This is a genomic window from Stenotrophomonas sp. YJH_SMC_10 (genome assembly GCF_059371555.1).
Map to the genome: position 1 here is coordinate 336,283 of NZ_JCAFUS010000002.1, position 57,134 is coordinate 393,416.

The 57,134-nt window shown below is 67.9% G+C and carries 47 protein-coding genes and 3 tRNA genes (2 of these 50 only partly in view); 21 read left to right on the top strand and 29 right to left on the bottom strand.

The genetic code is table 11. The annotated features are described in order from the left end of the window. The 4 genes in view from AC5P9C_RS04875 to AC5P9C_RS04890 are tightly spaced (at most 7 nt apart) and all read right to left on the bottom strand, a layout consistent with a single transcriptional unit that may run on beyond the window. Positions 1–974: the 5' portion of a Csu type fimbrial protein gene (locus AC5P9C_RS04875; protein WP_103282644.1), read on the bottom strand. 76 nt of this gene lie to the left of the window's left edge; the window shows 974 of its 1,050 coding nt (coding positions 1–974); the start codon lies at positions 972–974; the stop codon falls past the left edge of the window. Continuing rightward, positions 971–3,337, bottom strand: a complete 2,367-nt coding sequence (locus tag AC5P9C_RS04880) for a fimbria/pilus outer membrane usher protein (RefSeq protein ID WP_154330330.1) — start codon at positions 3,335–3,337, stop codon at positions 971–973. Before AC5P9C_RS04880 ends, AC5P9C_RS04875 begins: the two co-directional genes overlap by 4 nt. A 7-nt stretch (positions 3,338–3,344) precedes the next feature. Then, complete coding sequence (locus AC5P9C_RS04885) at positions 3,345–4,094, bottom strand: fimbrial biogenesis chaperone (protein WP_049464974.1); 750 nt, start codon at positions 4,092–4,094, stop codon at positions 3,345–3,347. Next, the gene (locus AC5P9C_RS04890; protein WP_495205098.1) at positions 4,094–4,624 is read right to left on the bottom strand and encodes a Csu type fimbrial protein; all 531 of its coding nucleotides are present in this window, start codon (positions 4,622–4,624) and stop codon (positions 4,094–4,096) included. The genes AC5P9C_RS04885 and AC5P9C_RS04890 overlap by 1 nt, the downstream gene beginning before the upstream one ends. A gap of 230 nt (positions 4,625–4,854) precedes the next feature. Here AC5P9C_RS04890 and map point away from each other — a divergent pair, with 230 nt between their 5' ends. The 8 genes from map to AC5P9C_RS04930 all read left to right on the top strand — a co-directional run bounded on the left by map (position 4,855) and on the right by AC5P9C_RS04930 (position 15,286). Next, positions 4,855–5,640, top strand: coding sequence for a type I methionyl aminopeptidase (map, locus tag AC5P9C_RS04895; RefSeq protein WP_049464969.1), 786 nt, complete (start codon positions 4,855–4,857; stop codon positions 5,638–5,640). Between the two features lie 20 nt (positions 5,641–5,660). Next, complete coding sequence (locus AC5P9C_RS04900; RefSeq protein WP_456316511.1) at positions 5,661–8,270, top strand: [protein-PII] uridylyltransferase; 2,610 nt, start codon at positions 5,661–5,663, stop codon at positions 8,268–8,270. Continuing rightward, the gene (gene dapD, locus AC5P9C_RS04905) at positions 8,270–9,349 is read left to right on the top strand and encodes a 2,3,4,5-tetrahydropyridine-2,6-dicarboxylate N-succinyltransferase (RefSeq protein WP_049464966.1); all 1,080 of its coding nucleotides are present in this window, start codon (positions 8,270–8,272) and stop codon (positions 9,347–9,349) included. Before AC5P9C_RS04900 ends, dapD begins: the two co-directional genes overlap by 1 nt. A 2-nt stretch (positions 9,350–9,351) precedes the next feature. After that, complete coding sequence (locus tag AC5P9C_RS04910) at positions 9,352–10,218, top strand: hypothetical protein (RefSeq protein WP_343542833.1); 867 nt, start codon at positions 9,352–9,354, stop codon at positions 10,216–10,218. A gap of 31 nt (positions 10,219–10,249) precedes the next feature. Beyond that, positions 10,250–10,621 (top strand): Spx/MgsR family RNA polymerase-binding regulatory protein, encoded by a 372-nt coding sequence (locus AC5P9C_RS04915; RefSeq protein ID WP_186815429.1) that lies wholly within the window; start codon positions 10,250–10,252, stop codon positions 10,619–10,621. After that, positions 10,618–11,745: a succinyl-diaminopimelate desuccinylase gene (gene dapE / locus AC5P9C_RS04920; RefSeq protein WP_312558637.1), complete on the top strand. Its 1,128-nt coding sequence runs from the start codon at positions 10,618–10,620 to the stop codon at positions 11,743–11,745. The genes AC5P9C_RS04915 and dapE overlap by 4 nt, the downstream gene beginning before the upstream one ends. A gap of 360 nt (positions 11,746–12,105) precedes the next feature. Next, positions 12,106–13,797: an asparagine synthase B gene (gene asnB / locus AC5P9C_RS04925; protein ID WP_343542827.1), complete on the top strand. Its 1,692-nt coding sequence runs from the start codon at positions 12,106–12,108 to the stop codon at positions 13,795–13,797. 100 nt (positions 13,798–13,897) lie between these two features. Further along, a complete protein-coding gene (locus AC5P9C_RS04930; protein WP_057493522.1) occupies positions 13,898–15,286 on the top strand; it encodes a cation:proton antiporter domain-containing protein in 1,389 nt (462 codons plus the stop codon). 82 nt (positions 15,287–15,368) lie between these two features. On the opposite strand, the gene AC5P9C_RS04935 is transcribed toward AC5P9C_RS04930, so the two are convergent. After that, the gene (locus AC5P9C_RS04935; protein ID WP_414615135.1) at positions 15,369–17,696 is read right to left on the bottom strand and encodes a penicillin acylase family protein; all 2,328 of its coding nucleotides are present in this window, start codon (positions 17,694–17,696) and stop codon (positions 15,369–15,371) included. Positions 17,697–17,819: 123 nt separating this feature from the next. On the opposite strand from AC5P9C_RS04935, the gene bfr reads away from it, so the two are divergent. Then, positions 17,820–18,308, top strand: a complete 489-nt coding sequence (gene bfr / locus AC5P9C_RS04940; protein WP_343542723.1) for a bacterioferritin — start codon at positions 17,820–17,822, stop codon at positions 18,306–18,308. Between the two features lie 449 nt (positions 18,309–18,757). Here bfr and parC read toward each other — a convergent pair whose 3' ends face one another. Together parC and AC5P9C_RS04950 are read right to left on the bottom strand one after the other, a co-directional pair. Then, positions 18,758–21,001 (bottom strand): DNA topoisomerase IV subunit A, encoded by a 2,244-nt coding sequence (gene parC, locus AC5P9C_RS04945; protein ID WP_074725969.1) that lies wholly within the window; start codon positions 20,999–21,001, stop codon positions 18,758–18,760. A 60-nt stretch (positions 21,002–21,061) separates the two neighbouring features. Continuing rightward, on the bottom strand, positions 21,062–21,943 hold the full coding sequence (locus AC5P9C_RS04950) for a helix-turn-helix domain-containing protein (RefSeq protein ID WP_189638126.1): 882 nt from the start codon (positions 21,941–21,943) through the stop codon (positions 21,062–21,064). A gap of 172 nt (positions 21,944–22,115) precedes the next feature. On the opposite strand from AC5P9C_RS04950, the gene emrR reads away from it, so the two are divergent. Genes emrR through emrB form a run of 4 tightly spaced genes read left to right on the top strand, consistent with a single transcriptional unit; the run spans position 22,116 to position 26,836 of the window. Then, positions 22,116–22,559, top strand: coding sequence for a multidrug efflux system transcriptional regulator EmrR (gene emrR, locus AC5P9C_RS04955; RefSeq protein ID WP_014646521.1), 444 nt, complete (start codon positions 22,116–22,118; stop codon positions 22,557–22,559). Then, entirely contained in the window at positions 22,556–24,049 is a 1,494-nt protein-coding gene (emrC, locus tag AC5P9C_RS04960) for a multidrug efflux transporter outer membrane subunit EmrC (protein ID WP_343542719.1), read from the top strand. The genes emrR and emrC overlap by 4 nt, the downstream gene beginning before the upstream one ends. A gap of 11 nt (positions 24,050–24,060) precedes the next feature. Beyond that, positions 24,061–25,242, top strand: coding sequence for a multidrug efflux MFS transporter periplasmic adaptor subunit EmrA (emrA, locus tag AC5P9C_RS04965; protein ID WP_495205099.1), 1,182 nt, complete (start codon positions 24,061–24,063; stop codon positions 25,240–25,242). 7 nt (positions 25,243–25,249) lie between these two features. Beyond that, on the top strand, positions 25,250–26,836 hold the full coding sequence (gene emrB, locus AC5P9C_RS04970; RefSeq protein WP_495205100.1) for a multidrug efflux MFS transporter permease subunit EmrB: 1,587 nt from the start codon (positions 25,250–25,252) through the stop codon (positions 26,834–26,836). 77 nt (positions 26,837–26,913) lie between these two features. Here emrB and AC5P9C_RS04975 read toward each other — a convergent pair whose 3' ends face one another. The 3 genes from AC5P9C_RS04975 to AC5P9C_RS04985 form a co-directional block, all read right to left on the bottom strand. After that, positions 26,914–27,675, bottom strand: a complete 762-nt coding sequence (locus tag AC5P9C_RS04975; protein ID WP_326423044.1) for a hypothetical protein — start codon at positions 27,673–27,675, stop codon at positions 26,914–26,916. 121 nt (positions 27,676–27,796) lie between these two features. Further along, a tRNA-Leu gene (locus AC5P9C_RS04980) sits at positions 27,797–27,881 on the bottom strand. A gap of 50 nt (positions 27,882–27,931) precedes the next feature. Continuing rightward, entirely contained in the window at positions 27,932–28,831 is a 900-nt protein-coding gene (locus AC5P9C_RS04985) for a LysR family transcriptional regulator (RefSeq protein WP_414615043.1), read from the bottom strand. A gap of 100 nt (positions 28,832–28,931) precedes the next feature. On the opposite strand from AC5P9C_RS04985, the gene AC5P9C_RS04990 reads away from it, so the two are divergent. Continuing rightward, positions 28,932–29,678, top strand: a complete 747-nt coding sequence (locus AC5P9C_RS04990) for a sulfite exporter TauE/SafE family protein (RefSeq protein ID WP_049470799.1) — start codon at positions 28,932–28,934, stop codon at positions 29,676–29,678. A 56-nt stretch (positions 29,679–29,734) separates the two neighbouring features. On the opposite strand, the gene AC5P9C_RS04995 is transcribed toward AC5P9C_RS04990, so the two are convergent. Together AC5P9C_RS04995 and AC5P9C_RS05000 are read right to left on the bottom strand one after the other, a co-directional pair. Beyond that, positions 29,735–29,819 (bottom strand) — tRNA-Leu (locus AC5P9C_RS04995). A 205-nt stretch (positions 29,820–30,024) separates the two neighbouring features. Further along, positions 30,025–30,109: transfer RNA gene (locus AC5P9C_RS05000), tRNA-Leu, on the bottom strand. A gap of 128 nt (positions 30,110–30,237) precedes the next feature. Between AC5P9C_RS05000 and rnr the strand changes: the two genes are divergently transcribed. From rnr to rlmB, 3 genes are all read left to right on the top strand, one after another. After that, on the top strand, positions 30,238–32,703 hold the full coding sequence (gene rnr / locus AC5P9C_RS05005) for a ribonuclease R (protein WP_074725965.1): 2,466 nt from the start codon (positions 30,238–30,240) through the stop codon (positions 32,701–32,703). Positions 32,704–32,797: 94 nt separating this feature from the next. Next, on the top strand, positions 32,798–33,280 hold the full coding sequence (locus AC5P9C_RS05010) for a GFA family protein (protein WP_053463544.1): 483 nt from the start codon (positions 32,798–32,800) through the stop codon (positions 33,278–33,280). A 159-nt stretch (positions 33,281–33,439) separates the two neighbouring features. After that, positions 33,440–34,183, top strand: coding sequence for a 23S rRNA (guanosine(2251)-2'-O)-methyltransferase RlmB (gene rlmB / locus AC5P9C_RS05015; RefSeq protein ID WP_049467010.1), 744 nt, complete (start codon positions 33,440–33,442; stop codon positions 34,181–34,183). A gap of 66 nt (positions 34,184–34,249) precedes the next feature. Here rlmB and AC5P9C_RS05020 read toward each other — a convergent pair whose 3' ends face one another. Genes AC5P9C_RS05020 through AC5P9C_RS05030 form a run of 3 tightly spaced genes read right to left on the bottom strand, consistent with a single transcriptional unit; the run spans position 34,250 to position 38,894 of the window. After that, entirely contained in the window at positions 34,250–35,701 is a 1,452-nt protein-coding gene (locus AC5P9C_RS05020) for an efflux transporter outer membrane subunit (RefSeq protein ID WP_343542354.1), read from the bottom strand. Further along, positions 35,698–37,656 carry a MacB family efflux pump subunit gene (locus tag AC5P9C_RS05025; protein WP_414615044.1) on the bottom strand — a complete coding sequence of 653 codons (1,959 nt, stop codon included), beginning with the start codon at positions 37,654–37,656 and terminating at the stop codon, positions 35,698–35,700. Before AC5P9C_RS05025 ends, AC5P9C_RS05020 begins: the two co-directional genes overlap by 4 nt. Then, the gene (locus tag AC5P9C_RS05030) at positions 37,653–38,894 is read right to left on the bottom strand and encodes an efflux RND transporter periplasmic adaptor subunit (protein ID WP_074725962.1); all 1,242 of its coding nucleotides are present in this window, start codon (positions 38,892–38,894) and stop codon (positions 37,653–37,655) included. Before AC5P9C_RS05030 ends, AC5P9C_RS05025 begins: the two co-directional genes overlap by 4 nt. 204 nt (positions 38,895–39,098) lie before the next feature. On the opposite strand from AC5P9C_RS05030, the gene AC5P9C_RS05035 reads away from it, so the two are divergent. From AC5P9C_RS05035 to AC5P9C_RS05045, 3 genes are all read left to right on the top strand, one after another. Beyond that, positions 39,099–39,827 carry a response regulator gene (locus AC5P9C_RS05035; RefSeq protein WP_005408779.1) on the top strand — a complete coding sequence of 243 codons (729 nt, stop codon included), beginning with the start codon at positions 39,099–39,101 and terminating at the stop codon, positions 39,825–39,827. Positions 39,828–39,833: 6 nt separating this feature from the next. Next, complete coding sequence (locus AC5P9C_RS05040) at positions 39,834–41,243, top strand: ATP-binding protein (RefSeq protein ID WP_049467003.1); 1,410 nt, start codon at positions 39,834–39,836, stop codon at positions 41,241–41,243. 176 nt (positions 41,244–41,419) lie between these two features. Next, entirely contained in the window at positions 41,420–44,446 is a 3,027-nt protein-coding gene (locus AC5P9C_RS05045) for a ligand-binding sensor domain-containing diguanylate cyclase (protein ID WP_053505187.1), read from the top strand. Positions 44,447–44,765: 319 nt separating this feature from the next. Here the strand turns inward: AC5P9C_RS05045 and rnt are convergent, their stop codons facing one another. The 11 genes from rnt to pstS (AC5P9C_RS05100) all read right to left on the bottom strand — a co-directional run bounded on the left by rnt (position 44,766) and on the right by pstS (AC5P9C_RS05100) (position 54,289). Further along, positions 44,766–45,416 carry a ribonuclease T gene (rnt, locus tag AC5P9C_RS05050; protein ID WP_014036542.1) on the bottom strand — a complete coding sequence of 217 codons (651 nt, stop codon included), beginning with the start codon at positions 45,414–45,416 and terminating at the stop codon, positions 44,766–44,768. Positions 45,417–45,560: 144 nt separating this feature from the next. Further along, positions 45,561–46,082 (bottom strand): HvfX family Cu-binding RiPP maturation protein, encoded by a 522-nt coding sequence (locus tag AC5P9C_RS05055; RefSeq protein ID WP_064238000.1) that lies wholly within the window; start codon positions 46,080–46,082, stop codon positions 45,561–45,563. Between the two features lie 24 nt (positions 46,083–46,106). After that, positions 46,107–46,862, bottom strand: a complete 756-nt coding sequence (locus AC5P9C_RS05060; protein ID WP_049466999.1) for an HvfC family RiPP maturation protein — start codon at positions 46,860–46,862, stop codon at positions 46,107–46,109. Beyond that, positions 46,855–47,730 (bottom strand): HvfB family MNIO-type RiPP peptide maturase, encoded by an 876-nt coding sequence (locus AC5P9C_RS05065; RefSeq protein ID WP_343541133.1) that lies wholly within the window; start codon positions 47,728–47,730, stop codon positions 46,855–46,857. Before AC5P9C_RS05065 ends, AC5P9C_RS05060 begins: the two co-directional genes overlap by 8 nt. After that, complete coding sequence (locus tag AC5P9C_RS05070) at positions 47,717–48,070, bottom strand: HvfA family oxazolone/thioamide-modified RiPP metallophore (protein WP_049466995.1); 354 nt, start codon at positions 48,068–48,070, stop codon at positions 47,717–47,719. Before AC5P9C_RS05070 ends, AC5P9C_RS05065 begins: the two co-directional genes overlap by 14 nt. Before the next feature lie 236 nt (positions 48,071–48,306). Beyond that, on the bottom strand, positions 48,307–49,014 hold the full coding sequence (phoU, locus tag AC5P9C_RS05075; RefSeq protein ID WP_005408787.1) for a phosphate signaling complex protein PhoU: 708 nt from the start codon (positions 49,012–49,014) through the stop codon (positions 48,307–48,309). Between the two features lie 65 nt (positions 49,015–49,079). Beyond that, on the bottom strand, positions 49,080–49,910 hold the full coding sequence (pstB, locus tag AC5P9C_RS05080; protein ID WP_005408788.1) for a phosphate ABC transporter ATP-binding protein PstB: 831 nt from the start codon (positions 49,908–49,910) through the stop codon (positions 49,080–49,082). A gap of 19 nt (positions 49,911–49,929) precedes the next feature. After that, on the bottom strand, positions 49,930–50,793 hold the full coding sequence (pstA, locus tag AC5P9C_RS05085) for a phosphate ABC transporter permease PstA (RefSeq protein WP_049466993.1): 864 nt from the start codon (positions 50,791–50,793) through the stop codon (positions 49,930–49,932). Continuing rightward, a complete protein-coding gene (gene pstC, locus AC5P9C_RS05090) occupies positions 50,793–51,761 on the bottom strand; it encodes a phosphate ABC transporter permease subunit PstC (protein ID WP_049466991.1) in 969 nt (322 codons plus the stop codon). The genes pstA and pstC overlap by 1 nt, the downstream gene beginning before the upstream one ends. An 82-nt stretch (positions 51,762–51,843) precedes the next feature. Continuing rightward, positions 51,844–52,932 carry a phosphate ABC transporter substrate-binding protein PstS gene (gene pstS / locus AC5P9C_RS05095; protein WP_057493509.1) on the bottom strand — a complete coding sequence of 363 codons (1,089 nt, stop codon included), beginning with the start codon at positions 52,930–52,932 and terminating at the stop codon, positions 51,844–51,846. Between the two features lie 340 nt (positions 52,933–53,272). Beyond that, positions 53,273–54,289 (bottom strand): phosphate ABC transporter substrate-binding protein PstS, encoded by a 1,017-nt coding sequence (gene pstS / locus AC5P9C_RS05100; RefSeq protein WP_057493508.1) that lies wholly within the window; start codon positions 54,287–54,289, stop codon positions 53,273–53,275. Positions 54,290–54,714: 425 nt separating this feature from the next. Here pstS (AC5P9C_RS05100) and AC5P9C_RS05105 point away from each other — a divergent pair, with 425 nt between their 5' ends. Next, positions 54,715–55,947 (top strand): porin, encoded by a 1,233-nt coding sequence (locus AC5P9C_RS05105; RefSeq protein ID WP_053463534.1) that lies wholly within the window; start codon positions 54,715–54,717, stop codon positions 55,945–55,947. An 81-nt stretch (positions 55,948–56,028) separates the two neighbouring features. Here AC5P9C_RS05105 and nth read toward each other — a convergent pair whose 3' ends face one another. The 3 genes in view from nth to AC5P9C_RS05120 are tightly spaced (at most 4 nt apart) and all read right to left on the bottom strand, a layout consistent with a single transcriptional unit that may run on beyond the window. After that, positions 56,029–56,721: an endonuclease III gene (gene nth / locus AC5P9C_RS05110; protein WP_206632579.1), complete on the bottom strand. Its 693-nt coding sequence runs from the start codon at positions 56,719–56,721 to the stop codon at positions 56,029–56,031. Next, entirely contained in the window at positions 56,721–57,074 is a 354-nt protein-coding gene (locus AC5P9C_RS05115) for a hypothetical protein (RefSeq protein WP_064238004.1), read from the bottom strand. Before AC5P9C_RS05115 ends, nth begins: the two co-directional genes overlap by 1 nt. A 4-nt stretch (positions 57,075–57,078) precedes the next feature. Beyond that, on the bottom strand, positions 57,079–57,134 hold the 3' portion of the coding sequence (locus AC5P9C_RS05120) for an enoyl-CoA hydratase/isomerase family protein (protein WP_053463532.1). It continues 727 nt past the right edge of the window; the window shows 56 of its 783 coding nt (coding positions 728–783); its start codon lies off the right edge, out of view — the gene reads right to left on this strand; the stop codon is at positions 57,079–57,081.

A 57,134-nucleotide genomic window follows, 5' to 3' on the forward strand; every position in this document is an offset into this window, starting at 1 on the left:
CCATAAATGGTCAGCTGCTGTGCGCTGCCCGTGCCGGTGCCGCTGGCCGTGTCGACGGTCAAGGTATTGCCCCAGCGCAGGCTCCGCGCCGAGTCCCGGTACAGCTCGTAGGGAAGGTAATAGGTGCTGCCGCCGACGGTGGTGGCCATGCGCCGGATCGGAGTGGCGGCAGGATTGTTCTGGCCGTTGTTGAGGCCGACCTGGAAGGCGGTGTTCTTCAGGCAGGTCAGGGTGAGGGTGGCGGTCCGGTCGATGTTGGCCGGAATGCCGCCGGTGACGTTGCCGAAGTTCATGGTGGTGGTGACGTAGCTGCCACATTGCGGCAGCACGTTGGCGGTGGCGGTGAAGCTGAAGGCTGCACTCGCGCTGTTGGTGCCGGTGGCGCCGCCATTGCAGGTGGCGGGCACGGTAGCGGTACCCAGCAGGACTTCGTTCCACGCCCAGGTCAGGACCACGTTGGCCCCGCTGAAGGTACTGCTGTACGCGCCGGAGGCCAGGATCTGGTTGGCCGGGATCTGCCCGAACAGCTGCACCGACTGCGCACCGCTGCCGCCCGTCACCAGCGGCACGTTGTAGGTCATGGTCAGTTCCTGCGCCGGTGGCGTGCCGCGCGGCACCAGTCCGGTGACCTGGCCGAAGCTGGCGTTGTTGTACAGCTGGAAATTCAGGGTGTCACTGCTGGTGGTGGTCATCGTGCGGAAGGTGGAACTGCTGCCGCCACCACTGCCGGCGCCCACGCCCACGCAGACGCGCACGCCGGTCGTGGCCAGCAGGCTCAGCGCGGCGGTGGTACAGGTCACCGTGATGTTGAGGTTGGCCGTGCTGGGGCCGGGCGCATTGCTGTTGATGTTGCCGAACGGCAGGGTCGGGTCGGCGACTGCCGTGCAGACCGCGGTGGCACGCGCGGGCGCCGGCGCCAGCAGGCTGCCCAGCAGGATGACGGCCAGCAGCACGGCCCACCGGGCGTGCCTCATGGCGCCACCTCCGGGATGCATTGCTGCGGCGCCGGCTTCGGCCGCGCGCCGGACGCCACCACCTTGGGCAGGTCCGGCACTTTCACCCGGCAGGGGCCGCGGCTGGTGGTGACGTACAGCACGCTGCCGGCGGCAACGTCTTCCAGATAGAGCAGGCCGTCGTAGCCGACCGTGGCCTGGCGGCCATCGGGCAACCGCACCTCGCTGCCGACCTCCAGCGGCTGACCGTCCATTGCCAGCAGGGTCAGGCTCAGTGACGGCCGCGAGCGCAGCTGGAAGGTGACGCGGGTGCCGGCGCGCTGGCGCGGGGTCACCCAGTCCTCGATGCGATCGGCGCGCATGTCCTCGGGCAGGTCCAGGGTATCGATCGAGACACGATTACGCTGCCAGGACAGCAACGGGCTGACCAGCAGCAGGCCGCGATCATCGGTGACGCCGATCAGGCGGTTCTCCAACCGCACCGGCACGCCGCCGACGCCATTGGTGCTGATCACCGCGAACGCGTCCGACACCTCGCGCGTGGCGAAGGTGTGGCCGCCCATCCACACCACGCTGCCACTGGCGCTGGCGTAGGCATAGTTCAGCCCGCCCTGGCGCGAGGCGCCGAACGAATAGCGGCCGACATCGTTGAGGATGCCGACCTCGGCCAGGCCGCCGTTGCCGTCCTCGCCGTGGCGCAGCTGCGCGCGCCAGCCGACGCCGCCCGCGCTGCCGTCGCCCGGGACCGGCTGGGTCACGTCCGCCACCCAGCTCTGGCTATCGCCGTTGCGTTGGCTCGAGAGGCTGGCCTGGCGGTTGTTGCCCAGGCTGGCGGTCACCGACAGGTAGATGCTGCGGTCGTCGCTGCGGTCCAGGTTCTGGTTCAGCGACAGGTAGGCCGACCAGCGCTGGCTCCAGCTGCGTGACCAGAACAGGCTGGCGTAGCGGTTGTCGTCGCCGTCGGGGTAGCGCAGGCGCAGGTAGCTTGCGCTGAGCGTGCCCAGCCGCAGCAGGTCCAGGCCGAGCGTGGCCTGTTCACTGATGCTCGGTGGCAGGTTGCCCTGCAGCGCACCCAGGTCGCGGTAGTCGCCGTGGCTGCGCACGCTGCGCAGGTTGACGTTGAAGCGGCGGTTGTTCCAGCTGTAGCCCAGCGCCCATTGCCCGCCCTGCAGGCCGTGGTAATCACTGCGTGCATAGGCCGCATTGAACACGCCGGCCGCGCCGAGCAGCCACCAGCCGCCGACGCCGGCCTGGGCCAGGCCGCCGCCGCCTTCGGCATGCGCCTCGCCAGTGAAGGTATCGCTGATGCCTCCGCGCCAGCTGGCACTGGCCACGGTGCGATCGTCGTAGGCGAAGGAGCGCTGGCCAAAGTCCTCGCGCAGGTGGCCGACGCCGGCCGACCAGTCCGAAAGGCCCTTGGCCAGGAGCTGCTGGGTGCCATAGAAACTGAAATCCAGCGTCTGCATGCGGCCGAAGGCATCGGTCACCACCACCTGCGCATTACCGGTGCCGCTGATCCCGGGCTGTGCCGCCAGCTGGAACGGGCCGACCGGTACCTGCCCGCTGTACTGGCGCAGGCCGTCCACGTACAGCTCGACCGTGGAGGGCACCACGGCCTGGCCGAGGAAGCTCGGCGTGGGCGTCAGTACGCGGTAGGGCTGCAGCCCGTAGTTGCGGCCGATCTGCAGCCCGCCCAGGCGCACCGGGCGGGTCCAGTCGACGAAACCACTGTAGAAGTCACCGACCTCCAGGGTCGTTGCGCTGTCGGGGAAGTCCAGGCTCCAGCGGGTGTCCAGCCGCACGCTTTCGCCGCGCCAATGGCGATCACCGGGTTGCTGGTAGCGACGGCTGATGGCGGTGTTCTCAAAAGTCCCGTTGCCGATGCCGAACACGCGCAACTCCGAGCTCAGGCTGAGATTGCCCAGTGTGTCCACCCGGCTGCCGTAGACGTCGTAGTTGAGCAGCACGCCCGGCGAGGCGGTGCCGGCCGGCGCACGCGCCTGCGGCCGGCTGAGCACCGTGGTCGGCAGGGTCAGCTGGTCCAGTGGTACATCCAGCGCCAGGGTCTGCATGTGCGCGTCGTAGCGCACCACCGCGCCGCTGATCTGATCCAGGTAGACCGGTGCATCGCCGCTGGCATTGAAGCCGAGCTGGCGCAACACCTCGGGGCTGGCCTGCAGGCGGCCGCGGTTCTCGATGAACGGCAGCAGGCCGCGTGGCGTGCTGTTGAGCGACACATCCAGGTACAGCGTCTGGCTGGCGGTCAGCGGGGTCGGGGGCGGCAGCACGGCGTCGGCCGACACGCCGGAGACATCGGCGGCGACGCCGGACACATCGGCGGCTGCGGTCGCCGCGGGAGCCAGGGCCGCCAGCACTGCGCCCATCAACGCCTCAGCGAGCCGGTGGGGGCGACAGTGGCGTCTGTTCCGACTCGCCATTGAGCTTGGCCGTGATCTGGTCGTTGTCGCGGTCGATCGCCGTGCGTTCGATCGGCCAGCGCATCACCTGGCCCGGCAGCACGTAGCCCAGCAGTCCGGGGTGGACAATGCGCGGGCGCGCGGCGCTGCCCAACGCGAGATCGGCGATCTGCGCGTAGCTGTCGCCCGTATTGGCGACCTCCACGCCATTGCGGCCGTCCGCCAGTGTCATCAGGCGGGCCTGCAGCCGTGGGGCCAGGCGGCCGGTGGAAGGCTGCACGAACACCGGGATCGAATAGCGCAGTACGAACTGCATGCCCTCGGCACGGGTGGCCAGGTCGGGTACCTCGTCCACGATCAGCCGGTAGTGGCGCTGTGCAGGCGGGGGCTCGTTGTCCGGACGCATCACCCGCACCAGCTGCTGCTGTCCAGCGGCCAGCTCCTGCATCGGGGGCGTGGCGATCAGCTCGTCGGTCGGCAGCAGCTGTTCCTGGCCGTCCTGTTGCACCCAGCGGAACAGGCGCACCTGCAGCGTCACCGGCGAGGTGCCGCTGTTGGTCAGCCATAGCTCACCGGCACGCTGGCGCGCCTCCAGCTGCAGGCTGGTGGGCGCGACCTGCAGGCTGGTGGCGCCGGCAGGGGCGGCGCCCAGCAGGCACAGGGCGAGCAGCGCCACGCCGGTGGCGCGCCACGGGCGGGGTCCGGCCATGCGGGCGTGCTCCATCAATAGGTGATCGTGGCGGTAACCGTATCCAGGTAGTTACCCGTGGCCGGATTGTTGGTGCTCAGGTTCAGGATCTGGCCGTAGACGATGTACGGCACGGCCAGGCCGGTGCCGATGCCGGCCTGGGTATTGGTGCCGGTTGTGGCGCCCCAGACCAGGGTATGCGCGGCATCCTGATAGAGCTGGTAGCCGACATAGTTGTTGGCGGTCACCGCGGCATTGGTGTTCTTCATGCGCCGGGTGGTGACGTCGTTGGCGGTACCGGCGTTGGCACCCGCATTCAGCGCAATCGTGTAGGGCGTCAGTGCCGAGCACTGCGCGGTCACCGTGCCCTGGCCCAGGGTGGGCGTGGCGGTGGTCGAGGCGGCGGTGCCGAAGTCGACGTTGGTGGCCGCCGCCGCCTTGATGGTGCAGGCCTTGGTGACCACCAGGGTGACATTGAAGGTGGTGGTGTCGGCGGCCAGCGCCTGGCCGGAAAGCAGCAGCCCGGCCAGGGCCCAGCCCAGCGGGGATCGAACTGGGAATCGCATGGACAACCTCCCTGACCCGAAGGTCCGTTGAACAAGGCGAAGACGGCACGTTCGGCGCCGCGGTGACGACTGCGAGGCCAGCTTAGGAAGCGTAAGTGTCTGTAATACGTGATAAATAAGAGAGTGAAAGAGCGGACGCCATCACGCTTTCACTTTCTTTGCCGGAACTGTGCATGGCTTGGAACGCCAGTTGGGTGGCGTTCGTTCAGATTGCGGCCGGATCGGCGATAATGGGTGCCATGAGCGTGAATCTGAAAACCCCGCAGGAAATCGAGATGATGCGCATCGCCGGCCGCCTGGCCAGCGAAGTGCTCGACATCGTCGCCCCCCACGTCAAGCCCGGTGTCACCACCGAGGAACTGGACCGCATCTGCCACGATCACATCGTGAACGTGCAGGGCGCCATTCCGGCCAACGTCGGCTACCGCGGCTTCCCCAAGACCGTGTGCACCTCGGTCAACAACGTCATCTGCCACGGCATCCCCAGCGAAGGGAAGGTGCTCAAGGATGGCGACATCATCAACATCGACGTCACCGTCATCAAGGACGGCTGGCACGGCGACACCAGCCGCATGTATTTCGTCGGCACCCCGTCGGTGATGGCCCGCCGCCTGGTGGAGACCACTTACGAAGCCATGTGGCGCGGCATCCGCGCAGTGCGTCCGGGCGCCACCCTGGGCGACATTGGCCATGCCATCCAGAGCTATGCCGAAGGCGAGCGGTTCAGCGTGGTGCGCGAGTACTGCGGCCACGGCATCGGCAAGGTCTACCACGACGAGCCGCAGGTGGTGCATTACGGCCGTCCGGGCCAGGGCCTGGTGCTGCAGCCGGGCATGACCTTCACCATCGAGCCGATGATCAACGAGGGCACCCGCTACAACAAGGTGCTGCCGGATGGCTGGACCGTGGTGACCAAGGACCGCAAGCTGTCGGCGCAGTGGGAGCACATGGTCGCGGTCACCGAGACCGGCGTCGACGTGCTGACCCTGTCGCCGGGCGAGTCGCAGGTCTCCTGACGATGTTGCCGGCGAGTTCGCTGCTGGACACGCCGGCCGCGTCGCTCAACGACCCGGACTGGGCGGCTGCCGCGCGCCACGCGCTGCAGCAGGCCGACGCGCGCCTGTACCGCCGCTTCGACCAGGGCGACAACATCGAGCGCCTGCTGGCGCTGCGCGCACGTGCCGCCGACCACCTGATCCGCCTGGCCTGGCAGCGTTGCCTGCCGGCCGGCAGCGGCCTGTCGCTGTTCGCGGTGGGCGGTTATGGCCGCGGCGAACTGTTCCCGCGTTCGGACATCGACCTGCTGGTGTTCGGTGATCCGCCGGCGCAACTGGCGCACGAAGCGGCCCTGGCGCGGCTGTTCGCGCTGCTGTGGGACTGCGGGTTGGCGGTCAGCCATGCGGTGCGCTCTGCATTGCAGTGCCGCGAGGCGGCGGCTGACCAGACCGTGTTGACCGCGCTGATCGAGGCGCGTCCGATCCTGGCCGATGACGCCGCCCGCCGCGCGCTGCGCGAGGCCATCGACGACCGCGAGCTGTGGCCGGCGCGTGCCTTCTTCCTGGCCAAGCTGGAAGAGCTGCGCATCCGCCACCAGCGCTTCGGCGATACTGCCGACAACCTGGAGCCGGACCTGAAGGACGGTCCCGGTGGCCTGCGTGATCTCAATACGCTGGGCTGGATGGCGCTGCGCGCCTTCGGCGTGCGCGACCTGGAGGCCTTGGTCGGGCTCGGCCATCTGGGCGCCGACGAAGCTGCGGCGTTGAAGCGCGAGCGTGCAGTGCTGGCGCGGTTGCGCTTCGGCCTGCATCTGGTGGCGCGCCGCCCGGAAGAGCGCCTGCGTTTCGATTACCAGAAGACCCTGGCCGCGCGCCTGGGCTTCGAAGACGATGCCGAGAACCTCGGCGTCGAGAAGATGATGCAGGGCTTCTACCGCGCCGCGCTGGTGGTGCGCCGGATCAGCGACCGCCTGCTGCAGCGCTTCGAGGAACAGTTCGACGGCGAGGCGCAGCCGGAGCCGCTGACCGTGGGCTTTTCCCTGCGTCGTGGCTACCTGGCCGCCAACGAGGCCGACTGGCCGCAGGGCGACATCGGCCAGGTGTTCGCGCTGTTTTCCAGCTGGGCCAACAACCCGCAGGTGCGCGGCCTGCACTCGCTGACCGCGCGTGCGCTGGCCGAGTCGCTGCCGCTGCTGCCGGCCTATGACCAGGCCGACGCCGACGCACGCGAGCACTTCCTTGCCCTGCTGCGTGGCCAGCGCCCGGTCGACACGCTTTCGCGCATGGCGCGGCTGGGCGTGCTTGGCCAGTGGATTCCCGCGTTCGCCCAGGTCAGCGGGCGCATGCAGTTCGACCTGTTCCATGTCTATACGGTCGACCAGCACACGCTGATGGTCCTGCGCAACATCGGCCAGTTCGCCAGCAGCCGTGCCGACGAACGCTTCTCGATCGCGCACGAAGTGTGGCCACGCCTGCGCAAGCCGGAACTGCTGCTGCTGGCCGGCCTGTTCCATGACATCGCCAAGGGCCGCGGCGGCGACCACTCCGAGCTGGGTGCGGTGGACGCGCGTGCGTTCTGCCAGGCACATGCACTGAGTGGCACCGATACCGAGCTGGTCGCCTGGCTGGTCGAACAGCACCTGCGCATGTCGGTGACCGCGCAGAAGCAGGACATCGCCGATCCGGTGGTGATCCATCGCTTCGCCACCCTGGTCGGCAGCCGCGACCGCCTGGACTACCTGTACCTGCTGACCTGTGCCGATATCGCCGGCACCAGCCCCAAACTGTGGAACGCCTGGAAGGATCGCCTGCTGGCCGACCTGTACTTCGCCACCCGGCGCGCGCTGCGCGAAGGACTGGAGCATCCGGTGCCCGCTGCCGAGCGCGTGGCCGAGGCGCGTGACAGCGTGCGCGCACTGGTGCGCGAGCAGGGCTATGACGACGCCACCATCGACCGCCAGTTCGCGGTGATGCCCGATGAGGGCTTCATCCGCCTGCGGCCCGAGCAGCTGGCCTGGCAGGCCGCCGCACTGGTGCCCGTGAAGCAGGGCCAGACCCTGGTCAAGGTGCGCCGGATCAGTGTCGACGACCCCGCGCTGGAAGTGTTCGTGCACTCGCCCGACCGCGATGGCCTGTTCGCCGCGATCGTAATGACCCTGGACCGTAAGGGCTACGGGATCCACCGTGCACGCGTGCTGGACGGCCCGGCCGACACCATCTTCGACACCTTCGAAGTCAACCCGGCCGACACCTTTGCCGATGGCAGCAGTGCCAACCTGGAGGCGGCGCTGCGTGAGGCCCTGAGCGGCGACCTGACGCGGCTGCGGCCGTCACGCCGGGTGGTGCCGCGACAGCTGCGTCATTTCCGTTTTGCGCCGCGCATCGAATTCCGCGATGAACCGGGCGCGACCCGTTTTGCCCTGGTCGCCCCCGACCGTCCCGGCCTGCTGGCCGATGTGGCGTTCGTGCTGCGCAACCAGGGCCTGCGCGTGCATGATGCGCGCATTGCCACGTTCGGCGAACGCGCCGAAGACACCTTCGTGATCAGTGACGAACACGACCTCCCCCTGACTGAACCTGCCCGGCAGCAGCTGCATGACGCGATGCTGGCCTGCCTGGACCCTGATCGAAACGCCGGAGACCCCGCCTGATGGCCACCAAGCCCGCCAAGAAGACCGCCGCGACCCCCAAGAGCGCAGCGGCCCGGAAACCTGCTGCCGCCGCACCGGCCGCGAAGAAGACCCCTGCGCCGAAGAAGGCCGCTGCGGTGAAGGCCCCGGCGAAGAAAACGACGGCGGTGAAGCGTGCTGTGAAGAAGCCGGCGCCGGCCAAGAGCGCCGAAGCCGTCCGCGCCGAAACCATTGCCCGCAAGTCGCTGCGCAAGCCGTCGGCACCGGGCGTTGAAGAGCTGAAGTTCGGCATCGAGAGCGCCTTCGAGCGCCGCGCGACGCTGACCCTGCACGAGCTGGAAGGCTCGACCAGGCCGCTGGTCAACCGCGTGATCGACGGCCTGGAGAGCGGTGAATTCCGCGTCGCCGAGCCGGACGGCCAGGGCGGCTGGAAGGTCAACGAGTGGCTGAAGAAGGCGGTGCTGCTGTATTTCCGCGTCAACGACATGGCGGTGGTCGATGCACGCCCGGCACCGTTCTGGGACAAGGTCGAATCGCGCTTCGCCGGCTATGACGAAGCGAAGTTCCGCCGTGGCGGCGTGCGCGTGGTGCCGGGTGCGATTGCCCGCCGCGGCACGTACTTCGGCAAGGACGTGGTGCTGATGCCGAGCTTCACCAACATCGGTGCCTACGTCGGCGAAGGCACCATGGTCGACACCTGGGCCACCGTCGGTTCCTGCGCGCAGATCGGCCAGCACTGCCACCTGTCCGGCGGCGCCGGCATCGGCGGCGTGCTGGAGCCGCTGCAGGCCAGCCCGACCATCATCGAGGACCACTGCTTCATCGGTGCCCGCTCGGAAGTGGTGGAAGGCGTGGTGGTCGGCCACCACAGCGTGATCGGCATGGGCGTGTTCCTCAGCCAGAGCACCCGCATCTACAACCGCGCCACCGGTGAGATCAGCTACGGCTACATTCCGCCGTACAGCGTGGTGGTGTCCGGCTCGCTGCCAAGCAAGGACGGTACCCATTCGCTGTACTGCGCGGTGATCGTCAAGCAGGTTGATGCCAGGACCCGCAGCAAGACCAGCGTCAACGACCTGCTGCGCGGCCTGGCCGACTGAAGATGACTGCGCCGGAGGATCTGGCGCCGTCCGCGATCTACCGGCATCCGTCCGGCACCCTGTTCGGGCGGATGCTGCCGCGCCTGCTGCACGCCCCGCGCTGGACCCGGCTGCGCCGCGCGCTGTCGCGGCGCTGGCCGATGCCGGCGCTGGCCAGCGATGTGCGCGACGTGGTCTACGTCAGCTGGTGGGTCGACGTGCGCCACGCGCCGATGCCACCACCCGGCCATCACTACGTGGTCCATGCCGGACGCACGCCCTACACCATCCTCAGCTACCGGCACGGCCATTTCGGGCCGGCGCTGGCCGGGCCGCTGCGCTCGCTGGTGCCGTCGCCCAGGCAGAGCAACTGGCGCTGGTACCTGCGCCGTGACGATGATCCGGACGGGACGCCGGTGGTGTTGTTCGATCGCAACGTGATGGACCAGCTGGCCTTCGTCGCCGGCGCGCGCGCCTTCAGCGATGCCATGCAGCCGCATCTGTCCACGCGCTTCGCGCATGTGGTGCGCACCGATGGTGGTGGGCACACCGTGGTCGAAGGCGGGCAGGGCAGCGCGCCAGCGCTGCACCTGCAGTGGCAGGCGACTGCGGGCTGGGACGATGCCGGGTGGGCGGCGGCCTTCGGCGGCCGCCAGGCCCTGCTGCGCTTCCTGACCTGCCAGGACCAGGCCATCGCCCGGACCTGTGATCACCGCTGGGCCAGCACCCGCATCGCGCTGCCGGTGGAAATCGCCCACCTGCAACCGTTGCGGCTGGACGGCGAGCCGCAGTGCCCGCGGCTGCAGGCCATGGGCGTGGCGTTGCAGGAGGGGCTGGCCTTCCGGTTGCCGCAGGTGCCGTTCCGGGTCGTGTCCGAGCGCCTGTTGTGAGATTCTGGCCCTCTGTTTTCCAGCATCACAGATGGCCATGAGTACCACTGTCTACGGTTTGAAGAACTGCGATACCTGCAAGAAGGCGACCAAGTGGCTGGACCGCTTCGGCGTGCCGTACACCTTCATCGACTACCGCGACAACAAGCCCAGCCCGGAAATGCTGCTGGCGTGGGCCGCGCAGCTGGGTGGGCTGGCCGCGATGGTCAACAGGTCCTCCACCACCTGGCGGCAGCTGCCGGACAACCGCAAGGCCGCAGACTCCGAGGCCGAATGGAAGCTGCTGCTGCGCGAGTACCCGCAGCTGATCAAGCGCCCGCTGGTGGTCACCGCCGACGGCACGGTCAGCCAGGGTTTCAGTGACAACGGCTTCAAGGCCCGCTTCGGCGTCGGTGACGCATGAGCGCGGTCCTCGACCTGACCTGCGAGCTGGTCGCACGGCCCTCGGTGACGCCGGACGATGCTGGCTGCCAGGCACTGCTGGCGGCGCGCCTGGAGCAGGCCGGGTTCCAGTGCGATCACCTGCGGCTGGGCGAGGTCGACAACCTGTGGGCGACCCATGGCCAGGGCGCGCCGGTACTGGTGCTGCTGGGCCATACCGACGTGGTGCCGACGGGCCCGCGCGAGGCCTGGACCAGCGACCCGTTCACGCCGCAGGTCCGTGACGGCGTGCTGTATGGCCGTGGTACCGCCGACATGAAGGGCAGCGTGGCGGCATTCGTGGTGGCCGCCGAGCAGTTCGTCGCCGCGCACCCCGATCACCCCGGCACGCTGGCGGTGCTGCTGACCAGTGACGAGGAGGGCGATGCCATTGATGGCGTGCGCCACGTCGCGCGGCTGTTCGCCGAACGCGGCCAACGCATCGACTGGTGCATCACCGGCGAGCCGTCGTCGACCGCGACGCTCGGTGACCTGCTGCGCGTGGGGCGTCGTGGCAGCCTGTCGGCCAAGCTGCGCGTGCAGGGCGTGCAAGGCCATGTGGCGTATCCCGAAAAGGCGCGCAACCCGATTCACCAGGCGGCGCCGGCTCTGGCCGAATTGAGTGCGCGGCGTTGGGATGACGGCTACGAGAGTTTCCCGCCGACCAGCCTGCAGATCTCCAACATCCACGCCGGTACCGGTGCCAACAACGTGATTCCCGGCGAGCTCGAAGTGGATTTCAACATCCGCTACAACCCGCACTGGGATGCGCCGAAGCTGGAAGCGGAGATCACCGCACTGCTGGACCGGCACGGCCTGCAGTACGCGCTGAAGTGGCATCGCAGCGGCGAGCCGTTCTACACCCCGGAGGGCACGCTGCGCGCCACCGCGCGGGCGGTGCTGGCCGAGCACATCGGCCGTGCGCCGGAAGAAAGTACCGGCGGCGGCACGTCCGATGCACGCTTCATAGCGCCGCTGGGTGCGCAGTGCATCGAAGTGGGGCCGGTCAACGCCAGCATCCACCAGGTGGACGAGAACGTGCGCGTGGACGATCTGGAAGCACTGCCGGGGCTGTACCAGCGGCTGCTGGAACGGCTGCTGGCGTGAGGCATGGCGCCGGGCACGGCCCGGCGCTACCCCCTGTGGGCGCCGACCGTTGGTCGGCACACCTTCACCTGGTTGCCAATGCAACGGTTGCGCTGCGCCGGAAAGCGGGGTAGGGTCGATGCCATGTCGATCCGCCTGGCCACCGCCGTCAACAACAACCGCAATAATCTGCGCGCGAATAATCGTGCGCGGCCGATGCGGGACTGCGCCCTGGGTAGATAGACAGCTACACACGCCCGGACACCAGAAAACCCGCATCGGTCGATGCGGGTTTTTTTGTGCCCGGGCGCAGCCTGCCCGGGCCTGGATGGCCGGTCGAACACCTCCCACCCGTGAAATTCCCCCAACAGGAGCTCCCCCATGTGTTCGATCTTCGGAATCTTCGGCCTGCAGGCCGGTGACGATCTTCCGGCCCTGCGCCGCCATGCGCTGGAACTGTCGCAGCGCCAGCGCCACCGTGGCCCGGACTGGAGCGGCGTGTATCTCGACGAAGGCGCGCTGCTGGTCCACGAACGGCTGGCCATTGTCGACCCGGCCGGTGGTTCGCAGCCGCTGCTGTCGGCCGACGGCCAGCTGGCACTGGCGGTGAACGGTGAGATCTACAACCACCAGGCATTGAAGGCGGCGCTGACCGCCGCCTACGACTTCCAGACCGGATCGGACTGCGAGGTGATCAACGCGCTGTACCGCCAGGGCGCTTCGCCGGCGCAGTGGCTGGAACAGCTCAATGGCATCTTCGCGTTCGCGCTGTGGGACCGCGACAGTGGGCGTGTACTGGTGGCGCGCGACCCGGTCGGCGTGGTGCCGTTGTACTGGGGCCATGATGCCCAGGGCCGCCTGCGCGTGGCCTCGGAAATGAAGGCGCTGGTCGATACCTGTGCCGATGTCGCGCAGTTCCCGCCGGGCCACTACTTCGACAGCGCCAGTGGAGAGCTGGTGCGCTACTACCAGCAACCGTGGCGCGACTATGCCGACGTGCAGGGCCGCCAGGCCGACCTGGCCGAACTGCGCCAGGCGTTCGAGCATGCGGTGGAACGCCAGCTGATGAGCGATGTGCCGTACGGCGTGCTGCTGTCCGGTGGCCTGGACTCGTCGCTGGTGGCGGCGGTGGCCGCACGCTATGCGCGTCGCCGCATCGAGGATGGCGGGCAGACCGAAGCCTGGTGGCCGCGGCTGCACTCGTTCGCGATCGGATTGAAGGGCTCGCCCGACCTGGCTGCCGCCGCGATCGCCGCCGAAGCACTGGGCACCGTGCATCACGGCTTCGAGTACACGTTCGAGGAAGGCCTCGATGCGCTGCCGGAAGTGATCCGCCACATCGAAACCTACGACGTCACCACCATCCGTGCGTCGACGCCGATGTTCCTGCTGGCGCGACGGATCAAGGCGATGGGAGTGAAGATGGTGCTGTCCGGCGAGGGCAGCGACGAGATCTTCGGTGGCTACCTGTACTTCCACAAGGCGCCGGACGCGCGTGACTTCCACGATGAGCTGGTACGCAAGCTCGACGCCCTGCACAACTACGATTGCCTGCGTGCCAACAAGTCGATGATGGCCTGGGGCGTGGAACCGCGCGTGCCGTTCCTCGACCGTGAGTTCCTTGACGTGGCGATGCGCTTCGATGCCGCGCACAAGATGGTCGGTGCCGGTTTTGGCGGCCGTCGCATCGAGAAGGCCGTGCTGCGCGAGGCGTTCGATGGCTACCTGCCGGACAGCATCCTGTGGCGGCAGAAGGAACAGTTCAGCGATGGCGTGGGCTATGGCTGGATCGATGGGCTGAAGGCCCATGCCGAGGCGCAGGTGAGCGACCGTGTACTGGCGGCCGCCGACAAGCGCTTCCCGCACAACCCGCCGCAGACCAAGGAGGCGTACTACTACCGCCACCTGTTCGAGCAGTTCTTCCCGAGCCGGGCAGCGGCCGAGACCGTGCCGGGGGGCAAGTCGATCGCCTGTTCGTCGCCCGCGGCCATCGCCTGGGACGCCAGTTTTGCCGCGGCGGCGGATCCGTCGGGCCGGGCGATCGCCGGAGTGCACGAGCAGGCACTGGCCTAGGGGCGAGAAAGGGGAGGGAGGAGGGCACGTTGTATGTGCCACAAACGTCTTAATCCCCTCCGTCCCCTTTTTTGTATGATCGCCCCCCGTACATTGGGGAATGTTCATGGACGTACAGAACGGGGGCCAGGCGCCGCAGATGAAGTGGGGATGTCGCTACCTGGGCTGGGCCGTGGTACCTCTGCTGGCCGGCGTGCTGCTGGCCCGCTATGCCGGGCCGGCTGCGCCCGAAGCGGTTGCGCGTGCCACGGCCGCCACCGAAGGCAGCTGGGCGCAGCACCTGGCGTCACCGCTGGGCCTGTTCCTGCTGCAGCTGCTGGTGCTGCTGCTGGTGGCCAAGGGCGCGGGGGCGCTGCTCAAGCGTCTGGGGCAGCCGGCGGTGATCGGCGAGATGGCGGCCGGCCTGATGATGGGGCCGCTGGTGCTCGGCAGCCTGCTGCCGCAGCTGCAGGGTGCGCTGTTCCCGGCCAGTTCGCTGGGCCCGCTGGGCATGCTCAGCCAGCTGGGCGTGCTGATGTTCCTGCTGGTGGCCGGTGCCGAGCTGGACCTAGCAGCACTGCGTGGACGCCGGCGTTTTGCCTTTACCGTCAGCCATGCCGGCATCGCGGTGCCGTTCGTGCTCGGCGTCGCCCTGGCCATCTGGCTGTATCCGCAGCATGGCCCACAGGGGGTGGGCTTCACGGCATTCGCACTGTTCGTCGGAATTTCGATGAGCATCACCGCCTTCCCCGTGTTGCTCCGCATCCTTGCCGATCGCGGCATCACGCAGACGCCGCTGGGTCAGACCGCCATCGCCTGCGCAGCACTGGGCGATGCCACCGCGTGGTGCCTGCTGGCATTGATCGTGGCCGCTGCCCAGGCCGGCGGCTGGTTGCCGGCCAGCCTCAACCTGCTGTGCGTGGTCGCGTTCGTGGCACTGATGCTGGGGCTGGTGAAGCCGTGGTTCGCCCGCCAGCAGGTCGCGCCGGGGCGTGAGGGACGCTGGCTGCTCGGCATCCTGCTGCTGTCGCTGGGCAGTGCGCTGGTCACCGAGATGCTGGGCATCCACGCGCTGTTCGGTGCGTTTGCCGCAGGCGTGGCGGTGTCGTCCAACGCGCAGCTGCGTGACCTGTTGATGGCCCGCGTCGAACCGTTCGCGGTGACGCTGCTGCTGCCGTTGTTCTTCGCCATGACCGGGCTGCGCATGCGCGCCGATGCGCTGCAGGCCAGCGACATCGTGCTGTGCGTAGTGGTGATCGCCGTGGCCACGACCGGCAAGCTGCTGGGCACCTTCAGTGCCGCGCGCAGTGCCGGCATGCCCACGCGCGAGGCGTGGCGGTTGGGCGCGCTGATGAACACCCGCGGCCTGATGGAGCTGATCGTGCTCAACCTGGGTTACGAACTGGGCCTGCTCGGCGACCGCCTGTTCGCGGTGCTGGTGATCATGGCGCTGGTGACCACGGCGATGACCGGACCACTGCTGAACCTGATCGAGCGGCGCAGGGGCTGACCGTTGAACGGTAGTGCCGGCCGCTGGGCGGCAACCTGATGATGCCGGATACACCTGCATGGATGCCGGCCAGCGGCCGGCACTACCGCGCTGGCACCAGCGTCATGGTGTGCTGCGCCTTGCCGGGCAGGAACGGTGTCGGGCGCCCGTGCACCCAGTCCTCGTGGCCGGCGCCCCAGTACGGTGACAGCGGGTGACCGCTCTGGCCGCCGGGCATGTGCACGATGCCGTCGGCCTCGTGGCCCGGAGAAACCACCATGCGTTCGGAGGCGCCGAAGTTCGGCGTCTGCACGCGCGGCATGTCGCGGTCGCCGGGCAGGCGGTCGGCCGGCATGCACAGCCAGCGCTTGGCGATGTCCGGCAGCGCCCGTGCGATGGGGTGACAGATCGCCGCCGTGTTGCGTTCGCCCCAGCTGCGCTTGGCCAGCGGTCCCTGCTTGGCCAGCTCACTTTCGGTACGGCGTGCCGCGTCGATCAGCAGCGCATCCCAGCTGTCGAAGGCCGGGGGCAGCAGGTTGGCCGGACGCTGTTGCAGCATCGGCCAGGCCACGCCTTCCAGCTGTGCCAGGCGCGGCTCCAGGTAGGCATCGCCCAGTTGCGCGCTGGCGGGTGCCAACAGTGCATCGGACAACGTCTGCATCACCTGCGTGCGGAATTCACGCACCACCCGGTAGCTGACCGAGCTGGCCGAGGCACGGCCACCCCATTGATGGCTGGCCTCCTTCAAACGCTTCAGGGCAGGGTCGTCACTGCGTTCGATGACGTCGTGCAGCAGGGCCCACCAGCGCTGCAGGAACACGGCGCGGTCGTCGAGCTGGATCGCCAGCAGGTCGTGCTCGTCGAAGCGGTCCTGGATGGCGAGCAGATCGCGGATCTGCCGCGCGCGGGCGCCCAGGTCATATCCACCGTTGCCGACATTGGCCAGTGACTCGCCGTCGAGGACGCGGCCGTTGGCGGTCCACAGGCGATGGTTGGGTGGGTCGATCAATGCCGGCGAGGCGTCGCTGCGGATCGGCCAGGGGGCGCAGTCCTGGTTGCTGGCGGCGGTGAAGCCCGCAGGCGCACAGCCGGGACCGCGATCCGGACGGGCGCCGATCAGGCGCCAGGCGATGCGTCCGCTGCGGTCGCCGACCACCAGGTTCTGTGCGGGAATGCCGGCGCGGTCGGCGAAGCGCAGGGCAGCGTCCAGGTCACCGGCACGGGCCAAGTCACCGAAGTCCAGGCGCACCGCACCGGGCAGGTGGGCGACCCAGCGCAGCGCATCGCCACTGCCATCGGCGTGGGTATGCAGGATCGGCCCCCAGGCGGTTTCGCGTACCGGGAACCGCACATCGGCCTGGCCGGCCACGGCGATGCGTTCTTCATGCACGGTCACCGCGGCGTTGGCCGGTTCAGTGCGGTAGTCCGCGGTGTCGATGTAGCTGTTGGTGAAACCCCAGGCGACGTGCCCGTTGCTGCCGACGATCACGGCCGGCAGGCCCGGCAGCGAGAAACCGGTGACGTCGACCTGGCCGCCAGCGGCCTGTGGATCGGGGTAGCGCAGGCGCACGCGGAACCACAGGCCGGGGGCACGCAGGCCCAGGTGCATGTCGTCGGCGACGATCGCGCGACCGTCGGCGGTAAGCGCCCCGGCCACCGCGAAGTTGTTGCTGCCGACGGCGTCCACCTCTTCCTGCGCGGTGCCGGATTTTCCCTTCAATGTGCGCAGGTCGAGCTGGCTGGCATCGGGCAGGGCGGCGTTGCCGGTGGGGTCGCCGAACAGCGGTGCATCCCATTCGGTGCCGTCGTGGGCGATCAGCGCGTACAGCGCTGGCGGCACCACCGCGCGGATGCGGCTCAGTGCAAGCTCGGTCTGGTTGCCGGGGTCCTGCAGGTCGGCGTACATGGCCAGCCCGGTCAACACGCTGTCGCTGGCCTGCCAGGGCTGCGGTGACTGCCGCAGCAGCAGGTAGGCCCACGGGCGCACGGAGAGATCGGCCAGGCCCTCGTTGACGCCATCCACGTAGGCGCGCACGGACGCGCCGTTGTCGCCCAGTGCGGCCTGCAGATTCGCCTCGGTGCGTGCACGCAGCCGGTGCACGCGCATGCGCTTGTCGGCGTCGATGGCCTTCGGCCCGAACAGCGCCGACAGCTCGCCAGCGGCACTGCGGCGCATCAGGTCCATCTCGAAATAGCGCTCCTGCGCATGCACGCGGCCCAGCGCGCGCATCGCATCGGTCTGGCTACCGGCCGTGATGGTGACCACGCCCAGCCCATCGCGCTCGATGGTGACCGGCTTGGCCAGCCCCGGCAGCGCATGCTCGCCGTCCAGGTCGGCCAGGCTGCCGCGCAGCAGCAGCCACAGGACCAGTGCGGTGACCAGCACGATGGCGATCACTACGCCCAGCATCCAACGCCATGTACGTCGCATCGCACGTCCTTTCCGAACTCGTGGGCCGATTGTAGCCGCAGGCGCAACTGCGACTGATTCCGATTAGATCACCGCCGCCGGAAATGCGTCACCCTATGCCGCATCGATTCACAGGAGCCCCCCATGAAAGGCAACCCGGACGTCATCGCCTGCCTGAAGGAACTGCTGCGCGGCGAGCTTGCTGCGCGCGACCAGTACTTCATCCATTCCCGCCGCTATGAGGACCAGGGCCTGTTCGGGCTGTACGAGCGCCTGAACCACGAGATGGAAGAGGAAACCCAGCATGCCGATGCGCTGCTGCGCCGGATCCTGTTCCTGGGCGGCGACCCGGACATGCGCCCGCATGCCACCGAGCCCGGCAAGACCGTGGAGGAGATGCTGCAGAAGGATCTCGATACTGAATACGCCGTTCGGAACAATCTCGCCGCCGGCATGAAGCTGTGCGAGGAGAAGGGTGACTACGTGAGCCGCGACATCCTGCTGGCGCAGCTGAAGGACACCGAAGAAGACCACGCCTGGTGGCTGGAACAGCAGCTGGGCCTGATCAAGCGCATCGGCCTGGAGCTGTACCAGCTGAGCAAGATCGACGGCAGCGGCGCCCCGGCGCACTGAGCCGGCACCGCTCTTTTCGGTAGAGCGGAACCAATGCCGGGCTGCCTTCCGGTAGAGCCGACCGATGGTCGGCTGGTTTTCGCTGGAGCAGCCGACTAACAGTCGGCTCTACCAGAAGCGGGAAACAGCCGACCAGCGGTCGGCTCTACCAGAAGCGGGAAACAGCCGACCAGCGGTCGGCTCTACCAGGAGCCAGAGGCAGGCGACCTGCGGTCGGCTCTACCAGAAGCACAGCATTCTGTCGCCCGCCAGCACCGGAGCACCGCGAGCCCGCCTTCGCCCGCCAGCCGCTCCACCGCCCGCCAGCCGACAACGAAAAAGCCGGGGAATGCCTCGGCTTTTTCGTGCCTGACGTCCGTCACAGCGTGCCAACCAAGGCTGACACCTGCCAGGAGCGATAGTCCGGGGTCAGAGCCCGTTCCGTTGGAACGGGATCCGACCCCAAGCCCTCACTCCACCGACAGCCCTTCCACCTTCTGCCAGCCGCGCGGCAGCAGATGGCCGCGGGTGGCGCGGGCGCCGAGGTAGGCGTCGAGCTCGTTGAACTTCAGGCCCATCGTGCGCTGGCCGCTGCGCACCTGCAGGGTCTGCCCCGGGCTGATCGCCACGATGGCGACCACGCGTTCGGTGGCGAGCTTGGCCTTCGGGATCTCGATGATCTTGTTGCCCTTGCCCTTGTCCAGTTCCGGCAGGTCGTTGGCGGCGATCGCCAGCAGGTTGCCCGAACTGGTCACCGCCACGATGCGGTCGGTGGCGACGTTGGCGACCACCGACGGGGTCAGCACCGACGAGCCCGCCGACAGGTTCAGCATCGCCTTGCCGGCCTTGTTGCGGCCGATCAGGTTCTCGAAGCGGGTGACGAAGCCGTAACCATGGCTGGAGGCCAGCACGAAGCGGGTGTCCGGCTCGGCGCTGGCCAGGGTCACGAAGCTGGTGCCCGGCGCCGGCGAGAAGCGGCCGGTCAGCGGTTCGCCATTGCCTCGTGCGGAGGGCAGGGTGTGTACCGGCGTCGAGTAGGCGCGGCCCTCGCTGTCGAGGAACGCGACCTGCTGGGTGCTGCGCGCGCGCACCGCGCCCTGCAGTCCGTCGCCTTCGCGGTAGGACAGGGCCGATGCATCGACGTCGTGGCCCTTGGCGGCGCGGATCCAGCCCTTCTCCGACAGCACCACGGTCATCGGCTCGCTCGGCACCAGCTCGGTCTCGTCGATCGCCTGCGCGGCCTGGCGCTGCACCAGCGGCGAACGGCGTGCGTCGCCGAACTTCTTGGCGTCGGCGGTCAGTTCGTCGCGGATCAGCTTCTTCAGCTTGGCCTTGCTGTCGAGGATGCCGAGGATCTTCTCGCGCTCCTTGGCCAGTTCGTCCTGCTCGCCGCGGATCTTCATCTCCTCCAGGCGGGCCAGCTGCTTCAGCTTGGTTTCCAGGATGTACTCGGCCTGTTCCTCGGACAGGCCGAAGCGCGCGATCAGTGCGGCCTTCGGTTCGTCCTCGGTACGGATGATGTGGATCACCTCGTCCAGGTTGAGGAAGGCGACCAGCAGGCCTTCCAGCAGGTGGAGGCGGCGCTCGACCTTCTGCAGGCGGTGCTGCAGGCGGCGGGTCACGGTGTTGCTGCGGAAGATCAGCCATTCGCTGAGCAGCATCTTCAGGTTCTTCACCTGCGGACGCCCATCCAGCCCGATCACGTTGAGGTTGACGCGGTAGCTGCGCTCCAGGTCCGTGGTCGCGAACAGGTGGCCCATCAGCTGGTCGGCGTCGACGCGGTTGGAACGCGGCACCAGCACCACGCGCACCGGGTTGGCGTGGTCGGACTCATCGCGGATGTCCTCCAGCCACGGCAGCTTCTTGGCGCGCATCTGTGCGGCGATCTGCTCGATCACCTTCGACGGCGACACCTGGAACGGCAGCGCGGTGACCACGATGTTGCTGGCTTCCTTGGTGAAGGTCGCACGCGCACGCACGCTGCCGTTGCCGGTCTCGTAGATGGTCCGCAGGTCGTTGGCCGAGGTGATGATCTCGGCGCTGGACGGGTAGTCCGGGCCCTGCACGTGCTCGCACAGGTCGCGCACGCTGGCATCGGGGTTGTCCAGCAGGTGCAGCAGTGCGCTGACGATCTCGTTGAGATTGTGCGGCGGCACGTCGGTGGCCATGCCCACGGCGATGCCGGTGGTGCCGTTGAGCAGCAGGTGCGGCAGCCGTGCCGGCATCCAGGTCGGCTCCTGCAGGGTACCGTCGAAATTCGGTGCCCAGTCGGTGGTGCCCTGGCCCAGCTCGCCCAGCAGCACTTCGGCGATCGGGGTCAGCTTGGATTCGGTGTAACGCATCGCTGCGAACGACTTCGGGTCGTCGCTGGAGCCGAAGTTGCCCTGGCCTTCGATCAGCGGGTAGCGGTACGAGAACGGCTGCGCCATCAGCACCAGCGCCTCGTAGCACGCGCTGTCGCCGTGCGGGTGGTATTTACCGATGACGTCACCGACGGTGCGCGCGGACTTCTTCGGCTTGGACGCGGCATTCAGGCCCAGCTCGCTCATCGAATAGATGATGCGGCGCTGCACCGGCTTCAGGCCGTCGCCGATGAACGGCAGGGCGCGGTCCAGGACCACATACATCGAGTAGTCGAGGTAGGCGCGCTCGGCGTACTCGCGCAGCGGCAGTTGTTCGAATCCGTGGAACACGGGGCGGGCAAGTTCGGTCATGCGGCGTTGTTACCTGTTGTCGGGAGGCGGCGACGGCGGTCGCCGCTCGCAATCCTGTGATTATCCGGATGCGGCGGGGGATGCCAAGCCGCGTGCAGGGTCCAGCCCGGTTTCCAGGCCGTGCCCGGCCCGCGCCAGGTAGCGCCCGGGGGGCAGCCCGAAGTGGCGGCGGAACACGGTGACGAAGGCGCTGGCGCTGCTGAAGCCCAGCGCATGGGCGATGTCGGCCACGCTGCGGCCGTCGGTCAGCTGGCGCAGGGCCTCGGCCAGGCGTGCCTGCTGCCGCCACTGGGCGAAGCTGAGCGTGGTCTCATCGCGGAAGTGGCGGGTCAGGCTGCGCGGCGACAGGCCGGCCCAATGCGCCCATTCGGCCAGGCTGCGTTCGTCGGACGGATCGGCCAGCAGCTGCGAGGCGATCTTCAGCAGGCGCCGGTCGTGCGGCATCGGCAGGTGCATGCGCTGGCGCGGCGCGGCACGGATCTCGTCCAGCAGCACGTCGATGATGTGCTGGCGCTCGGGCGTGGTGGGATCGCCCAGCGGCCATTCGCAGATGCGGTCGGCCAGCGCCTGCGCCAGTTTGGACAGTCCCAGCACGCACGGATCGGCAGGCAGGGTGGCGCAGGCGGGCGCGGCCAATGCCATGCCCCAGCCGCGCAGCGGGCCGTCGAGCGTGACCGTATGGGGCTCCAGCGGCGGCATCCAGCCAGCCGAGCCCGGCGCCAGCGACCAGGTGCCATGCGAGGTGCGGGTGGTCAGCAGGCCGCGTTCGACGCAGATCAGCTGGGCGCGCTCGTGGTGGTGCCAGTCGACCTCACGGGCCAGGCCCTGCTGGCTGTCGAAGCGGAAGGCGATGACCGGCGGGCCGTCGTTGCGCTCGAACCAGTCCAGTGCCTCATCCCTGAGCAGGCGTTTGGGAACCTGAATTTCTGCCTTGTTCATCATGTTCGCTGGCTGAAATGTGACATCCATTGGCTGGATTGTACTACCGGGCCACCTGAGCAGATCATTAAGGTAGGCGCCTTCACTGATCGAGCCCGCTGCTGCAACACAGCATTCGATGCCAGATCGAATATTTCCATTGAGAAATATTTTTTTTGGAAGAGAATGCTCCCCCATGATCTGTCCTGCAACCACTCCCCCCAGCTTCGGCCTGCTGCTGCGCCAGGTGCGCGACGGCCTGGTGCGCCAGCTCGACGCGTCCATGGCGGAAGAAGACCTGGGAATCGGCTTCACCCATTACATCGGGTTGAAGGTGCTTTCCCACATGGCGCCCTGCACCGCCAACGAACTGGCCCAGGCCATCGACCAGGTGCCCAGCGCGGTGACCCGCCTGCTGGACAAGCTGGAGGCGCTGGGCTGCGTCCGCCGCGAGGCGCATGCGCAGGACCGGCGGGCGCTGCAGATCGTACTGACCGACGAAGGCCGTGCGTTGTGGGCGCGGCTGAAGCTGCGCGGCGACGCGGTGATGGATTACGCGCTGCGTGATCTTTCCGCCGACGAGCGCACGCTGCTGCTGTCCCTCCTTACCCGAATCCGCGATTCACTGACGACCCCATGAACCCGATCCCGCATTCCACTCTCCGCCGGTCCGGGCGCGCGCTGCTGGTGTCAGCGCTGGCGCTGGCCCTGGCCGCCTGCGCAAGCAGTCGTGGCCTCAACCCGCAGGGCCACGTGCTTGACGTGGACAGCCTGCACAGCGAACGCACCCTGGCCGACACCGACCTGAGCGCCACCGGCTTCCCGGCGCAGGACTGGTGGAAGGCACTGGGCGATGCGCAGCTGGACGCACTGGTCGCCGAAGGCCTGGCCGGTCATCCGAGCCTGGACGCCGCCGACGCGCGCCTGCGCCAGGCCCAGGCCCAGGTCGGTACCGCGCGCGCCGACGAGCTGCCCAGCCTGTCGGTATCCGGCGGCTACACCGGCCTGCGCCTGCCCGAGTCGATGGTCGGCAGCGAGATGGGCGGCCGCTATGGCGGCAGCAGCCAGGTCGCCTTCGACTTCAGCTACGGCGTGGACCTGTGGGGCGGCAAGCGTGCCGCCTGGGAAGCGGCGGTGGACGGCGCGCACGCCGCCACCGTTGAAGCGCAGGCCGCGCGCCTGAACCTGTCCACCGGCATCACCCAGGCCTATGCCGACCTGGCCTACGCGTGGCAGCTCAACGACGTGGCCGAGGAAGAGCTGAGCCGCTCGCAGAAGTCACTGGAACTGACCCGCCAGCGCCGCCGCGCCGGCATCGACAGTGACCTGCAGGTGCGCCAGGCCGAGGCCCGCGTGCCGGCCGCCCAGCAGCAGGTGCAGGCTGCGCAGCAGCGCATCGATGCGGCGCGCACCGCGCTGGCCGCGCTGGTCGGCAAGGGTCCGGACCGCGGCCTGTCGATCCAGCGCCCGCAGCCGCTGAACCCGCTGGCGCTGCAGCTGCCGGGCGTGCTGCCCAGCGAACTGCTGGGCCGTCGGCCCGACATCGTGGCCGCACGCTGGCGTGTTGAAGCGGCCGACAAGCAGATCAAGGTCGCCAAGACCAAGTTCTACCCAAGCTTCAACCTGACCGCGCTGGCTGGCGTGGTCGCCCCGAACGTGGGCGACCTGCTGAAGAGCAGCTCCACCTTCGCCTACATCGGCCCGGCGCTGAGCCTGCCGATCTTCGAAGGCGGCAAGCTGCGCGCCAACCTGGCCAATACCGATGCGCAGTACGACCTGGCGGTGGCCAACTACAACCAGACCGTGCTCGATGCGCTGCGCGATGTGGCCGACCAGGTCAACGCGGTGCGCTCGCTGGCACAGCAGGCGCAGTCGCAGCAACAGGCGGTGGACACCGCACGCGCTGCCTTCAACCTGGCCCAGCAGCGCTACCGTGCCGGCATCGGCAGCTACCTGGACGTTCTGAGCGCGCAGTCCACCCTGCTGCAGTCGCAACAGCAGCTGGCCGGCCTGCAGTCGCAGCAGGTACAGACGTCGGTGCGCCTGAGCAAGGCGCTGGGCGGTGGTTTCGTGCCCACTGACGCCGACCGCGCCCCGATCGCCTCCCGTTCCGAATCCTCGCATTCCTGAAGACTTCCGCCATGAGCCAGACCCAAGACACTGCGGCCCCGGCCGCCCCCAACCGCCGCGGCAACCTGCTGCGCTGCCTGTTCGTGATCGTCGTGCTGCTGCTTGCCGCACTGGCGCTGTGGTACTTCATGTTCGGCCGTTGGTTCGAAGAAACCGACGATGCCTACGTGCAGGGCAACCTGGTGCAGATCACCCCGCTGGTGGCCGGTACCGTGGTCGCCATCAACGCCGATGACGGCATGCGCGTGGAGCGCGGCCAGCTGCTGGTGCAGCTGGACCCGTCCGACACCTCGGTGGCGCTGCAGCAGGCCGAGGCCAACCTGGCCAAGACCGTGCGCCAGACCCGTGGCCTGTACCGCAGCGTGGAAGGCGCGCAGGCGGACTTGAATGCCCGCCAGGTGACCCTGAAGCGCGTGCGCGAAGACTTCGCCCGCCGCAAGGACCTGGCCGCCACCGGCGCCATCTCCAACGAAGAACTGGCCCACGCCCGTGACGAGCTGGCCGCTGCCGAAGCGGCCGTGGCCGGTTCGCGCGAGACCGTCGAGCGCAACCGCGCGCTGGTCGACGACACCGTGATCGCCACCCAGCCGGATGTGCAGGCGGCCGCCGCGCAGCTGCGCCAGGCCTTCCTCAACAACGCCCGCGCCGGCATCGTCGCGCCGGTCACCGGCTACGTTGCCCGTCGTTCGGTGCAGGTCGGCCAGCGCGTGCAGCCGGGCAATGCGCTGATGGCGGTGGTGCCGACCGAGCAGATGTGGGTCGAGGCCAACTTCAAGGAAACCCAGTTGCGCCACATGCGCCTGGGCCAGGAAGTGGAGCTGAAGTCGGACCTGTACGCGGGTGACGTGAAGTACAAGGGCCGCATCCAGAGCCTGGGCCTGGGTACCGGCTCGGCGTTCTCGCTGCTGCCGGCGCAGAACGCCAGCGGCAACTGGATCAAGATCGTGCAACGCGTGCCGGTGCGCATCGCCATCGATGCCAAGCAGCTGGCCGAGCACCCGCTGCGCATCGGCCTGTCGATGAAGGCCGAAGTGAGCCTGCGCGACCAGAAGGGCGAAGTGCTGCCCAGCGCCCCGGCCAAGGGCACCGTGTTCGATACCGACGTGTACGCCAAGCAGCTGCATGATGCCGACGAGGTGATCCACACGATCATCCAGGGCAACCTGCCGCAGCAACAGGCAAAGGTGGGCTGAGGTCGCCATGTCCGCACAAGCTCCAGCCGCACCCGGCGCTCCGGGTGCACCGGCGGCGCCGGGTGCGGCCTCCGGGTTCCTGCCGCCCAGCGAGGCCCTGTGCACCGTGGGCCTGGCGATGGCGTCGTTCATGCAGGTGCTCGACACCACCATCGCCAACGTTTCGCTGCCGACCATCGCCGGCAACCTGGGGGCCAGCTCGCAGCAGGCGACCTGGGTGATCACCTCGTTCGCGGTCAGCACGGCCATCGCGCTGCCGCTGACCGGCTGGCTCAGCCGCCGCTTCGGCGAACGCAAGCTGTTCGTCTGGGCCACGCTGGCCTTCGTCATCACCTCGCTGCTGTGCGGCCTGGCGCAGAGCATGGGCATGCTGGTGCTGTCGCGTGCGCTGCAGGGCTTCGTGGCCGGCCCGATGTACCCGATCACGCAGTCGCTGCTGGTCTCGATCTATCCGCGCGAGAAGCGCGGGCAGGCGCTGGCGCTGCTGGCGATGATCACGGTGGTGGCGCCGATCTGCGGGCCGATCCTCGGTGGCTGGATCACCGACAACTACAGCTGGGAATGGATCTTCCTGATCAACGTGCCGCTGGGCATCTTCGCCGCGCTGGTGGTGGGCAACCAGCTGAAGGGGCGCCCGGAGCAGATCGAGAAGCCGAAGATGGACTACGTCGGCCTGGTCACCCTGGTGATCGGTGTCGGTGCCTTGCAGCTGGTGCTCGACCTGGGCAACGACGAGGACTGGTTCTCGTCGATGAAGATCGTGGTGCTGGCCTGCGTGGCCGTGGTGACGCTGACGGTGTTCCTGATCTGGGAGCTGACCGACAAGGATCCGATTGTCGACCTGAAGCTGTTCCGGCACCGCAACTTCCGCGCCGGCACGCTGGCGATGGTGGTGGCCTACGCGGCGTTCTTCAGCGTGGCGCTGCTGATCCCGCAGTGGCTGCAGCGTGACATGGGCTACACCGCGATCTGGGCGGGCCTGGCAACGGCGCCGATCGGCATCCTGCCGGTGATCATGACCCCGTTCGTGGGCAAGTATGCGTCGCGCTTCGACATGCGCATGCTGGCCACGATCGCCTTCATCGTGCTGTCGATGACCAGTTTCCTGCGCTCGAACTTCAACCTGCAGGTGGACTACATGCACGTGGCCGGCGTGCAGCTGATCATGGGCATCGGCGTGGCACTGTTCTTCATGCCGGTGCTGCAGATCCTGCTGTCGGACCTGGACGGGCGCGAGATCGCCGCGGGCTCGGGCCTGGCCACGTTCCTGCGTACGCTGGGCGGCAGCTTCGCGGCCTCGCTGACGACGTGGCTGTGGGCGCGGCGTACCCAGGTGCACCATGCCGACCTGACCGAACACATCTCGGCCTATCAGCCCGGCATGCAGGACCAGGTCACCGCGATGGGGCAGGGCGACCTGCAGCACGGTGCGGCGGTACTGAACAACATGATCAACCACCAGGCGTCGCAGATGGGCTTCAACGACATCTTCTTCCTGCTCGGCTGGATCTTCCTGGCGATCATCACCTTCCTGTGGCTGGCCAAGCCGCCGTTTGGTGCGGGTGCCGGTGCCGCTTCGGCCGGTGGGCATTGATCGATCCGTGCCGTTGAAACGCAGAAACCCCGCCGCAAGGCGGGGTTTTTATTTGGGCGGCGTAGGGCGATTGTTCTTCAGGCGCTCGGATTGGCGCTGGTTTCCATGTTCGCGACACGCTCAAGCAACTCGGCGAGACGTGAGAGTTTGGCTGCGAAGCGTGTTTGCAGCAGCGCTCCCAACATAACTCCAATAGCAAGTGAAAGTGTATAGCTGGGCACTTCCACGGGGACCTTTACACCCCCGAACTTCTGCAATGTGTCGGATGTAGTGATCGCAAAGCCGGCCAACGCGCCAAGCAGTGCCCCTGTGTTCGCATGGGTGATCCGGATCTTGGCCTCCGAATTCAGATGGAGGACCAGAGTGCGGAGCCGACTCACCGTGCGCGCCGTATAGCCCGCTGACGACCGACCTGATTGTCCGGCTTCACTAGCCACGATTTGCTGGATACCGATTCTCAGCCTGGTGGCGATTTCGTCATCGCGAGCGAGTCCGTTGTCGATATCCCTCAGATAGTTGCGATAGGACCTGAGCGCGGAACTGAAAATGTCGAAAAGAAATCCTGCGGCCAAGCATGTAGCGAGCAAGGACAGAAAGATAAGCAATCCTTGGCCGATGGGGTGCCAGAACGTCGCATCATCTGGTCCGAGCAGTTGCTTGGTGCCTATCGCGGCCACGACCGCTGAGATTAGTACGCCCATGACGAGCGACAGGGCCTTGAAGACGACATCGCTGGCTGGCTCAGGGCGGCGCGATTTGAGTTCCCTCACGTATTCCGCGTCAAGCCTTTTCACGAGGGGGTAGAGCGTAGCTACATCCAGTTTTTGCGATTCTTCCATGAGTGTGATCGCTGCGGCGTTGATCCTGACATCGGCTCACAGGACGCGCTCTTTAGCGCCACACTAATCCAACCCCGGAAACGAAAAAACCCGCTTTCGCGGGTTTGATCATCTTGAGTCGTGGTGCCCAGGAGAGGACTCGAACCTCCACGGTTTTACCCGCTAGTACCTGAAACTAGTGCGTCTACCAATTCCGCCACCTGGGCGACTCAGGAGGTGAATTGTGCGGGACCACAGCAGAGGTGTCAACAACATTTCACGCTTTTTTCTGCGACTGCACGCCCAGGTGCAGCAGCAGGCTGCGCATCGCCGGTGACAGCTGCGCCCACCCGGCAAAACAGGCGCACAGGCGGCGTTGTGCCCATGCATCGGAGAGCGCTACGGCGACGGTGTGCGTGCTGCGCCGATGCTGTCGGGCGATGGTCCGCGGCACGATGCCGACGCCGATGCCGTGGCCGACCATGATGCACACGCCTTCGAAGGTCTTCATGCGGATGCGCACGTCCAGGCGGCGCCCGATGTCGCGCGCCTGGTCTTCGATGTAGGTCTGCAGTGCATTGCCCTCGGCCAGGGCAACGAAGGTCTCGCCGGCAACCTCGGCAAAAGCCAGGCTGCGCCGGGTCGCGAAGCGGTGGTCGGCCGGCAGCAGCATCACCAGGGGATCTTCGGCGACCACGTGTTGCTGCAGGCCGGCAGCGTCGACCGCATCACTGATGATGCCGGCCTCGGCCTGGCCCGCGTTGATCGCACGCACGACCTCGGGGCTGGTGCGCTCCAGCAGTTCCACGTGCAGGCGTGGGCGCTCGGCCAGCCACGGCGCGAGCCGCGAGGGCAGGTAGTTGGTCAGCGCGGCGGTGTTGGCATACAGGTGCAGCGTGCCGCGAGCACCCTGCGCGAACGCCTGCAGTTCACCGCGCAGCTGCGCCTGCTGCTGCAGGATCAGGCGTGAATGGTGGGCGAGGGCGGCACCGGCTTCGGTGAGGCTGACGCCGCGCGGATGCCGGTTCAACAGCGCGGTGCCGGCGTCCGCTTCGATCGTGCGCAGGCGCTCGCTGGCCGAAGCCAGCGCCAGGTTCGCCTGCGCTGCGCCGGCCGTGATGCTGCCGGCCTCGGCGATCGCAAGGAACAGGCGCAGGTCGGCGATATCCATCCGCATGGGGGTGCCCTCATCGCAACGGCTGAGCCTTCGGATCAGCCGAAGGCGAGGCCGGGAAGACCGCATTGTGCGCCTGGCGGCGGCCCGATCCAATGACGGCATGAATGAATCGACGTACTTCTATCTGTTGCTGGTGGTGGTGTTCGTGCTGGCCGGCGTGGTCAAGGGCGTGACAGGGATGGGGTTGCCGACGGTGGCGATGGGCCTGCTGGGCAGCACCCTGTCACCGGTGGCGGCGGCGTCGATGCTGTTCATTCCGACCTTCGTCACCAATGCATGGCAGCTGTTGTCCGGACCGTCGCTGGGTCGCATCGTGCGCCGACTGTGGCCGATGATGCTGGCGGTGGTGGGGGTGACGCTGGGTTCAGCGGCGCTGCTGGTGCGGGTCGATCGCACCGCATCGCGCATTGCACTCGGCGTGGCGCTGGTGGTCTATGCCGCCTATGCGCTGCTTGCGCCGGTGTTCCGCGTGCCGCAGCGTCGCGAGCGCTGGCTGGGGCCGCTGGTGGGGGCACTGTCGGGCGTGGTGACCGGGGCCACCGGCGTGTTCGTGATGCCGGCAGTGCCGTACCTGCAGTCGCTCGGGCTGCAGCGCGACGAACTGGTGCAGGCGCTGGGGCTGGCGTTCACCGTGTCGACGATATCGCTGACCGCCGGGCTGGTGCTGCACGGTGCATTCGGTATCCAGCAACTGGGCCTGAGTGCACTGGCCGTGCTGCCGGCGTTGCTGGGCATGTGGCTGGGGCAACTGATCCGGCAGAGGATCAGCGCACGGGTATTCCGCGCCTGCTTCCTGGGGTTCCTGCTGCTGCTCGGGCTGGAGCTGGTGCTGCGGCCGTTGTTCTGATGCCGGATTCCGGGCATGAAAAAACCCGCTTTCGCGGGTTTTTCTCATTCTCGACGTGGTGCCCAGGAGAGGACTCGAACCTCCACGGTTTTACCCGCTAGTACCTGAAACTAGTGCGTCTACCAATTCCGCCACCTGGGCGTCGAGGAGCGAGATTATGGGGTGCCGTGACGGGGGTGTCAACACTTTTTGTGGGCCTGGGGGTGGACCCCGTTTCGCCTGCGGGATGGGCTATGACCCCATCCCACTCGATTGGGGTCAGAGCCCTTTCCTCTGGAAAGGGAGCCGACCCCGCTGCCGGATCACAGGCAAAAAAAATCCCCGCCGAAGCGAGGAGTTTTTTCGTTGGTGCCCAGGAGAGGACTCGAACCTCCACGGTTTTACCCGCTAGTACCTGAAACTAGTGCGTCTACCAATTCCGCCACCTGGGCGTTCCAGAGGCGCAATTGTGAAGATGAATCCGCAGGAAGTCAACGACTTCCTGAATATTTTTGACACGATCGCCTGAAGGCGACCGCTGACCCGTTCTGCACGCCGCCAGCGGCTACCATGTAGGGCGATGACTACCAAAAAACCAAGCAAGGGCGGGAAGCCATCCCGCGGCCAGGCCCCGAACAAGGGCGCCAAGGCGGGCGCAGCCCGCACCACCAAGCCGGGCAAGCCATTGCCGGGCTGGTTTCCCGAATTGAATGAAGGCAGCGCACCGCCGCGCGGCCGCAAGGCCCGAGGCGCCGACGCCGCGGCCCCCGGCCCGGCCCCGGGCCGCAAGCTGCCGCCGGCCGGCAAGGTGATCGACGATCCCTATGCCGCCCGCGAAGCCGAGAAGTACGAACAGCCCATCGCCAGCCGCGAGGCCATCCTGGCCCTGCTGGAGCGTTGCGAGGGGCCGCAGACGGCAGAGGAACTGGGCGCACGCCTGGGCCTGACCGCCCCGGACCGTGCCGAAGCACTGTCGCGCCGGCTCGGCGCCATGGTCCGCGATGGCCAGCTGGTGCAGAACCGCCGGGGCGGCTTCGCCCCGATCCAGACCCTGAACCTGGTCACCGGCGTGGTGATCGCCAACCCGGAAGGATTCGGTTTCCTGCGTCCGGTCGAGGGCGGCGACGACCTGTTCCTGCCGCCGTATGAAATGCGCAAGGTCATGCACGGTGACAAGGTGCTGGCCCGCGTGACCGGCATCGACCACCGTGGCCGCCGCGAAGGCAGCATCGCCCGCGTGCTGGAGCGCGGCATGACCCGCCTGATCGGCCGTTTCAGTGTCGAGATGGGCATCAATTACGTGGTGCCTGACGACAAGCGCGTGCAGCGCAACGTGCAGGTGCCGCCGGACCAGACCGGCGGTGCGCGCGATGGCCAGCTGGTGGTCTGCGAACTGACCCAGGCACCGGACAGCCGCCGTCCGCCGATCGGCCGCATCATTGCCGTGCTCGGCGACAAGCTGACCGCTTCGCTGGTGGTGGAAACCGCCATCCACGGCCATGAGCTGCCGTTCGAGTTCCCGCAGGAGGTGCTGGACGAAGCCGCCTCGGTGCCGCTGGTGGTCGAGCCGGCGATGATCGGCGACCGCGTCGACCTGCGCAGCACGCCGCTGGTCACCATCGACGGTGAAGATGCCAAGGACTTCGACGACGCGGTGTACTGCGAGCCGAATGCCGATGGCTTCCGCCTGGTGGTGGCGATTGCCGATGTCTCCAATTACGTCCGCCCCGGCACACCGCTGGACGAAGAGGCGCAGAAGCGTGCCACCTCGGTGTACTTCCCGGGCTTCGTGGTGCCGATGCTGCCGGAGACGCTGTCCAACGGCATCTGCTCGCTGATGCCGAAGGTGGACCGCATGTGTTTCGTCTGTGACATGCAGATCGACCGCGATGGCCTGGTCACGCATTCGCGCTTCTACGAAGCCGTGATGAACTCGCACGCGCGCCTGACCTACACCCAGGTGTGGAAGGCGGTGGGCGAGGACGATGCCGAGACCCAGGCCTGGATGGGGGATCTGTTGCCGCACGTGCAGCGCCTGCACCAGCTGTACAAGGTGCTGTCGAAGGCGCGCGCCAAGCGCGGCGCCATCGAGTTCGAAAGCAGCGAAGTGCGCTTCGTGCTGGACAATCGCGGTGAAGTCACCCAGGCCGGCATGCTGGTGCGCAACGACGCGCACAAGCTGATCGAGGAATGCATGATCGCGGCCAACGTCGAGGCGGCGAAGTACCTGCTGTCGCGCCACGTGCCGGCGCCGTACCGCATCCACGAGAAACCACCGGAAACCAAGTACGCCGACCTGCTCGAATTCCTCAAGGAATTCAAGCTGAGCCTGCCGCCGTGGTCGAAGGTGCGCCCGGGCGATTACACCAAGCTGCTGAAGAAGATCCGTGACCGCCCCGATGCCACGCTGCTGGAGTCGGTGCTGCTGCGCAGCCAGAGCCTGGCCATCTACAGCCCGGAGAACCACGGCCACTTCGGCCTGGCGCTGGAGGCGTACGCGCACTTCACTTCGCCGATCCGCCGCTACCCCGACCTGCTGGTGCACCGCGCGATCAAGCATGCGCTGTCCGGCAAGCCACTGGACAAGTTCACCTACAACGCCCGCGAGATGGCCGCGCTGGCGCTGCAGTGCTCCGAGCGCGAGCGCCGTGCCGACGAAGCCGAGCGCGAGGTCGACGAGCGTTACCGCGCGGCGTGGATGGAAAAGCACGTCGGCGGCCAGTTCGACGGCGTGATCAGCGGCGTGACCAGCTTCGGCCTGTTCGTGGAGCTGGACGAGTCGAAGGTGCAGGGCCTGGTGCATGTCACCCAGCTACCGCAGGACTATTACAAGTTCGACGCGACCCGCAAGACGCTGACCGGCGAGCGCCGCGGCAGCAGCTACCGGCTGGGCGACCGCGTACGCATCCTGGTGCTGAAGGCCAGCATGGAAGAGCGCAAGATCGACTTCCGCCTGGTCGAACACAAGGGTGAGGACGAGGGCGAAAGCCTGCCGCCGCTGCCCCAGCGTGGCAAGCCGGCCAAGCGGAAGAAAGAGAAATATTGATGACCGTGGTAGTGCCGGCCGCTGGCCGGCATCCATGGCACCCTCGGCACCGACGGGTTGCCGGCCAGCGGCCGGCACCACCAGGAGACATCGCATGCAGGGCCAACCCGAATACAGCGGTGGCTGCCAGTGCGGCGCGATCCGCTTCCACGTGCGTGGCGCGCTGACCGACAGCTCGATCTGCCACTGCCGCATGTGCCAGAAGGCCTTCGGCGCCTACTACGCGCCGCTGGTGTCGGTGCGCGGCGTGCAGTTCAGCTGGACCCGCGGCCAGCCGCGCCATTTCCAGTCATCCAACGTGGTCCGCCGTGGCTTCTGCGGCGACTGCGGTACGCCGTTGACCTACGAGGCGCCTGATGGCGTGGCCGTGGCTGCCGGCGCATTTGACGAACCCGAGCGCCTGCCGCCGAGGATCCAGTACGGGATCGAGCGCAAGCTGCCGTTCCTCGACAGCCTGGCCAGCCTGCCGGCACGGCGTACCGAGGAGGACCTCGCTGCGCTGGATTTCCTGGCCACCCTCGAGTCCCACCAGCATCCCGACCACGACACCCCGCACTGGCCGCCGCGCAGCCGATGATCCACCTGCAGGCCGAGCCTACGCTCGGCTGCTCTGGGTCCAGGCTTCGTCGGCCCCCGCCAGGCGAGCAGGGGCTCGGCGCTACAGCGGGGCGGCCGGTCGCAGCGCCCGGCCTGCCGATGCTCTACCATAGCCACCCCCTTTCCGGTCCCCGCCCGCATGAGCAAGAACAGCCAGTGGATCGTCGGCGTCAACGCCGTCGCCTCCTCCATCGAGAACGACGCCGAGAACGTCCGCGAAGTGCTGGTCGAGGCCGGTGCGAAGAATCCGCGCCTGACCGAGATCGAGGAGAACGCCCGCCGCAAGGGCATCGACGTGCGCAAGGTGAACGCCCAGGCACTGGACGGTGTCGGCGGTTCGGTGCGGCACCAGGGCGTGGCCGCGCGCTATGCCGCCGCCCGCACCTACAGTGAGAACGAGCTGGAAGGCCTGGTCAGCGCGGCCGAGGGCAAGGCCCTGCTGCTGGTGCTGGACGAGGTGCAGGACCCGCACAACCTCGGCGCCTGCCTGCGCTCGGCCGCGGCCGCCGGTGCCACCGCGGTGATCATCCCGAAGGACAAGTCGGCCACGGTCAATGCCACTGTGCGCAAGACTTCGGCCGGCGCCGCCGACCTCATCCCGGTGGTGGCAGTGACCAACCTGTCGCGCTGCCTGAAGGACCTGCAGAAGCAGGGCGTGTGGATCTACGGCCTGGCCGGTGAGGCCACCGCCTCGCTGTACCAGCTGGACCTGAAGGGCAACATCGCCCTGGTGCTGGGCGGCGAAGCCGACGGCCTGCGCCGGCTGACCCGCGAGAACTGCGATGGCCTGGTCAAGATCCCGATGCCGGGCGAAATCGAGAGCCTGAACGTTTCGGTCGCCGCCGGCGTCAGCCTGTTCGAGGCCGTGCGCCAGCGCGGTTGACCAGCCAGCGCGATGTGATCGGGGTCAGATTGCTTTTCCAATGGGAAAAGGAATCTGACCCCTTTTTCATGTCCTGCGTCGACCCGCGCTGCCGCCCAGTGCCTTGAACAGGGTCACGTCGTTGTTCAGCTGGCCCTGGCGCGCACGCGCCAGCGACAGCTCTGCGTCGCGCCGGGTCTGCTGCGCTTCCAGCCAGGTGCGCAGATCGGTGGCACCCACGCGGTAACGCACTTCCTGCGCGCGCTCCACTTCCACTGCTTCGTCGTACGAAGCCTGCGAGGCCGCCACCTGGCGCGCCAGCTGCTCGCGGGCCGACAGTGCGTTGTCCACTTCCGAGAGCGCGGTGTACAGCGTCTTGCGGAAATTGGTCGCGGCGATCTGGTAGGCGGTGCCGGCGATATCGGTATCCAGCTGCGCACGCTGCAGGTTGAGGAAGGGAAGCGACAGTCCGGCCCCGAGCGTGGCGACCGGGTTGCGCAGCACATCACCCAGCGACGTCGCGCTGGAGCCCAGGCTGCCGGTCAGGCTCAGCGCCGGGTAGTACTGGGTGGCAGTGACCTTGATCGTCTTCAGGCTGTTGCGCAGGCGCAGTTCCGCCGCACGCAGGTCGGGCCGGCGGCCGAGCAGGTCGGTCGGCAGGCCTTCGGCGATGGGCGGGCTACGTGCGCCCAGCAGGTCCTGCGGCTCGTCCTCCTGCGGCCACGGCGTGCCGTCCAGCAGCACGGTCAGCGCGTTGCGTACCTCCACCCGCTGCTGTTCCAGCGCACTCTGCGCCGAGCGCTGCGACTGCAGGTTCTGCAGCGCCTGGCGCACTTCCAGGCGCGATACCGCGCCGGCGTCGAAGCGGGCCTGCACCAGTTCCCGGGTGCGTTCCAGGCGCTCCAGGTTGGCCTGGCCGGTGGCGATCGACTGGTTGAGGTAAGCCAGGTTCCAGTACTGGGTGATGGTGTCGCCGATCACCAGCAGGGCGGTGTTCTGCCGGTCTTCCTCGCTGGCTTCGGCCTCCCAGCGGGCGATGTCGCGCTGGGTCCACAGGCGCCCCCACAGGTCCACTTCCCAGCCCAGCGAGACGCCGGTGGAATAGCTGCGGCGCCAGTCATCGGGCTGGTCGGTGGCGCGGCTGGCGCTGCCGCTCACGCCGGAGGACGAAGGCTGCGGCCACAACGCGTTGCTGGCCAGGCCGGCCTGCAGGCGCGAGCGCTGCACGGCCAGGCCGGCGGCGGCCAGATCGCTGTTGGCGGCCAGCGCCTGCGCCACCAGGCGGTCCAGGCGTTCATCGCCGAAGCCGGTCCACCAGGTGTCCTGGCGGATGTCGCGGCCCGGTGTATCCAGGCTGCTGCGCGGGTCGTCGGCCGGCGCGTTGAGGGTGGCATCGCCACGCCCATACTGCGCCGCCACGGCCGGGTCATGCACCGGGTAGCGGCCGACCGACGCGCAGCCGGACAGGGCAAGTACAACGGCACCGGCCAGCAGCAGGTGCCGGGGAGCGGGGAAGGGCAGTCGGGTCATCTTCTTCATTCGCGGGCCAGGGCCTCCACCGGATCGAGTTGCGCAGCGTTGCGTGCGGGCAGGAAGCCGAACGCCACGCCGATCAGGGTCGAGCAGGCGAACGCCGCAACGATCGAGGCCGTGGAGAACAGCACCTGGAAATCGCTGGCGAAGCGGCCGATCATCGAGCCCAGCAGCAGCGCCAGGCCGATGCCGAGCACGCCGCCGAGCAGGCACACCAGCACCGCCTCGATCAGGAACTGCTGGCGGATATCACTCTGACGCGCACCCACCGCCATGCGCACCCCGATCTCGCGGGTGCGCTCGGTGACTGACACCAGCATGATGTTCATCACGCCGATGCCACCGACCAGCAGTGCGATGGCGGCGATGGCACCGATCAGCAGGGTCATCGTGCGCGTGGTCTGCTCGATGGTTTCGCGGATTTCGGCGCTGTTGCTGAGGAAGAAGTCCTCGGTGCCATGGCGCAGGGTCAGCAGGCGGGTAATTGCCTCCTGCGCCGCATCCATCGGCGTGTCGTCGTCCACGCGCACGGTGATGCTGGACACGTGGCTCTGGCCGAGCATGCGCGACATCACCGTGGTGTACGGCACCCACACACTGAGGCTGGTGCTGCCACCGAAACCGAAGCTCTGCCGCTTGGCCACGCCGACCACGCGCGCCGGCACGTTGCCGAGCAGGATCACCTGGCCGACCGGATCGACTTCCGGGAAGAACTGGGCCTGGGTGTTCTCGTCGATCACCGCCACCTGGCCCAGGCCCTTCACCGCGTCGGCATCGAAGAAGCTGCCGCTGAGTAGGGTCACGCCCTTGACCCGGAAGAACTGCTCGCCAACGCCGCTGACCTGCGCGGTGGACGACTGGTTGCGGTAGCGCGCGGTGACCGAGGTCGACACGCTGGGCGTAGCGCTGTCCACGTAGCTCTGCCTTGCCAGCGCGTCGGCATCGCTGGCCTTCAGTGTCTGCACCCGTGCCGAACGCATGTCGCCGAAACCACGACCGGGGTAGACGTCGATGGTGTTGGTGCCGAGCGCGCTGATGTTCTGCAGGATCTGCTGCTGCGAGCCGTTGCCCAGCGCCACCACCGACACCACCGAGGCGATGCCGATGATGATGCCGAGCATGGTCAGGAAGGTACGCAGCCGATGTGCGTTCATCGCCAGCAGGGCCATGCGGAACGCTTCGGTGAAGCGGTCGCGTGCCGCCCGCCAGCTGTTGCCGTGGGCGACGCCGGTGCTGGCCTCGCGCTGTGCGCGGTAGCTCGGTGCGTTCGGATTGGCGCGGTCGGCGATGATCTCGCCGTCGCGGATCTCGATGATGCGCTGCGCGTGCTCGGCCACGCTCATGTCGTGGGTGACGATGATGATGGTGTGGCCTTCGGCATGCAGCTCGCCGAGGATGGCCATCACTTCCTCGCCGGATTTCGTGTCGAGCGCGCCGGTCGGCTCGTCGGCCAGGATCACCTCGCCACCGTTCATCAGGGCACGCGCGATCGACACGCGCTGCTGCTGGCCACCGGACAGCTGGCCCGGCTTGTGATGCATGCGATCACCCAGGCCCAGGCGCTGCAGCAGTTGCTCGGCACGCGCGTTGCGCACGGCACCGGGGCTGCCGGCATACACCGCCGGCACCTCCACGTTGCCGCGCGCATCCAGGTCGCCGAGCAGGTGGTAGCGCTGGAAGATGAAGCCGAAATGCTCGCGGCGCAGTTCGGCCAGTTCGTCCGGCTGCATCCGTCCGGTTTCGCGGCCGGCCACCTGGTAGCTGCCGCGGGTGGGGCGGTCGAGGCAGCCGAGGATGTTCATCAGCGTCGACTTGCCCGAGCCGGACTGGCCGACGATGGCCACCATCTCACCGGCGTGGATGTCCAGATTGACGTCGCGCAGTACGGCGATCACCTCGTCGCCGGCCGGGAATTCACGTCGCAGGTCGCGCAGGCGCAGCAGCGGCGCCGTCGTGCTCATCGGCGCCCCATGCCCGGGCCGCCGACCCGCATCGGCATGCCGCCGCGGTTGCCGCCGCTGGCACCGGCACCGGCGGCGCTGGCTTCGCCGACCACCACGCGCTCGCCTTCCTTCAATCCGGACAGTATCTCGGCGGAGGCGCCGTTGTTGATGCCCACCGTGACCTTGCGCGGCTGCGGCTGGCCCTTGTCGTCCAGCACCCGCACCATGCGCTCGTTTCCACGGCGCTTCGGTCCCAGCGCCACCGCCGGCACCATCAGCACGCCCTTGGCCTGCTTGAGCAGTACCGAGACCTGCGCGGTCATGTCGATGCGCAGCGTGCCGTCGGGATTCTCCACGTCGAACAGCGCGTTGTAGTAGACCGCGCTGCTGGAACTGGAACTGGACGAACTGCTGGAGCTGGAGGAGCTTTCGTTGGCGATCGAGGCCGGCGCCGGATTGATCTGGCGCAGCGTGGCGTGATACTTGCGGTCCGGATCGCCCAGGGTGGTGAAGTACACCGGCATGCCGGGCTTGATCTTGACCACGTCGGCTTCGGAGATCTCGGCATTGACGGTGACCACGTCCAGCCGCGCCAGCATCACGATGGTCGGTGCGGTCTGGTTGGCGTTCACGGTGCGGCCTTCTTCGGCCACCACCGCCACCACGGTGCCATCCATCGGCGCGGTGATGCGGGTGTAGGCCAGGTTGGCGCGGGCGGTGCCCAGCTCGGTTTCGCGGCCCTTGATCTGTGCCTCATAGGACTGCAGCTGGGCCCGGGCGGTCTTCAGCTGTGCCTCGGCGGCATCGTACTCCTGGCGCGAGGTGGCCTCGGCGGCCAGCATCTGCTGCTGCCGCGCGAATTCCAGTTCGGCCTGGCGCAGGGTGGCCTGCTGCACGGCGCGCTGCGCGGTGACCTGGTCCAGCGAGGCCTGCGCGTTGAGCACCTGGTTCTGCTGGGTGGTGGCGTCGATCTCGGCGATCAGGTCGCCTTCCTTCACCGTATCGCCCAGCTGCACCTTCAGCGACTTGATCTGGCCCGAGGCCTGCGCGCCGACGCTGACCAGCTTGTAGGCATCGATCACGCCGGTCGCGTCCACGGTCTGCTCGATGTCACCGCGGCTGACCGGCGAGGTGGCCACGGCCGGGGCGGCGGGCTTGCGCAGCAGCCACCAGGCGGTGGCGGCGGCGATCAGGGCAAGCAGGGCGATCAGCATCAGGCGACCCCGGCGGGTCGCGGGCAACAGGCGGAACGTCACGTGGTGGCTTCACTCTCTGGACCGCGCGGGCGGCGTTGGCAGGCATTGTGAAGACCGGACGATGGACCGCTCAATCCTCGGGGTATGTCTGTGTGTAACACTGTCGGTGAATACGCGTAACCACAGGTATCCCGTCCCTGGGTGGATACACTGGTACGCATTGCCCCGGATGCGGTTCAGCTGCCGACACGGGATGATCGCGACATGGAGACTGAAAACACGATGCATCGACTGCTGATCGTCGACGACGACAACGACATCCGCACGCTGCTGGCCGAGCAGCTCGGCCGCGCCGGCTACCAGGTGAGCACTGCCGCCGATGGCACCGCCATGCGCCAGCTGCTGGACCGCGAGCACGTGGACCTGATCGTGCTCGACCTCAACCTGCCGCGCGAGGATGGCCTGACCCTGTGCCGCGACCTGCGTGCGCGCTCGAACACGCCGGTGATCATGCTCACCGCCCGCGCCGAGCCGATCGACCGCGTGCTGGGCCTGGAAATGGGCGCCGACGACTACCTGGCCAAGCCGTTCGAGCCGCGTGAACTGCTGGCGCGCATCCGCAACGTGCTGCGCCGGACCGAGGCGCTGCCGGCCAACCTGGAACCGCTGGCGGTGCGCCGCGCGCGTTTCTCGCGCTGGGTGTTCGACCTTGAGCATCGCCACCTGGTCGACCCGGATGACCGCGTGGTGGTGCTGTCCGGTGCCGAGTTCCGCCTGCTGCGGGTGTTCATCGCCCACGCCAACAAGGTGCTGTCGCGCGAGCAGCTGGTCGCGCTCAGCAGTGGCCGCAACTATGAGGCACAGGATCGTGCGATCGACCTGCAGGTCAGCCGCCTGCGCAACAAGCTGGGCGACGACGGCGGCCCGGACGGGCTGATCAAGACCGTACGCAACGAAGGCTACGTGCTGGCCTCGTCGGTCAACCTGGAATAAGCGGCGATGAAACGCCTGCGCCATTTCCTGTCCTCGATGGTCGGGCGGTTGTTCGTGATCCTCCTGCTGGGCATGGCGGTGGCGGCGATCGGCGCGACCATGCTGGCCACGTCAAAGCGCCAGCAGGAATTCGAGCGGCAGAACCTGAACCGGATCGCCGACCGCCTGCAGGGCTACGTCAACCTGCTGGACGGCAATCCGGAGCTGCGTGAGCGCCTGCTGGCGATCGGCGGGCCAAGCGTGCGCGCGCTGCAGCCGGGCGCCCGGCTGGGACGCGCTGACACGGCGCTGATGGAAGTGCTGGAAGACCGGCCGGGGCCGGTGTCGCGCGCACATGTGCACTTCACTTCATTCCGCTCCTGCATTCCCAAGCTGCAGGACCTGCTGCCGCCACCGCCGCCGGGCCATCGGCGGCCGCCGCGCGAACGCGACCCGGCCTTCATCCCGCCCAAGTGCCGCGCGGTGGACGTGACCCTCAACGACGGCACGCTGCTGAAGCTGGCGCTGGACTCGCCGGCGGTGGCGCACAACGGCATCCTGGCCGTGGACCCGTGGTTCCTGACCCTGCTGGTGCTGGCGATCGCGGTGCTGGCCTACATCGTTGCGCGCATGGCCAGCGCGCCACTGCAGGAACTGGCCGCCGCCGCCGAAGACCTCGGCGATGACCTGCAGCGCGACCCGTTGCCCCTGCGCGGGCCGCGCGAAGTGCAGCGCGCCGCCGAAGCCTTCAACGCCATGCAGCACCGCCTGCAGCGGCACCTGGCCGAACGCACGCAGATGCTGGCGGCGATCACCCATGACCTGCAGACGCCGTTGACGCGGCTGCGCCTGCGCCTGGAGAACGTCAGCGACGAGACCCTGCGCGAGCGCCTGATCGGTGACCTGGCCGCGATGCAGGCGCTGGTGCGCGAGGGCCTGGAACTGGCCCGCAGTGCCGAGAGTGCCGAGCAGCGCGCCGCACTGGACCTGGATTCGCTGCTGGAGAGCATTGTCGAGGACACCGCCGAAGGCGGCGCCGATGTGGTCTTCGAAGGCGGCAGCGGTGCGGTGCTGATGCTGCGGCCGCTGGCCATGCATCGCCTGTTCTCCAACCTGGTGGACAACGCGGTGATGTATGCGCAGCGGGCACGGGTGCGGGTCGAGCGCAGCGGCGGTGCGATCACCGTGGTGGTGGCCGACGATGGCCCTGGCCTGGCCGAGGAGCAGCTGGAGGCGGTGTTCGATCCGTTCGTGCGGGTGGAAACCTCGCGTTCGCGCGAGACCGGCGGTGCCGGCCTGGGCCTGACCATTGCCCGCGCCCTGGCCGAAAAGGACGGGGCCCGGCTGTGGCTGCGCAACCGGGCCGAAGGGGGCCTGGAGGCGGTGGTGCAGTGGCCGGCCAGTGCCCAGGTGGTGGCGCCCGGCCGCGCCGGCTGAGCCGGGGCGCCGCACGCGGTGACGCCCGGGCCGGGGTTTGGCCTATCATCTGCGCATCTCCCCAGCCTCTCCCCGATGAGCCAGCCCGTTCCTGCCGGCATGCCAGCGCGCGCTGCCCGGTTGTTCCTGCACGCTGCCGCGTCCTGCAGCCGCACCTGGCCGCCGCCGCCGCGCTGATGGGCGGGCAGGGGGATCAGGGGCGCTGGGTGGAGCGCCGCGCATCAGCCATCCAGCGGGCACTGCGACAGGGCCTGCTATGGCTGCTGCTGGCCCTGGCGCTGCCACTGGCTGCGCAGGAGGGCGCACCGCCGCTGCGCGACTACGCCATCGACGTATGGACCTCGCGCAATGGCCTGCCGCACAACTCGCTGCGCGACATCGCACAGACGCCGGAGGGCCATCTGTGGTTCGCCACCTGGGAAGGGCTGGTGCGCTACAACGGCCTGGATTTCACCGTGTTCGACCGCAGCACGCGCCCGGGCCTGCGCGACAACGGCATCGGCGCGCTGTTCGTCGACCGCCAGGGCGGGCTGTGGATCAGCGACTCGCGCGGCAATGTCAGCCACCGCGGCAGTGATGGCCAGTGGCGGGTCTGGGAGCACCAGGCGGATACGCCGCAGGTGCTGATCCAGTCCATGCAGATGGACAGCCAGGGCCGGCTGTGGCTGTTGTACGAAGGCAAGGGCATCGGCTATCTGACGCCGGACTCGGGCATCGTCTACCGGGCGCCGGCGGCCGACCTGCCGATGGCGATGAGCTTCACCAGGCTGGTGGTTGATGCGCAGGACCGGGTCTGGGTCGGCACGCTCGACGGGCTGGTGCTGCGCGACAACGACGGCGTACTCAAGCGGGCGCCTGCGGCGTGGGGGCTGGGCGCCGGCACTGGCCTGTCGTGGCCGTACCGCGCGCCGGACGGCGCGTTGTGGATCGTCGCCGGCGAGCGCCTGTACCGGGTGGAGGACGATCGGCTGGTGCTGGTGCACCGCCTGCCCGGCCAGCTGCACATGACCTCGATGCTGCAGGACCGGCACGGCGACCTGTGGCTGGGCACCGAGAACCAGGGGCTGCTGCGCATCTCCGGGCACGGCCTGGAGCGGCTGCCGGCCGGCCTGAACCTGCCGGGTGGACGCGTGGTCAGCCTGCGCGAGGATGCCGAAGGCAGCATCTGGGTGGGCGCCAATGGCGGCCTGTACCGCCTGCGCGAGACACTGTTCAGCAGCTACACCGAGCGCGACGGGCTCAGTGGCGACTACGTGCGCACGGTGTTGGAGGACCGCGACCGCCAGCTGTGGGTCGGCAGCGCCAGCGGGCTTGACCTGCAGACCGCCGATGGCCGTTTCCGGGCGATGCCGCTGCACAACCGCGGCGGCAAGGCACCGTCGGTGCTGAGCCTGGCGCAGGGGCCCGATGGTGACCTGTGGGTGGGAACATTCGGCGATGGTGTCTACCGGCTCGGCCGCGACGGCCAGCTGCGCCACAACTACGCGGCCGCCGATGGCATGCCGGGCGGCAACATCCGTGCGATCAGCGTTGATCCGCAGGGCGTGGTCTGGGCCGGCACGCAGAAGGGCGTGGTGCGCATCGACGGCGACCGCGTGCAGGTCTCGGACGTGCCCGGCATGCCCGGCGGCCTGATCACCGCGCTCGAGCATGACCACCAGGGCAACCTGTGGATCGGCACCATCGAAGGCATCCGCGTGCTGCGCGGCGACCACGTGCAGTCGATCGACCTGGCGCCGCTGGGCGGCGGCCGCAGCGTGTTCGGCTTCCACCAGCTGGGCGACGCGATGTGGATCAGCAGTGATCGCGGCCTGTACCGCTGGCGCAATGGCAGGCTGGCACGGGTTGGCCTGGAGCAGGGCATGCCGGTGGATGCGGTGTTCCAGCTGGTGCCCGATCGCCTTGGCAATGTGTGGATCAGCAGCAATCGCGGTGTGCTGCGCACCGACATGGCTACCCTCAACGCGGTCGCCGACGGCCGTACGCCGCGGGTGGTGGTGGAGCGCTACAACGAGATCGACGGCATGGCCAATGCACAGGCCAACGGCAGTTCCGGTCCATCGGCGATCCTGCGCCAGGATGGCACGTTCTGGGTGGTCACCGCCGGCGGCCTGAGCACGGTCGACCCGCAGCGCCTGCAGCGCTTCCGCGAGCGCCCGTCACCGCCTGCGGCGATCGAAAGCGTGCAGGTGGATGGCGCGCCGGTGCATTGGGAGGGACCGGAGCGCAACGCCATTCCCGGCGGTCGCCGGCTGGCGGTGAGCTACGTCGGCCTGAGCTACCTGATGTCCGACCGGATCCGCTACCGCACGCGGCTGGACGGGCTCGATGCCGGCTGGGTCGAGCGCGGCCCGCAGCGCAGCGTCGAGTTCGTCGGCCTGCCGCCGGGCGACTACACCCTGCACGTGGCGGCGGCGCACCCGGGAGGCACCTGGGGCCAGCAGGAGGCAGTGTGGAGCTTCAGTGTCGAGCCGTTCTGGTGGCAGCGCCGCAGCGTGCAGGTACTGGCGGGGCTGTTGCTGCTGGGCGGCCTGGTGGCGCTGTACCGGCTGCTGCTGCAGCAGCTGCAGGCCAGCAACCTGCGCCTGGCGCGGCGAGTGGACGAAGCGACCTTCGACCTGCAGGCCAAGACCGTGCACCTGCAGGCGCTGAACCAGGAAAAGACCGAACTGGCCGAGCGCCTGGCGCGGCAGGCCGAGGCGTTCGAGCGGCAGGCCCGCGAAGACGCCCTGACCGGCCTGGCCAACCGCCGTGGCTTCGACGAGACGCTGGCGCGTGATTTCGCCCGCTCGCAGCGCAGTGGCCATCCACTGTGCCTGGTGGTGCTGGACATCGACCACTTCAAGGCTGTCAACGATCGCCACAGCCACAGCATCGGCGATGCCGTGCTGGTGCAGGTGGCGACGTTGATCGCTGCGGCCTGCCGCGACTCCGACCTGCCGGCGCGCACCGGCGGCGAAGAGTTCGCGCTGCTGCTCAACGACACCCGCCTGGAAGAGGCCGCACAGCTGTGTGCACGGCTGCGCGGCCTGTTCCATGACCACCCGGACTGGGCCGGGGTGGCAGGACTGCGCGTGACCTTCAGCGCCGGCCTGGTGGAACTGGACGCCGACGACCGCACCCCGGCGCTGCTGTACCAGCGCGCCGACCGCGCGCTGTACCGCGCCAAGAGTGACGGCCGGGATCGGACGAGCATTGGTTGAGTTCATCCACGCATGGCGTGGCGCTACGGGTGTTGCCGTACCAACGGTCGGCATCCACCAGAGACGTGACCCACCACAGCAGTGATCGTCAGTCCCCGACGAGCACCGCGACACGCTGCTGCTCCCGCTTTTTCTGATCTTTCCGTGGCGGCCAGCAACCTGTCGAAGGCCGGGCAGGGTGGGTTCGCGGGGGGATCCGTGGCATGGATGGCGCGGCTAAGCCCGCAGGGACGGGTTCACGGCGTCCCGCGCGAACCCACCCTGCTCGGCCCAACCGATGATTCGCTTCACGCCACGAGGGGCTCCGCCGCTGGCCGCTTCACCGCGGCCAGGCGTTGGCGATGGTGCAGAACAGCCGCGCGGTCTGTTCGGTGTCATACACCGCGCTGTGGGCCTCGTTGGCATCCCAGCCCAGCCCGGCCGCGGTGGCCGCGCGTGCCAGCACCGTCTGCCCGTAGGCGATCCCGGCCAGGGTCACCGTGTCGAAGACGCTGAACGGATGGAACGGATTGCGCTTGTGGCCGGTCCGCGCTACGGCCGCGTTGACGAAGCCAAGGTCGAAATGCGCGTTGTGGCCGACCAGGATCGCGCGCTGGCAACCGTACTTCTTCATCGCCGCGCGCACCGGAGTGAAGATGTGGTCCAGCGCCGCCTTTTCTTCCTTGGCCAGCCGGAACGGGTGGTCAAGGATGATGCCGGTCACTTCCAGCGACTTGGGGTCGATTTCCAGGCCTTCGGCCGGTACCACATGGGCGCTGGCAGTCTGGCCGGGGTACAGCAGGCCGTTCTCGTCCATCTCGATCGGCACGGCTGCGATTTCCAGCAGCGCATTGCGCTGGCTGTCGAAGCCGCCGGTTTCCACATCCACGACCACCGGCAGGAAGCCGCGGAAGCGTTGGGACATCGCGCGCTGCGCCTGGGGTACTGCGGAATCGGGAGCGGCGGCAGGTGCGGGGGTGGGGTCAGTCATGCGTGAATTCTAGCAGAGCGCCCCTGAGCGCCCGGCTGGCCCGAGGAGCCCGGGTTTCCTGCGTGGGCGTGTGTTGACCAAGGTCGACAGCTGCCGGTGCAGCGCACGCCCAGGATCCCGGGAGGTGCCAACCTGGGTTGGCATTTACCGGACCGCAGGCCGTGTCGTGGTACCTGATGGCTGCCACCGAGCCAACCATGCATCCACGCTCAGCCTGCCGGCGCCGGTGAAGACCAGCGGCAGCAGCATGGCCATGAACAGCACCGGCAGCTTGTAGTTGCCAAAGCCCTGGTCACTGATCACATAGCCCATGGCGAGGTCGCCCAGTGACTGCCAGTCCATCGGCCAATGCACTGCGTAGGTGGCCACGATGGTCAGCACCAGCAGGCTGGCGGCGGCAAAGCGGGTGCCGAAGCCCATCAGCAGGCAGGCCGCACCGATCAGTTCGAACCACGTGGCAAGCTGCCAGTTCAGCGCGGCGGGCAGCTGGTTGAACGGGAACGGGAAGGCGTCCTGCAGATCGGCAAACCAGTTCTGCCCATGCAGTTTCTCGCGGCCGGATTCGAAGTATTCCCAGGCCAGCAGCAGGCGCAGGCCGAGCGGGGCCAACCAGGGGGCGAGACGGTCCAGCTGGCCGCGTGCGGCGGCCAGGAGCGGTAGCTTCATCGGTGGATCTCCGGGGAGGGGGTGTCAGGGTGGGGAGGCGAGCGGACCGATCACGCCGGCCTGCACGAACTGCTGCAGCAGCGCAGCACCCGGTTCGGCCAGGGCGTCCTCGGCCAGCCCGTGCGCGCGGGCCAGCTGCCGCAGGTAGGCCTGGCCTTCCAGCCCGGGCTGTTCGCCAATGCTGGACAGCAGGTACACCGCCAACGGGCTGAGTTCGGCGAATCGCACTTCGCCGCCGGCGTCGCGGCGGACCAGCAGGCCGGTCGGTTCGGTTGGAGGCCGGGTCGGTGCATCGTCGGCACCCAGGCGGTGCACCGGCCACTGGTACAGCAGCGGCCAGGCCAGCGGCGAGCGCTGCAGCGGCACGTGCAGCGGATCGGCAGCGCCGGGTGCGGGAAGGGGATCGGCCTGCAGCTGGTACAGCGCGGTTTCCACCCACTCGTAATGGGCCAGTTCGGCCAGCGCCGGGTGCGGCAGCTGCGGCTGCACCTGCAGCCACTGCACGAATTCGGCGGCCAGTTCGGTGAACAGCGGCGTCTGGCAGCGATGGTTGGCGAAGTAGTGGCGCACCAGTGCGCTCCAGGCCGGTTCGCCGAGCAGGCGCACGCAGACCGGGAAGCCATTGCTCAGCAGGCCCAGCAGGTTGTTGAACAGCAGGTGCTGGTAGACCGCCACGCGGCGGGGATCCAGTCCGGCCGGCGCGGGGACTGCCTGGGGGTCGCGCAGGTGCGCGGTGAACGCGTGCTGCTGCGCGCGCAGGGTGTCGGTGGCGTCAGCCATATGCAGCCCCGGCGTGGGCGGCCTGCAGGCGCCGGATGGTCTGCAGTTCGCCCCGCAGTTCCGCATAGGGCGGGAAATTGAAATCGCGTTCGAGCAGGGTGGGGCGCGGGCCGATGCGTGCATAGGTACGCGCCAGCAGCTCCCAGACCGGATCGATCACCGCGCTGCCATGGGTGTCGATCTTCAGGTCCGGTGCCTCGTCCAGGTGCCCGGCCACGTGCAGGCAGACGATGCGCTGCGCGGGCAGGCCGGCGATGAAGGCATCGGCATCGTAGCCGTGGTTGCAGGCGTTGACGTAGACATTGTTGACGTCCAGCAGCAGGTCGCAGTCGGCTTCGGCGAGCACCGCATTGGTGAACGCCAGTTCGTCCATCGCCGGTTCCGGCGCCAGGTAGTAGGACACGTTCTCCACCGCGATACGGCGGCCGAGCAGCTCCTGCACCCTGCGGATGCGCGCGGCGGTGTGGCGTACGGCTTCATCGGTGAACGGAATCGGCAGCAGGTCGTACAGGTGGCCGTCGTCGCTGCAGTAGCTCAGGTGCTCGCTGTACAGCGGTACCCGGTGTGTTTCCAGGAACTGCACGACCTGTTCCAGCAGCTGGGTGTCCAGCGGGGCACTGCCGCCCAGCGACAGCGACAGGCCGTGGCAGCTCAGTGGATGGCGTTGCGCCAGTTCGGCCAGCGCATCACCGGCAGGTCCGCCGACATGGATCCAGTTCTCCGGCGCGCATTCGAGGAAGTCGAAGTCGCCTGCCGGGGCATCACGCAGATCCTGCAGCAGCGCCCGGCGCAGGCCCAGCCCTGCAGCCGCCGCACGAAGCGGCGACTGCGGGTGGACGAGGCGGGCGCCGACGTCAGTGCTTGCCACCGCACTTGCCTTCGCCACACTTGCCTTCGGCCGACTTCGTGTCGCCGGTCTTGGCCTTGGCACCGGCTGCACCTGCGGCCTTGCCCTTGTCGGCACCACACTTGCCTTCGCCGCTCTTGCCGTCGGCGCCACACTTGCCTTCGGCATGCTTGGTTGCGTCGGCGGCCATCTTGGTATCGGCGGCCTTGGCGTCGGTGCTGGCCTTGGCTGCCTGTCCGGCCACCAGGTAACCCTGGGCGAGGTCGCTCATGCTCAGGGCCGAGGCACTGGCGGTCATGCCCAGGCCGGCGGCCAGGGCGGTCGCGGTCAGCAGGGACAGGGTCTTGTTCGAACTGCTCATCGGTATTACTCCTGGGTGGTGGGCGGGTGCCCGGGGTGATTCGATGCTGCAGCGATCCTACTCAACGAATCCTCGCCGAGACCTCAAATTTTCGTGAGATCTGTTACAGAAGCCTCCGGCAGGTCCGCACTGGGCAAGCCCGGCGCCCACAATCCTGGGGAACACCGCAAAGAAAAAGGCCGCTGTCACCAGGACAGCGGCCACCTTGGAGTCGACTCCGGTGTTGCAGTGCAGCGTCAGGGCTGGCCGGTGCTGGAGGTCTCGTCGCGCTTCTCGCGCGGCGGCAGCGGCTGCTCACCGTGCACCAGGAACCACACGTTCTCGGCGATGTTGGTGGCGTGGTCGCCCACGCGCTCCAGGTTCTTGGCCATGAACAGCAGGTGCGTGCACGGGGTGATGTTGCGCGGGTCTTCCATCATGTAGGTCAGCAGCTCGCGGAACAGCGCGGTGTACTGCGCGTCCAGGCGGGCGTCGTCCTCGCGCAGTTCCAGCGCGGCGTCGGCGTCGTTGTCGCGGTAGGCGGCGATGGCGCGGCGCACCTGCTGCGCGGCCAGGCGGCCCAGCGCACGCAGGCCCTGGATCTGCGGCAGCGGCGGTACCTTGCCCAGCGCGATCGAACGCTTGGCAACATTGGCCGCGTAGTCGCCGATGCGCTCGATGTCGGCCGGAATGCGCAGGCCGGCAAGGATCTCGCGCAGGTCGCGCGCCATCGGGCCGCGCAGGGCCAGGCGCATCACGTCATGGCTGATCTGCTGCTCCAGCGCATCGATGGCTTCGTCGTTGGCGATGATGCGATGGGCGGCGTTCTCGTCGCGCTTCTCGATCACGTCCATCGACGCCTCGAGCTGGGCGACCGCCATCTCGCCCATGCGCACGATTTCGGCCACCAGCCGCTGCTGCTCTTCGTCGTAGCTCTTGACGATGTGGTCGTTGGGAAGGTTCATGGTCTGCAATCCGGGTAGAGCCAGGCCGTGCCTGGCTGGGACATGTGGCGAAGGATCAGCGTCGATCAGCCGAAGCGACCGGTGATGTAGTCCTCGGTCTGCCGCTGCGACGGCTGCGAGAAGATCACTTCGGTGCGGTCGTGCTCGATCAGGTCGCCCAGGTACATGAAGGCGGTGTAGTCGGACACGCGCGCGGCCTGCTGCATGTTGTGGGTGACGATCACGATCGTGTACTCGTGCTTGAGCTCTTCCACCAGCTGCTCGATGCGGCTGGTCGAGATCGGGTCCAGCGCCGAGGTCGGCTCGTCAAGCAGCAGCACCGACGGGCGCAGCGCCACGGCACGGGCGATGCACAGGCGCTGCTGCTGGCCGCCGGACAGGCCCAGTGCGCTCTGCCCCAGCTTGTCCTTCACCTCGTCCCACAGCGCGCCCTGGCGCAGCGCCTGCTCGACGCGGTCGGCCATGTCGGCCTTGCTCAGCTTCTCGTGGTGGCGGATGCCGTAGGCCACGTTCTCGAAGATGGTCATCGGGAACGGCACCGGCTTCTGGAACACCATGCCGACCTTGCTGCGCAGGCGGTTCATCGGGTACTTCGGCGACAGGATGTTCTCGCCGTCCAGCAGCACTTCGCCGCGCGCCTCCAGCTTCGGGTACAGCGCGTAGATGCGGTTGAAGATGCGCAGCAGGGTCGACTTGCCGCAACCGGAGGGACCGATCAGCGCGGTGACGCGCTTTTCCGGGATCTCCAGGTTGATGCCCTTCAGGGCGTGGAACTTGTCGTAGTAGAAGTCCAGTCCACGCGCAGCCAGCTTCACCGGCGACGGCGTGTGCAGGCTCTCGTGCGAGGACGGCACGGCGATGCGCTGCATCGGCACGGCGTTGGAAAGGTCGTTCATGGCGTTATCCACGGAAAGGTCAGTCATGGGAGATACGGTTGCGCAGCAGGATGCCGCGGGCGGCAAGGCTGACCAGCAACACGAAGACAGTCAGCACCAGGGCACCGGCCCAGGCCAGCACCTGCCAGGATTCATACGGGCTGCCGGCGAACTGGTTCATCACCACCGGCACCGAGGCCATCGGCTGGAAGATGTTGTTGTTCCAGTACTGGTTGCCGAAGGCGGTGAACAGCAGCGGTGCGGTTTCGCCGGAGATGCGGGCCAGCGCCAGCAGGATGCCGGTGATGATGCCGGCCGAGGCACTGCGGTACAGCACCTGCACGATCACCTTCCACTGCGGGATGCCCAGCGACAGGGCCGCTTCGCGCATCTGCGAGGGCACCAGCCGCAGCATCTCGTCGGTGGTGCGCACCACCACCGGCAGCACGATGAAGGCCAGCGACAGGGCACCGGCGAACGCCGAGAAGTTGCCACCGGTCTGCATCACGTACAGGGTGTAGACGAACAGGCCGAGCACGATCGACGGCGCTGACAACAGGATGTCGTTGACGAAGCGGACCACAGTGCCTGCCTTGCGGGCGTTGCCGTACTCGGCCAGCCAGGTGCCGGCCAGCACGCCCAGCGGGGTACCGATGCCGATCGCCAGCGCGCACATCACCGCGCTGCCGAAGAAGGCGTTGGCGAGGCCGCCTTCCTGCATCGGCGGCGGCGTCATCTTGGTGAACAGATCCAGGTTGATGCCGGCCAGGCCCTTGGAGGCCAGGGTGAACAGGATCCAGCCCAGGAAGAACAGGCCGAACAGGGCGGTGGCGCAGGACGCGGTGATGGCGATGACATTGCCGATGCGGCGGCGCAGGTACAGCGAATCAGCGGTGGTGGACATCAGTTGCCCTCCTTGCGGGACAGGCGCATCAGCATCAGGCGGGCGATGGCCAGCACCACGAAGGTGACGATGAAGAGGACGAAGCCGAGCAGCAGCAGGGCCGAGCGGTAGGTTTCAGTGGCTTCGCCGAAATCGTTGGCGATCAGCGCGGCGATGGTGGTGCCCGGTTCCAGCAGCGACGGCGACAGGCGCACGCTGTTGCCGATCACGAAGGCCACCGCCATCGTCTCGCCCAGGGCACGGCCGAGGCCGAGGAAGATGCCGCCGATCACCGCCGAGCGGGTGTAGGGCAGCACGATGTCCCAGCTCACTTCCCACTTGGTGGAACCCAGCGCATAGGCCGATTCCTTCAGGCGGGTCGGCACGGTCAGGAACACTTCGCGCATCACCGAGGAAATGAACGGAATGACCATGATGGCCAGCACGAAACCGGCGGTGAGCATGCCGATGCCCAGCGGCGGGCCCTGGAACAGCGGACCGATGACCGGCCATTCGCCCAGGGTTTCGTTGAGGAACGGGGTGACGTACTCGGTCATCACCGGCACCAGCACGAACAGGCCCCACATGCCGTAGATGATGGAGGGAATGCCCGCCAGCAGTTCGATGGCGGTACCGACCGGGCCACGCAGCCAGCGCGGCGCGACTTCGGTGAGGAAGAACGCAATGCCGAAGCTGACCGGCACGGCAATGACCATCGCGATGACGGCGGTGACCAGGGTGCCGTAGATCGGCGCGAGCGCGCCGAACTTGTTTTCGACCGGGTTCCAGTCGGCGGAGAAGAAGAAGCTCAGGCCCTGCATCTGCAGGGCATGGCGGCCGCCCCACAGCATCGACAGCGCGGCGCAGGCCAGGGCGATCAGGACGAAGATGACGGTGCCGACCAGCACCCATCGGAACAGTTTGTCGTTGCGGGCATCACGCGCATCGCGCGTGGACGGGGCGGCTACAGGCTGGGCGATGGCATTCATGGGGACGGCAGGGCCAGGAAGGGGCGGGGCGGCATGGCGTGGAAGAAGCGGTGCCCGCGCGGGGCGGGCACCGTCGGGTCCATCACTTCAGGTCGGTCGCCCAGTAGGCCTCGATCTGCTTGACCAGTTCGGCCGGCAGCGGCACGTAGTGCAGCTCGTTGGCCTGGGCCTGGCCGTTCTCGAAGGCCCACTTGAAGAAGGCCAGGGTGTCCTGGTTGCGCTTGGCGTCCTTCGGCTTCTTCTGCATCAGCATGAAGTTGGTGGCGGTGATCGGCCACGCCTGCTCACCCGGTGCGTTGGTGATGACCAGGTTGAAGTCCTTGGCGCTGGCCCAGTCGGCGCTGGCGGCCGCTGCGGCAAAGGTTTCCGCGCTCGGCTCGACCCAGTTGCCGGCGGCGTTCTGCATGGCGGTGTACGGCATGCCGTTCTGCAGTGCGTAGGCCAGCTCGACATAGCCGATCGAGCCCTTGATCTGCTTCACGTAGGACGCGACGCCTTCATTGCCCTTGCCACCGACGCCGTCCGGCCACTGCACCGAGGTGCCTTCGCCGACCTTGCTCTTCCACTCCGGGCTGACCTTGGACAGGTAGTTGGAGAAGTTGAAGGTGGTGCCCGAACCGTCCGAACGGTGGACCAGGGTGATCTTGCCGTCCGGCAGCTTCACGCCCGGGTTGGCAGCGACGATGGCCGGGTCGTTCCAGGTCTTGACCTTGCCCAGGAAGATGTCGGCCAGCAGGGCGCCGCTCAGGCGCAGCTTGCCGCCTTCCAGACCGTCGATGTTGACCACCGGCACCACGCCGCCGATGGCCGACGGGAACTGCGCCAGGCCGGCCTGGGCCAGCTCTTCACTGCTCAGCGGCTTGTCGGAGGAACCGAAGTCGACGGTGCCGGCCTTGATCTGGGCGATGCCGCCGCCGGAGCCGATCGACTGGTAGTTGATCTTGGCGCCGGTGCTGGCGTTGTAGTCGGCCGACCACTTGGAGACCAGCGGGAAGATGAAGGAGGCGCCCGCACCGGACACTTCGGCGGTCACCTTGGCACCGGCGGCGGCCGGGGCAGCGGCACCGTCGGCCGCCGGCTGCTGCGCGGCCTGCTTGTCGCCACCGCAGGCCGACAGGCCCAGGGCGATGGCCAGGGAAAGGGCGGCAAGGCCGGCCGAGTGCAGTTTCATGGTCACTCCATAGCGGGGTAGAGCCGACGGCGTCGGCGGATGCGGCTATGAAATGATGTTTTTGTTACAGCCGTATTACGCGCATGACAGAGGTGTCCTGGATCACGTTCCGACAAGGGTTTCACAGGGTGGGCGCCGATCCGGCAGGGGCCCGGTGACCCCGGATCTGCGCACCGGTAGGACGGCCGGTGCAAGGTAGCGCCGAGCGTGGGCTCGGCGCTACAGAGGCAGGTGCACCCCCGGAAACAAGAAGAGCGCGAGATCTCGAGGATCTCGCGCCCGGTTGGGGCCGGCGGGGGAGAGAGGACCCGCCGGCCCCGTTCCTGCGGGGGGAACGTGCTTACTTCAGGTTCTGCGACCAGTAGGTCTCGATCTGGCGGACCAGGCTGTCCGGCAGCGGCACGTAGTCCAGCTGGCGGGCCTGGGCGTCGCCGCTCTTGTAGACCCAGCGGAAGAACTCCTGGGTGGCCTTGCCGTTGGCAGCATTCTTCGGCTTCTTGTGCACCAGGATGAAGTTGGTGGCGGTGATCGGCCAGGACTCGGCGCCCGGGGCGTTGGTCATCACCAGGTAGAAGTCCTTGGCGTTGGCCCAGTCGGCGCTGGCGGCGGCGGCAGCGAACGACGCGTCGCTCGGCTGCACGAACCTGCCGGCGGCGTTCTTCATCGCGGTGTACGACAGCTTGTTCTGCAGCGCGTAGGACAGTTCGACGTAGCCGATGCCGCCCTTGATCTGCTTCACGTAGGCAGCAACGCCTTCGTTGCCCTTGCCGCCGATGCCGGCCGGCCACTGGACCGAGGTGCCTTCACCGACCGAGCTCTTCCACTCCGGGCTGACCTTGGACAGGTAGTTGACGAAGTTGAAGGTGGTGCCCGAACCATCCGAGCGGTGCACGACGGTGATCTTCGCGCTCGGCAGGGTCACGCCCGGGTTCAGCGCGGCGATGGCCGGGTCGTTCCAGGTCTTGATCTTGCCCAGGAAGATGTTGGCCAGCACGGTGCCGTCCAGCTTCAGTGCGCCCGGGGCGACGCCGGCCACGTTGACCACCGGCACCACGCCGCCGATCACCGACGGGAACTGTGCCAGGCCCGAAGCGGCCAGCTCTTCCGGCTTCAGCGGCGCGTCGGAGGAGCCGAAATCAACGGTCTTGGCCTTGATCTGCGCAATGCCGCCGCCGGAACCGATCGACTGGTAGTTGACCTTGTTGCTGGTGGCGGCGTTGTAGTCGGCCGACCACTTCGACATCACCGGGTAGATGAACGAGGCGCCCGCGCCGGTGATTTCAGCGGCGTTGGCGGCGAACACGGACGACGCTGCGAAGACGGCAACGGCAACGCGCGACTTGAAGGCGTGGATCACGGGGTGGCTCCTGGGTTGATTGGGATGCGGGGTTACCCGCCCGGCGCACATTCCATAACGGTTCGATGACAGCGCCGGGACCGTTGTATGACGCATCCGTTACAGCGCGTCCCGGCAGCCCTGCGCCGCTGCGCAGCGTGCAGCGGTTCAACCTCATTCCCTGGCTCCCCAGGGAACGCGTGCCGGGGGGCGTGGCCGGGCCGGCGCGTGCACTGCCATGGATTCATCACGCCCGCGGCCGCAACCGATCGGCCCGCAGGGAAAGGCAAATGAGTCGTACGCATGACCGCAGGAAGAAATCTGTGGTTGGTACGCACTCTGTCATTCGGTTGTCATGGTTTTAACGGAACGTTCGCAAAACGCTTGACCGGCCTGCCGGCGTGGCGTTCTGCCCAAGCCATTCCAACCCTCTGGAGAAATCCAAAATGCGTTCCCATTTGCTCGCCGCCGCGGTCGTTGCAAGCCTCGGTCTGGTTTCCGCCGACGCCTTCGCAGCCCCTGCCAGCACGGGCGTATCCCAGGCACAGCTGCAGCAGCTGCAGGCACAGATCGCCGCGCTGCAGGCCCAGGTCCAGCAGTTGCAGAACGATTCGCAGGCACTGCAGGCGCAGGCCGACGCGCAGTCCGAAGTGAACATCACCCAGGCACAGGCCCTGGAAGGTGCGCAGAAGACCCAGACCAGCGTCGACAAGCTGGCCAAGCTGGTCAATGACAACAAGATCGGCGGTCGCATGTTCTTCGACCTGACCAACATCGACAAGACCAGCAACGGCAAGGACACCGCCGCCAGCGGCACCGGCCTGGACGTCAAGCGCTTCTACCTGACCGTCGACCACAAGTTCAACGACATCTGGTCGGCCAACCTGACCACCGACTTCCAGTACAGCTCGGCCATCGGCAACACCGAACTGTTCGTCAAGAAGGCCTACGTGCAGGGCAGCTTCGACCCGGCCTTCAACCTGCGCGTCGGTGCCGCCGACATGCCGTGGATCCCGTACGTCGAGAAGTTCTATGGCATGCGTTATGTCGAGAACACGCTGACCGACCGCCTGAAGTACGGCAACTCGTCCGACTGGGGCCTGCATGGCTTCGGCAACCTGGGCAACAACTTCAACTACGCCGTGTCGGTCGTGTCCGGCGCCGGCTACAAGAACCCGACCCGCAGCAAGGGCATGGACGTGGAAGGCCGCGTGGCCTACACCCCGAACGAGAACTTCGTGGTGGCCGTGGGTGGCTACAGCGGCAAGCTGGGCAAGGAAACCGACATCCAGAGCGCCGAGAACACCTACACCCGTGCCAACGCGATGGTGGCCTACGCCGACAGCGACTTCCGCGTCGGCGGCGAGTACTTCCAGGCCAAGAACCTCAACAACGTGATGACCGTTGCCACCGACAAGTCCAGCGGCTGGTCGGTGTGGGGCAGCGTGCGCGTCACCGACGGCGGTATCAACGTGTTCGGTCGTTACGATGACACCGACGTCAGCAAGACCCTGGACCCGACCCTGAGCGACAAGTACTGGAACGTGGGCGTCGAGTTCCCGGTCATGAAGAACCTGAAGCTGTCGACCGTGTACAAGTACACGCACCTGGCCAACGCCGGCGACAAGAAGAACGACAAGACCAAGGAATTCGGCGTGTGGGGCGATCTGTCGTTCTGATCTCCTGAAGCACCCTTGTCCATGTACGCGGACGGCGGGCCTTGTGCCCGCCGTCTTCGTTTCGTCACAACACAATCCGGGTCACGCTTCGGCCGGCGTCTTTTCCTTGAACCGGCACAGGTCGGCGATCACGCAGCCCGGGCAATCCGGCTTGCGCGCCTTGCACACATAACGGCCGTGCAGGATCAGCCAGTGATGCGCGTCGAGCAGGAACTCGGCCGGGATCACCTTCACCAGCGTGTCTTCCACTTCGCGCACATTCCTGCCTGGAGCCAGGCCGGTACGGTTGGAGACGCGGAAGATATGCGTATCCACCGCCATCACCGGCTCGCCGAACGCGGTGTTGAGGACCACGTTGGCGGTCTTGCGGCCGACACCGGGCAGCGCTTCCAGCGCTTCGCGGTCGCGCGGCACTTCGCCGCCGTACTTCTGCAGCAGGATCGCGCAGGTGGCGATCACGTTCTTAGCCTTGGCGTTGAACAAGCCGATGGTGGAGATGTACGGCTTCAGGCCATCCTCGCCGAGCGCCAGGATCGTCGCCGGGGTGTTGGCGACCGGGAACAGGCGACGCGTGGCCTTGTTGACGCCGACGTCGGTCGCCTGCGCCGACAGCGCCACGGCCACCAGCAGCTCGAACGGCGAGCTGTACTCCAGTTCGGTTTTGGGGTGCGGGTTGAGCTCGCGCAGGCGGGTGAACATTTCCACCACGTCGGCGCGCGGCATGCGGCCGCCGCGCCGCGCCGGTGCGCGGGCCGTCTTCTTCACGGTGGCCATTACGGCTCCTTGCCGGTGGCGCGGGCCTTGGCCCGGGCGAGAATCGCGGCGGCCGCAGCGGGCAGGGCGGGCTTCACGTCCGGCGCCGGGGCCGGGGTGCGACGCGCATCGCGCTCGGCCTCGCGCCGGGCCAGGCGCACCGCGCGGGCGCGGTAGCGTTCGCGTGCGGCCCAGGCCGCCTGCAGCTGCTGCTGGGCCTGGCACAGGCGCTGCGGAAGGTCCGGATGACCGGGGAGCAGTTGCTCGTCGCCGGCACGGGCGACATAGTCCATCAGCCCGGCCTGCAGGGCGCCGTCGAGATCGTCTGCCTGGACCCGGGCGAACAGCTGCGCGGGGTTGGGTCGGGATGCCATGGCGTCAGCGGTTCTGGAACGCCGGCGGACGGCGCTGCAGGAACGCGCTGGTGCCTTCGC

Coding starts and splice junctions, on each gene's coding strand:
- AC5P9C_RS04880 (WP_154330330.1), bottom strand. CDS start 3,337: ATGGGCGCAGTGCTGGCGGCCCTGGCTCCCGCGGCGACCGCAGCCGCC.
- AC5P9C_RS04885 (WP_049464974.1), bottom strand. CDS start 4,094: ATGGAGCACGCCCGCATGGCCGGACCCCGCCCGTGGCGCGCCACCGGC.
- AC5P9C_RS04890 (WP_495205098.1), bottom strand. CDS start 4,624: ATGCGATTCCCAGTTCGATCCCCGCTGGGCTGGGCCCTGGCCGGGCTG.
- map (WP_049464969.1), top strand. CDS start 4,855: ATGGGTGCCATGAGCGTGAATCTGAAAACCCCGCAGGAAATCGAGATG.
- dapD (WP_049464966.1), top strand. CDS start 8,270: ATGGCCACCAAGCCCGCCAAGAAGACCGCCGCGACCCCCAAGAGCGCA.
- AC5P9C_RS04910 (WP_343542833.1), top strand. CDS start 9,352: ATGACTGCGCCGGAGGATCTGGCGCCGTCCGCGATCTACCGGCATCCG.
- AC5P9C_RS04915 (WP_186815429.1), top strand. CDS start 10,250: ATGGCCATGAGTACCACTGTCTACGGTTTGAAGAACTGCGATACCTGC.
- dapE (WP_312558637.1), top strand. CDS start 10,618: ATGAGCGCGGTCCTCGACCTGACCTGCGAGCTGGTCGCACGGCCCTCG.
- asnB (WP_343542827.1), top strand. CDS start 12,106: ATGTGTTCGATCTTCGGAATCTTCGGCCTGCAGGCCGGTGACGATCTT.
- AC5P9C_RS04930 (WP_057493522.1), top strand. CDS start 13,898: ATGTTCATGGACGTACAGAACGGGGGCCAGGCGCCGCAGATGAAGTGG.
- AC5P9C_RS04935 (WP_414615135.1), bottom strand. CDS start 17,696: ATGCGACGTACATGGCGTTGGATGCTGGGCGTAGTGATCGCCATCGTG.
- bfr (WP_343542723.1), top strand. CDS start 17,820: ATGAAAGGCAACCCGGACGTCATCGCCTGCCTGAAGGAACTGCTGCGC.
- parC (WP_074725969.1), bottom strand. CDS start 21,001: ATGACCGAACTTGCCCGCCCCGTGTTCCACGGATTCGAACAACTGCCG.
- AC5P9C_RS04950 (WP_189638126.1), bottom strand. CDS start 21,943: ATGATGAACAAGGCAGAAATTCAGGTTCCCAAACGCCTGCTCAGGGAT.
- emrR (WP_014646521.1), top strand. CDS start 22,116: ATGATCTGTCCTGCAACCACTCCCCCCAGCTTCGGCCTGCTGCTGCGC.
- emrC (WP_343542719.1), top strand. CDS start 22,556: ATGAACCCGATCCCGCATTCCACTCTCCGCCGGTCCGGGCGCGCGCTG.
- emrA (WP_495205099.1), top strand. CDS start 24,061: ATGAGCCAGACCCAAGACACTGCGGCCCCGGCCGCCCCCAACCGCCGC.
- emrB (WP_495205100.1), top strand. CDS start 25,250: ATGTCCGCACAAGCTCCAGCCGCACCCGGCGCTCCGGGTGCACCGGCG.
- AC5P9C_RS04975 (WP_326423044.1), bottom strand. CDS start 27,675: ATGGAAGAATCGCAAAAACTGGATGTAGCTACGCTCTACCCCCTCGTG.
- AC5P9C_RS04985 (WP_414615043.1), bottom strand. CDS start 28,831: ATGCGGATGGATATCGCCGACCTGCGCCTGTTCCTTGCGATCGCCGAG.
- AC5P9C_RS04990 (WP_049470799.1), top strand. CDS start 28,932: ATGAATGAATCGACGTACTTCTATCTGTTGCTGGTGGTGGTGTTCGTG.
- rnr (WP_074725965.1), top strand. CDS start 30,238: ATGACTACCAAAAAACCAAGCAAGGGCGGGAAGCCATCCCGCGGCCAG.
- AC5P9C_RS05010 (WP_053463544.1), top strand. CDS start 32,798: ATGCAGGGCCAACCCGAATACAGCGGTGGCTGCCAGTGCGGCGCGATC.
- rlmB (WP_049467010.1), top strand. CDS start 33,440: ATGAGCAAGAACAGCCAGTGGATCGTCGGCGTCAACGCCGTCGCCTCC.
- AC5P9C_RS05020 (WP_343542354.1), bottom strand. CDS start 35,701: ATGAAGAAGATGACCCGACTGCCCTTCCCCGCTCCCCGGCACCTGCTG.
- AC5P9C_RS05025 (WP_414615044.1), bottom strand. CDS start 37,656: ATGAGCACGACGGCGCCGCTGCTGCGCCTGCGCGACCTGCGACGTGAA.
- AC5P9C_RS05035 (WP_005408779.1), top strand. CDS start 39,099: ATGGAGACTGAAAACACGATGCATCGACTGCTGATCGTCGACGACGAC.
- AC5P9C_RS05040 (WP_049467003.1), top strand. CDS start 39,834: ATGAAACGCCTGCGCCATTTCCTGTCCTCGATGGTCGGGCGGTTGTTC.
- AC5P9C_RS05045 (WP_053505187.1), top strand. CDS start 41,420: ATGGGCGGGCAGGGGGATCAGGGGCGCTGGGTGGAGCGCCGCGCATCA.
- rnt (WP_014036542.1), bottom strand. CDS start 45,416: ATGACTGACCCCACCCCCGCACCTGCCGCCGCTCCCGATTCCGCAGTA.
- AC5P9C_RS05055 (WP_064238000.1), bottom strand. CDS start 46,082: ATGAAGCTACCGCTCCTGGCCGCCGCACGCGGCCAGCTGGACCGTCTC.
- AC5P9C_RS05060 (WP_049466999.1), bottom strand. CDS start 46,862: ATGGCTGACGCCACCGACACCCTGCGCGCGCAGCAGCACGCGTTCACC.
- AC5P9C_RS05070 (WP_049466995.1), bottom strand. CDS start 48,070: ATGAGCAGTTCGAACAAGACCCTGTCCCTGCTGACCGCGACCGCCCTG.
- phoU (WP_005408787.1), bottom strand. CDS start 49,014: ATGAACCTTCCCAACGACCACATCGTCAAGAGCTACGACGAAGAGCAG.
- pstB (WP_005408788.1), bottom strand. CDS start 49,910: ATGAACGACCTTTCCAACGCCGTGCCGATGCAGCGCATCGCCGTGCCG.
- pstA (WP_049466993.1), bottom strand. CDS start 50,793: ATGTCCACCACCGCTGATTCGCTGTACCTGCGCCGCCGCATCGGCAAT.
- pstC (WP_049466991.1), bottom strand. CDS start 51,761: ATGAATGCCATCGCCCAGCCTGTAGCCGCCCCGTCCACGCGCGATGCG.
- pstS (WP_057493509.1), bottom strand. CDS start 52,932: ATGAAACTGCACTCGGCCGGCCTTGCCGCCCTTTCCCTGGCCATCGCC.
- AC5P9C_RS05105 (WP_053463534.1), top strand. CDS start 54,715: ATGCGTTCCCATTTGCTCGCCGCCGCGGTCGTTGCAAGCCTCGGTCTG.
- nth (WP_206632579.1), bottom strand. CDS start 56,721: ATGGCCACCGTGAAGAAGACGGCCCGCGCACCGGCGCGGCGCGGCGGC.
- AC5P9C_RS05115 (WP_064238004.1), bottom strand. CDS start 57,074: ATGGCATCCCGACCCAACCCCGCGCAGCTGTTCGCCCGGGTCCAGGCA.